The sequence below is a fragment of the Rheinheimera marina genome (assembly GCF_042654345.1).
In the GTDB taxonomy this organism is placed as follows: domain Bacteria; phylum Pseudomonadota; class Gammaproteobacteria; order Enterobacterales; family Alteromonadaceae; genus Pararheinheimera; species Pararheinheimera marina.
The window spans coordinates 1-56,495 of record NZ_JBHSGB010000013.1 but is presented as its reverse complement, the minus strand read 5'-3'; the positions used below and the strand labels follow the sequence as shown (position 1 = coordinate 56,495).

Below are 56,495 nucleotides of genomic sequence, written 5' to 3'. Positions count from 1 at the left end.
TTACTGGTACACAAAGCACTGAAACACAGCTACCCGCACTGCTGGCGCCATAAAACCCCCATTATTTTCCGTGCGACGCCACAGTGGTTTGTCAGCATGGAACAACAGGGCCTGCGCAGCACCTCATTGCAACAAATTGAACAAACCCGTTGGATCCCGGATTGGGGTCAACAACGGATTGAAAACATGGTGGCCGGTCGTCCGGACTGGTGTATCTCACGTCAGCGCACCTGGGGTGTGCCTATTGCGCTCTTTGTGCACAAAGACACTGGCGCCCTGCACCCGAACACTCAGGCGCTGATGGAACAAGTAGCGCTGAAAGTAGAGCAAGCTGGTATTCAGGCCTGGTTTGATTTGGACGCTGCTGAGCTGTTAGGTGCTGATGCCGCTGACTACGTCAAAGTCAGCGATACTCTGGATGTGTGGTTTGACTCTGGTGTGACCCACGCCTGTGTGGTCGATGCACGGCCAGAGTTTAACGGTGAAACCCAGGCCGATATGTACCTGGAAGGTTCAGACCAACACCGTGGCTGGTTTATGTCGTCCTTGATGACAGGCGTCGCCATCAAACACCAAGCGCCTTACAAACAAGTGCTGACCCATGGTTTCACTGTGGACGGTGAAGGCCGCAAGATGTCGAAGTCTCTCGGCAACGTGGTGTCGCCGCAGGACGTGATGAACAAACTGGGCGCCGATATTCTGCGTTTGTGGGTTGCCACCACTGACTACACCTCAGAAATGACAGTGTCGGATGAAATCCTCAACCGCGCAGCTGACAAATACCGCCGCATCCGTAACACGGCGCGTTTCCTGCTGGCCAACTTAAAAGGCTTTAACCCAGCGACTGACGCCTTGCCGTTAGAGCAATTGGTGCAGCTGGATTTATGGCTGGTGCAACGTGCGGCTAAGCTGCAGCAAGAAATTGTCGACGCCTATGACAACTACCAGTTCCACCAGGTCAGCCAAAAGTTGATGAACTTCTGTACCGTGGAACTGGGCAGTTTCTATCTGGACGTGATTAAAGACCGTCAGTACACCGCCAAAACGGATTCACAGGCACGGCGTTCTTGTCAGACCGCGCTGTACCATGTGATCCAGGCGATGGTTCGCTGGATGGCCCCTATTATGAGCTTTACTGCGCAGGAAATCTGGGAAGCCATTCCAGGCCAGGCGACTGAGTTTGTGTTCACTGACGTATGGTATCAGGGCCTGAATGCTGTGCCTGCTGGCCAGTTTAGCGATGCGTTCTGGCAACAGCTGTTGCAGGTGCGTGATGAAGTGAATAAGGTGCTTGAAGCGGCACGGCGCGACGGCAAGATTGGTGCATCGTTACAAGCTGAAGTGACCTTGTATGCGCAAGGCCAGCTGGCCGCCGATTTAACGGCTATTGGTGATGAGTTGCGGTTTGCCTTGATCACCTCCACTGCGGTAGTTTCTGCTGACGCTGCACCTGCAGAGGCGACTGCTACTGAGCTGGCCGGTTTGTCTGTGCTGCTGAACGCGTCAACAGCTGCCAAGTGTGACCGTTGCTGGCATCACCGCCATGATGTTGGCATGAACCCGGCGCATCTGCTGATTTGTCTGCGTTGTGTCGACAACGTCGAAGGCGCGGGCGAAAGCAGGAAGTTTGCCTGATGAAGTTATTTCAACAAACCGGCTGGCGCTGGTGGTGGCTGATGCTGCTGCTGCTGGTCGCCGACCAGCTGAGCAAAGTCTGGGTGATCCAAAACTTCAGTTTGGGTGAATCCATTTCGTTGTTGCCTGTGTTTAATTTTACCTATGCCCGTAACTATGGCGCGGCCTTTTCGTTCCTGGGCGATGCCTCAGGTTGGCAGCGCTGGTTGTTTACTGGCATTGCCGTGGTGGTCAGTTTGGTGCTGGCGGTCTGGTTGTCCCGTTTGCAAAAAAGCCAATGGAAATTGTCGTTGGCGCTGGCGCTGATTATCTGTGGTGCAGTTGGCAACTTGATCGATCGTAGTCTGTATGGCTATGTGGTCGATTTTCTGCATGTGTTTTACCAGGACTGGCATTACCCTATTTTTAATATCGCCGACTGCGCTATCAGCATAGGTGCGGCACTGCTGATTTGGGATAGTTTCGGCAGTGACAACAAGAGCTCTGAGGTGAAGTCATGATCATTGGTGCAGGCAGTACAGTGATTTTCCACTTTGACATTAAACTGGCTGATGGCAGCGCCGCTGAATCGACCCGGGTGCACAACAAGCCTGCGAAGTTACAAATGGGTGATGGCAGTTTGTCACCGGCTTTTGAAGCTCAGCTGATGGGCATGGCCAAAGGCGATAAGCGCAGTTTTACATTGGCCCCTGAAGATGCCTACGGTCAGCCGAATCCGGACAATATTTATTATGTCGACCGCAGTAAGTTCTCCAGCGATGCTCCGGCTCAGGTCGGTATGATTGTCGGTTTTGCGATGCCGGATGGCTCTGAGTTACCAGGCTTAATTCGTGAAGTGGTGGGCGATTCAGTCACTGTGGATTTTAACCACCCACTGGCCGGCCAAACCCTGACTTTTAACGTGGAAATTGTTGAGGTGCAAAGCTGATGGATATTTTGCTGGCCAACCCACGTGGCTTTTGTGCCGGTGTCGACCGCGCCATCAGCATCGTGTCACGGGCGCTGGAAATTTACGAGCCGCCTATTTATGTGCGGCATGAAGTGGTGCACAACAAATTTGTGGTGGACGGCCTGCGCCGCGCTGGAGCTGTGTTTGTGGACGAACTGGATGAAGTGCCGGACGGCGCTATCGTCATTTTCTCGGCGCACGGCGTGTCGCAGGCGGTGCGTGAAACGGCTAAACAACGTGGCCTGAAGGTGTTTGATGCGACCTGCCCGCTGGTGACTAAAGTGCATATGGAAGTCACCCGTGCCAGCCGTAAAGGTGTGGAGTGTATTCTGATTGGCCATGCTGGCCACCCGGAAGTAGAAGGCACTATGGGCCAATACGACAATCCGGAAGGGGGCATTTATCTGGTCGAGTCGGTGGAGGATGTTACCCGATTAGCGGTCAAAAATCCGGCGGAACTCTGTTATTCCAGCCAGACCACGTTATCTGTCGATGATACGGCTGATGTGATTGATGCGCTGCGCGCCCGTTTTCCTGATATTGAAGGCCCGCGCAAAGATGACATTTGTTACGCCACGCAAAATCGACAGGATGCGGTGCGCGAGTTGTCCGCCAAGGTGCAGCTGCTGCTGGTCGTCGGTGCCAAAAACAGCAGTAACTCGAATCGCTTGCGTGAGCTGGCCGAGAAGATGGGTTGTCAGGCTTACCTGATTGATACAGCGGCAGATATTCAGCAAAGCTGGCTGAACGGCGTGTCGTCTGTCGGTGTGACTGCAGGGGCTTCTGCGCCTGAAGTGCTGGTAAAACAGGTAGTGGAACAACTGACTGCCTGGGGTGGCAAGCAAGTGATTGAACATCCTGGCCGCGAAGAAAACGTGATTTTTGCGGTGCCCGCAGAACTGCGTTAACACTTATTGGGGTCAGGTCTTGAATTTTGAATTGAACCGCCAAATTCAATATTCAAGACCTGACCCCTTTTTAATCGACCTTAGAATTTAAAATCCATCAGTACCGGGTCATGGTCCGACGAACGGAAGGCATCCGGTGCATACAACTGTTCAAGCTGCGTCTTCGATTTAAATTCCATGTTGTAATCCAAAATGGCGGGTTCGTCGGCATTGATATTCCAGTGCTGGAACTGCTGCAACTTGTCGGCTAAAGACTTACTCGCCAGCGCATGGTCCAGTGAGCCGGTGCGGCCACGGTACACATAGGAGTAGTGCGCTTTACCGTCATGTTCTGGCGCCAGATGCAGCCAGCCGTCTTTAGCCAGTTGTAACAAGGGGTCTTCCTTGCGGTAGGCATTTAAATCACCAATCAGCAGCTGATTGGCGGTGTGAACGCCTGTCGGTTGGCTTTGCAGCCACTGGTTGGCTGCTTTGGCGGCTTCCACCCTGCTGTGAGTCCAGCAGCCCTGACCATGGTCTGCATCGACTGAGTTTTTATCTTCAGGGCAGCTGCCCTTGGACTTAAAGTGATTAATGCTGACGGTAAAGCTTTCGCCGCCGTTCAGTGGAGCAAAGCTTTGGGCCAGCGGCGCCCGCGAGCCATAAGCAAAAGGCCCAGTGCTGATCACGGCGGCCTGGCCGCTTTGTTTCAGTCGGGTCTGGTCATAAATCATCGCCACTTTAATCGCGTCTGTGCCTTGCGAACCGGCCGGCTGCACAAAAGCGTAGCGCTCAGCACCCAAGGTTTTATTTAGCTCACGCACTATGGTGGCGATAGCACTGTGTGCATCGGTGCCATTGTTTTCCACTTCCAGCAGGCCAATCACATCGGCGTCCATCACCGACAGCGCTGCCAGCATTTTGGCTTGTTGCCGGGCCAGCTCTTCTGCTGTGCTGGCGCCGCGGCGGGTCGGGAAAGCGGCAGCGGCGGTTTCGCCGGTAAAGAAGTTCAGCACGTTAAAGCTGGCGACCCGGATGCTGCCGGCGACTTTTGCTGAAGGCGCTGGCTGACGTGGGTTGGTTGAGGCGAACTGTGGTTCGCTGGCCGGAATTAAGCGGTAACCTTGTTTGGTTTCAATCAGGTAAGCCTGCAGGTTGTGGACTGTGTCGCCAACCCGCACTGTGTGTTTGGCGTTTAAGCCACCGGTTGGGTAACGGATCGGCTCCGGATTTTGTTGACTCAGGCCATCATCCAGCCAGATTTCACTTAAGCGTTGCTGCTGCTCGAAGGCGTTGGCTTCTTTGCCTGCAGGCATCAGTTCGGTCGCCACCCAGAGCCGTTTGTCGGCCAGTAAAATCTCGCCATAGCGGGCCAGCGGATAACTGTCGTTCACCACCAGGGATTGCGGAAAACTCAGCAACATGCCTTCGACGGCTTCCCAGTCTGCTTTGGATTTGACTGGCAATGTGAATTCGACAGCTGCAGGAATAGTCTGGTTGCCACAGGTTGTGGCCTGCACTTTTTCCAATGCCGTCATACCATGGCGCTCTGTGACGGTTCCGGTTAACTGCAGCAATTGGCCGACTTTATATTGCGCTGCCAGTTGGCTGTCTGCGATGAGCAGCGCTTCGCTACTGCGGTTGTCCTGATCCGGTGTCAGGCTATGCACTAACAAGGCTGCATCTTTGCTTTTTGGGTACAGTACAGCGCTGACAACACCGGCTGTTTGTACTTGTTGGCCAAGTAACAGGCTTTGTTTACCCAGCCCCTGAATTTGGCTGATCCTTTGGTTTAATTGGCATTCGGCCTGTGCTGCCAGGCTGCAGACTGAAGCGAGAATAACGCTGATCACTTTGAGTTTCATCGGAATTTCCAAGCAGGAAGAATTAAGCGATAGCCTAAAGTAGTGGCAAAGAATGACAAGAGGATGGCAGTGGTAATGGACAGAATTTTTCCTCCGCTGGCCGAAATGGTCTCAAAACCGACGAAAAAGCCGCCTGAAAGGCGGCTTTTATAAACAACAACTGCTGTGTTAGCTGCGTTCGCGGGCAATTGCGCGGTAGCCGATGTCGCGGCGGCTGAATACACCGTCCCACTGGATCTGGTCAACCAACTGATAAGCTGCCTGCTGCGCTGTGGTGACTGAAGTGCCTAAAGCTGTGGCACACAATACACGGCCACCCGCTGTCAGCACCTGGCTGTCTTTCAGTACAGTACCGGCATGAAAGACTTTGGCTTCACGGTTGTCTTCGGTCGGCAAGCCGGAAATCACATCACCTTTGCGGTAGTCGTCCGGGTAACCACCCGCTGCCAGCACCACACCAACAGCAGCACGGCTGTCAAACTCAATAGTGGTCTGGTCCAGCTTGCCTTCGGTGGCGGCTTTACACAGTGCAACCAGATCCGACTGCAGTCGCATCATGATCGGTTGGGTTTCCGGGTCGCCGAAGCGGCAGTTAAACTCCAGCACTTTGGAGGTGCCATCCGGAGCCACCATCAAACCTGCATACAGGAAACCTGTGTACACATTGCCTTCGGCGGCCATGCCATTCACTGTTGGGTAGATCACGTTTTGCATCACCCAGTCATGTACTGCAGGTGTCACCACTGGTGCCGGTGAATAAGCACCCATACCGCCGGTGTTTGGGCCTTTATCGCCATCATCACGCGCTTTATGGTCCTGAGAAGAGGCAAAAGCCAATACGTTTTTACCGTCGACCATCACGATAAAGGATGCTTCTTCACCAACCAGAAACTCTTCAATCACCACACGGCTGCCCGCCGAACCAAACTTGTTACCCGCCAGCATATCGTCGATAGCAGCGAATGCTTCTGCCTGGCTCTGGGCGATAATGACACCTTTGCCAGCCGCCAGGCCGTCGGCTTTGATCACTATTGGAGTGCCCTGTTGTTCGACATAAGCTTTGGCAGCAGCAATTTCAGTGAAGTTACCGTAAGCGGCTGTCGGAATGGCATGACGGGCCAAAAAGTCTTTCGCGAAGGCTTTGGAGCTTTCCAGCTGGGCGCTGGCCTGGGTTGGACCAAAAATGGCCAGGCCTTCAGCGCGGAACATGTCGACCACACCTTTGGCCAATGGCGCTTCCGGACCGACAATGGTCAGGTCAATCGCTTCGGTTTTAGCAAAGGCGGTCAGCGCGGCAACGTCGTCCGCAGCAATCGCCACATTGGTCAGGTTGGGCTCCAGCGCAGTACCTGCGTTGCCTGGTGCCACAAAGACGTGCGTGACCGCTGGTGACTGAGCTGCTTTCCAGGCCAGAGCATGTTCGCGACCACCGCCGCCTATCACTAATACTTTCATGTTTTCTTCCGGTGTTACTGCAATTAAATTAATGGGCCGCTGGTTTACGGAACTTCAGCGTCATCCGATCGCTTTCACCTATGGCCAGGTATTTGTCTTTGTCCTGCTCTTTTTGCGATAAAGTCGGCGGCAGGGTCCAGACGCCGCCAGGGTGATCGGCTGTGTCCTTTGGATTGGCGTTGATTTCACTGGTCGCTTCCAGTTTAAAACCAGCTTTTTGGGCCAGTGCAATGGCCAGACTTTGTGGGAAGTAACCCGACTTCAACCAGTCATCGCCTTTTTTCCCTTCAGGTAAACGGTGTTCCACTACACCCAATACGCCACCAGGTTTTAAGGCGTCATAAAATGATTTAAAGGCATCGACCATGCCTTGCTCACCTTTTTGCATATACCAGTTGTGCAGGTTGCGGAAGGTCAGCACGACATCAGCGCTGCCGGCTGGGGCCACTTGTTGGCCTGGTAATGGCGAAAACTCGGTCAGAATGACATTTTTATAAACATCATTGGCGGCCAGTTTTTCTTTAAAAGCGGCCAGTGATCGTTTGCTGTAGTCTGAGGTGCTGTTGGCCGGGCTATGTGCCGCATAATACTTGCCCTCAGCTCTTAATAACGGGGCCAGAATTTCTGTGTACCAGCCTGAGCCCGGAGAAATTTCCACCACAGCGCTTTTTGGCGTCACTTCAAAGAAACTCAGTGTTTCTGCAGGATGGCGGTAGATGTCACGTGCTTTACTGGCGTCGCTGCGGACTGGGTTATTCAAGACCTGCTGCAGGGCTGTGCTGTCGGCGGCCTGGATAAAAGGTGACAAAACGAAAGCGGAAACGACGATCAACTTGGGTAACAGAGTCATCAGGGTATCCTTCTTCATTGTTATAAACCGGCGCTAGTGTAGCAAAGCAGTGTTGCTTTTGCAGTCAGAAATCATCAGCGGGCGTAAATCAGGGATCATTCAATGATGGATGGCTGGACTGCTAAAATTCAGTCAACAATTGGTTCACTGCGTGCTAAAATGCCGCCCCTTAATTTTGCAGACGCCATTGTCGTTTATCCCGAAGCTGGCTGGAGAACAGATGCTGGATCAGATCCGAATCATCCTGGTGGAAACCTCGCATACCGGCAATATTGGCTCGGTGGCCCGCGCTATGAAAACCATGGGCCTGAGTCAGTTGGTGCTGGTCAGCCCAAAAGAGCTGCCGGATGGCCAGGCCTACGCCTTATCGGCCGGGGCCAGCGATCTGCTGGCAACAGCGAAGGTGGTGGATTCACTGCAGGACGCTATTGCCGATTGCCGGCTGGTGATTGGTACCAGCCATAAGCCAAAAAGTCAGGACCATCAGGTGTTGAACCCACGTCAGGCCGCTGAGCTGGCGGTGCCAGAGCTGCAGCAAGGCCCTGTCGCTATTGTGTTTGGCCGAGAAAGTAACGGTTTGTCCAATGATGAACTGCGGCTCTGCAATTACCACTTATGTATACCAACCAGCGCTGAATACACCTCGCTGAATCTGGCGATGGCGGTACAGGTGGTTAGTTATGAAATGCGGATGGCGTCACTGGATCAGCAACCTGAGGCTGAAGCTTCAGCCGAAGAAAAAACCAGCTACCCAACCTCAGAACAGCTGGAAGGTTTTTATCAGCATTTACAAACAACCTTGGATCAAACCGGCTTTATTATCCGGGCCCACCCAGGTCACATTATGATTAAGTTGCGGCGCCTGTTTACCCGGGCCCGGCCGGACGAAGTGGAACTGAATATATTGCGTGGCATTTTAACTTCAGTACAGCGTTTTGGCCGCGTCGGCAACAGCACGATCACCCCAGAGCAGCAGTAAGCACAAGGACTCCGTCATGTTTGCAGGCATCAAAGAAGACATCAAAAGTGTATTTGAGCGTGACCCGGCGGCACGCAGCTTTTTCGAAGTACTGACCAACTACCCGGGTCTGCATGCGATCTGGTGGCACCGCCTGAATCACAAGGTGTGGAACGCTGGTTTTAAATGGCTGGCCCGTTTTCTCAGTACCATAGCCCGTTGGCTGACTGGGGTGGAGATCCATCCGGGTGCCCGCATCGGTCGCCGTTTCTTTATCGACCATGGTATGGGAGTGGTGATTGGTGAAACCGCTGAAATTGGCGACGATGTGACGCTGTACCACGGCGTGACGTTGGGTGGCACCAGCTGGAACCCTGGCAAACGTCACCCGACCTTAGGCAATAACGTGGTGATAGGCGCAGGCGCGAAGATCCTCGGCCCGCTATTTGTCGGTGAAAATGCCCGCATCGGCTCTAATGCGGTGGTGGTGAAAGATGTGCCACCTGGTGCCACTGTGGTGGGCATTCCTGGTCGCGTTGTCGCGAAACAAGATTCGTCGATTACCGAACAGCGCCAGCAGCTGGCAAAGAAATTTGGTTTTGACGCTTATGCGGTGTCCAGTGACAACCCGGACCCAGTGGCGCAGGCCATGGGCCGCATGCTGGACCATATTCATTTCCTTGACGGCAAAGTATCGGAACTGTGCCAGAGCATCAACACCCTGGGTGGCAATGTCTGCAGCCAGATGCCGGAAATTAACATTGAAGATGAAGCCGTGCGTGAAGCCGAACGACTGGCCGCGCTGCAACGCAAAAAGGAAATAGACGAGTTCGACCCGACGATTTAATTGAAAAAACGGATGAACCTGAGCAGATAATACCTGACTAACTTAGTAGGATTTATACTTGACTAATTTAGTCGGGAATGTACAATTTGCGCCATTCGAACCGGGGAGTCAGTTATGCGTTTAACCTCTAAAGGCCGTTACGCCGTAACCGCTATGCTGGATGTCGCGTTGCATGCGAAAGCCGGCCCGGTTCCATTGGCAGATATCTCCCTGCGTCAGGGCATTTCATTGTCTTATCTGGAACAACTGTTCGCCCGTTTGCGCAAGCACGGCTTAGTGCAAAGTGTGCGCGGCCCTGGCGGTGGTTACCAGCTGGGTCGTGAGGCCGCTCAAATTTCGGTGTCGGCCGTGATCAGTGCGGTGGATGAATCCGTTGATGCCACCCGTTGTCAGGGAAAATCCGATTGCCAGAGCGGGGCCAAGTGCCTGACTCACAGCCTCTGGACCGACTTAAGTGACCGTATTGAAGATTTCCTGACCAATATCACCTTGGGTGAGCTGGTCAGGAAAAACGAAGTGCAAAACGTGGCTAAACGTCAGGACAGCCGCGTCGTAAAGAATCCTGCAACTGATATTGAGATCAGTTGCCAGTTGTAAGGCTAGAGCCGGAGCAGATCATGAAGCTACCTATTTATTTGGATTATGCCGCCACCACCCCAGTGGATCAGCGCGTTGCTGAGAAAATGATGCAATACATGACGATGGACGGGACCTTTGGTAACCCGGCGTCACGTTCGCATAAATTTGGCTGGCAGGCAGAAGAAGCGGTAGAAGTGGCCCGTGCTCAGGTGGCTGAGCTGGTAAACGCCGACCCACGTGAAATCGTGTTTACCTCAGGTGCGACCGAGTCGAACAACCTGGCAATTAAAGGTGCAGCGCATTTTTACCATAAAAAAGGTAAGCACCTGATTACAGTAAAAACTGAACACAAAGCCGTACTGGACACCATGCGTGATCTGGAACGTGAAGGCTATGAAGTGACTTACCTGGAGCCACAGGCCACTGGCTTAGTGACTTTAGAACAACTGACTGCCGCTATTCGTCCGGATACCACCTTAATCAGCGTGATGTTTGTGAATAACGAAATTGGCGTGGTGCAGGACATTGCCGCTATCGGCGAGATGTGCCGTGAAAAAGGCATTATTTTCCATGTCGATTCTGCTCAAGCCGCTGGCAAAGTCGATATCGATCTGCAAACGCTGAAAGTCGACCTGATGTCTTTCTCTGGTCACAAAGCTTACGGCCCTAAAGGTATTGGTGCTTTGTACGTACGCCGTAAACCACGTATCCGCCTGGAAGCGCAAATGCACGGTGGCGGCCATGAGCGTGGTATGCGTTCAGGTACGCTGCCCACTCACCAAATCGTCGGTATGGGCGAAGCCTTCCGCATTGCTAAAGAAGAAATGCATGCGGAGCGCGAGCGCATCGCGGTGCTGCGTGATCGTCTGTGGAATGGTATCAAAGGTATTGAGCAAACCTTCCTGAATGGTGATGCCGAACAACGTATTCCTGGTATTACCAACGTCAGCTTTAACTACGTCGAAGGTGAGTCGCTGATTATGGCGCTGAAAGACATCGCGGTGTCTTCAGGTTCTGCCTGTACCTCAGCAAGCTTAGAGCCGTCTTATGTACTGCGTGCTTTAGGCCTGACCGATGAACTGGCACACAGCTCTATTCGTTTCAGCATCGGCCGATACACCACCGAAGCGGATATCGATCACACCATTAAGATCGTCAACGAAGCGATCGGCAAGTTACGTGAAATGTCACCGCTGTGGGAAATGTTCAAAGACGGCGTGGACTTAAACTCTGTGGCCTGGGTGGCCCACTAATCAGTGCAGGATTAAGAGGTACGAAAAATGGCTTACAGCAATAAAGTAATAGATCACTACGAAAACCCACGCAACGTTGGTTCTTTCGCCAAAGACGACCCGACTGTGGCCACTGGCATGGTCGGTGCACCAGCCTGTGGTGACGTGATGAAACTGCAAATCAAGGTAAACGAGCAGGGCGTGATTGAAGATGCCAAGTTCAAAACCTACGGCTGCGGCAGTGCTATCGCTTCCAGTTCTTTAGTGACTGAGTGGGTAAAAGGCAAAACGCTGGACGAAGCAGCTCAGATCAAAAATACCGACATTGCCCAGGAACTGGCGTTACCACCGGTAAAAATTCACTGCTCTATTCTGGCCGAAGATGCCATTAAAGCAGCCATTGACGATTACAAATCTCGGCACGGGAACTAAGTTATGGCCATCAGCATGACGCCGGCTGCAGCAGACCGGGTCCGTAGTTTTCTGACCAATCGCGGTAAAGGCATTGGCCTGCGCGTTGGGGTGAAAACCACCGGCTGTTCTGGCCTGGCTTATGTACTGGAATTTGTCGACGAATTGAATGCTGACGATCAGGTGTTTGAAGAATTTGGCCTGAAGCTCATTGTGGACGGCAAAAGTCTGGTCTATATCGACGGCACTCAGCTGGATTTTGTCAAAGAAGGTTTAAACGAAGGCTTCCAGTTTAATAACCCAAACGTCAATGGCGAATGTGGTTGTGGCGAAAGCTTTACCGTCTAACGAAGGGCGCAGATGAACTATTTTCAGCTGTTTCATCTGCCAGCTCAGTTTGAGCTGGATTTGGCCGAGTTGGGTACCCGCTATCTGGAATTGCAACGTAACTTCCACCCGGACAAGTTTGCTGCAGCTTCAGAGCGCGACCGTCTGATGGCTGTGCAACAGGCGGCCAACATCAATGATGCTTACCATAGCCTGAAACATCCGCTGCTCAGGGCTGAACATTTACTGGCGCTGCGTGGCTTGAAAATCAGCCAGGAACAACGCAGTTTTACCGACCCGGCATTTTTAATGCAGCAGATGGAGCTGCGTGAACTGCTGGCTGATATTCCGCACAGCAAGAACCCGGATGAACTGATTGATGACGCAGAACAGCAAATCAGTCAGCAACGTAAAGCCTTATTAAAACAGCTGCGTGAGTCGCTGGATATGCAGCAAACCGAGCAGGATCAGCGGTCTGCTGATTTGGTCCGTAAGCTTAAATTCTTCTATAAGCTGGAGCAGGAGCTTGAGCTGATAGAGCAACAACTTCACGATTAAGAAGCAACATGGCGTTATTACAAATCGCGGAACCAGGCCAAAGCGCAGCTCCGCATCAGCACAAACTCTCTGCAGGTATTGATTTAGGCACCACCAATTCGTTGGTGGCGACTGTGCGTAGCGGCGAAGCAAAAACGCTGCACAATTCAGCTGGCCAGGATATGGTGCCCTCAGTAGTGCGCTACACCGAAACCAAGGTGGTGGTTGGCCATGACGCTATGGCGCAGGCGGTGCAAGACCCGCATAACACCATTATTTCCGTCAAACGTTTGATGGGCCGTGGTTTTGCAGAAATGCAGGCCGAAGCTTCGCACTTACCTTATCAGCTGGTTGATCAGGCTGGGCTTGCCGCTATTGAGACTGTGCAGGGGGTGAAAAACCCGGTTGAAGTCTCTGCAGAAATTCTTGCAACACTTGCAGATACTGCCAGTCAGACCTTAGGCGGTGAGTTAACCGGCGTGGTCATTACGGTACCGGCATACTTTGATGATGCGCAGCGCCAGGCTACCAAAGATGCGGCCAAACTGGCCGGTTTGAACGTGCTGCGTTTATTAAATGAACCCACAGCTGCAGCGCTGGCTTATGGCCTGGATTCAGGTCAGGAAGGCGTGATTGCGGTGTACGATTTAGGCGGAGGTACCTTCGATATCTCTATTTTACGCCTTCAAAAAGGTGTGTTTGAAGTGCTGGCCACCGGCGGTGATTCTCAGCTGGGTGGTGATGACTTTGACCATGCCCTGATGCAATGGCTACAACAACAGACAGGCGCTGCCGAACTGAACCACAGTGAACTTCGTCAGTATCTGGTGACAGCCCGCGCCTTGAAAGAGCAATTGTCAGCTAAGCACAGCGTTACTTTCAGTCTGCCGCTAAATGGCGGCGAATTTACGGGTGCAATCAGCCGTGAACAATTTGACGCTTTAATCCAGCCGTTAGTGCGTAAAACTATTCGTGCCTGCAAACAAGTGCTGCGTGACGCTGGCCTGGAAACTGACCAGGTGCAGCAGGTAGTGATGGTCGGCGGTTCGACCCGGGTGCCGTTAGTGCGCACTGCGGTCGCAGATTTCTTTGCCGCAGAACCTTTAACCTCGATTGACCCGGACAAAGTGGTGGCGATTGGCGCGGCTATTCAAGCCAATGTGCTGGTGGGCAATAAATCTGGTACCGACACCTTGTTATTGGACGTCACCCCCTTGTCGCTTGGTATTGAAACCATGGGCGGCCTGGTGGAGAAAATCATTCCGCGTAATACCGTAATTCCTGTGGCGCGTGCGCAGGAATTCACCACCTTTAAAGACGGTCAGACCGCCATGGCTATTCACGTGCTGCAAGGTGAACGTGAGCTGGTCAGCGATTGCCGTTCTCTGGCCCGGTTTACCTTAACAGGCATTCCAGCAATGGCTGCCGGTGGCGCCCATATCCGTGTCACCTTCCAGGTCGACGCTGATGGCTTGCTCAGCGTGACGGCGCAGGAAAAATCCAGTGGCGTTAGTGCCAGTATTCAGGTGAAACCGTCCTATGGCCTGACCGATGATCAGGTGGCGAACATGCTGCAAAGCTCAATGTTGTATGCCAAGCAGGATATGCAGCAACGCCTGCACAAAGAACAGCAGGTGGAAGCGCAGCGGGTGTTAGAAGCGGTGCGGGCAGCATTGCAGCAGGATGCTCATTTGTTGGACCCAAGCGAGCATGCGGTAATTGAACAGGCGCTGACGGCGCTGGATCTGGCGCGTGAGCAGGCCGATACCGCAGGCATTAAAGCGGCGATTGAACACGCCAACCATAGTACGGATGAATTTGCTGCACGGCGCATGGATCAGTCGATCCGTCAGGCGCTGCGCGGCCATAAAGTGGACGAGGTCTGATATGCCACAAATCGTTTTTTTACCTCACGCCGAGTTATGTCCTGAAGGTACGGCAGTAGAAGCCAAAACCGGTGAATCTGTGCTGGATGTGGCGCTGCGCTGCGGTATTGCCATTGAGCACGCCTGCGAGAAATCCTGTGCCTGTACCACTTGCCATGTGATTGTGCGTGAAGGCTTTTATTCGCTGGAACCTAGTGATGAGCTGGAAGATGACATGTTGGACAAGGCCTGGGGCCTGGAACCAGAATCACGGTTGGGCTGTCAGGCGCTGGTTGCAGACGAAGACCTGGTTGTGGAAATTCCGAAGTACACCATCAATCTGGCCAGTGAAGGTCATTAAACTGCAACCAAACTAAGAAAAACTGTACAAATGCCGCCTTGACGCGGCATTTGTTGTTTTTAGGGCGAAATGTAGGTTTTTTTAATTTGTTCGCGTATAATTCGCGGCCACAAATTTTTCACTTAGTTAATTTTTAGGAGTCTGTCATGGCTTTGGAACGTACCTTTTCAATCATCAAACCAGATGCAGTAGCCAAGAACGTTATCGGCGCTATCTACAACCGTTTTGAATCAGCTGGTTTACGTATCGTTGCAGCCAAAATGCTGCACTTAAGCCGTGAACAGGCCGAAGGTTTCTACGGTGAGCACAAAGAGCGTCCATTCTTCAACGCGCTGGTTTCTTTCATGACTTCTGGTCCAGTGATGATCCAGGTGCTGGAAGGTGAAGACGCTGTGCGTAAAAACCGTGAAATCATGGGTGCCACTAACCCGAAAGACGCTCTGGCTGGTACTTTACGTGCTGACTACGCTGCCAGCATCGACGAAAACGCTGTTCACGGTTCAGACGCTGCCGCTTCTGCTGCCCGTGAAATCGCGTTTTTCTTCACTGAAGCCGAACTGTGTGGCCGTACCCGTTAATTTCGGGCACAGGATTACTCTTTAACCCGGTTTAAAGAGACTCCGAAAGGACATCAGGATAAAAGGGGGCTTAGCCCCCTTTTTTTCCTGTTTGCTGTGGTCATCTGTTAGTGATGACCATACTGAAAGAATCGCCTATACCTATTGTTAGATCTTGTTGTGAGGAACGCTGTGATGAGCGCTGTCGAAACCAAAGTCAATCTGCTGGACCTGACCCGGACTCAGATGAAAGAGTTTTTTGTTTCCATTGGGGAGCAAGGCTTTCGCGCCGATCAGGTGATGAAGTGGATTTACCATTTCTGCATTGATGACTTCGACAAGATGACCAACATCAACAAGAAGTTACGCGACAAACTCAAAGCCAAGGCCGAAATTCGAGCGCCGGATGTGGTGACTCGTCAGGACAGTGCCGATGGCACCATTAAGTTTGTGATGGGTTTATCTGGTGGCCAGGAAGTGGAAACGGTGTGGATCCCGGAAAAAGACCGCCGTACTTTGTGTGTGTCGTCTCAGGTGGGTTGTGCACTGGATTGCTCTTTCTGCTCCACGGCACAACAAGGTTTTAACCGCAATCTGACGGTGTCTGAAATTATTGGCCAGGTCTGGCGTGTGGCGCAGATCATCGGCAGCTACGGCGACACCGGCGAAAAACCAGTGACCAACGTGGTGATGATGGGTATGGGCGAACCTTTGCTGAACCTGAACAACGTGGTCCCGGCGATGGAACTGATGATGGAAGACTATGGCTTTGGTCTGTCCAAGCGCCGCGTGACATTAAGTACTTCAGGTGTGGTACCTGCACTGGATTTACTAAAAGACAAAATTGATGTCGCTTTGGCCATTTCACTGCATGCACCGAACAATGAACTGCGTAACGAACTGGTACCGATCAATAAAAAATACCCGATGGAAGAATTCCTGGCGGCGTCCAAACGTTATGTCGCCGATTCCCGTGCCAACGACAAAGTCACTGTCGAATATGTGATGCTGGACGGCATCAACGACAGCATGGATCAGGCGCATGAACTGGCGAAGGCCTTGAAAGACACGCCGTCCAAAATCAATTTGATCCCGTTTAACCCTTACCCAGGGTCACCGTATAAGCGTTCCAGCAACTCGCGCATTGACCGCTTTAATAAAGTGCTGCAGGAATACGGTTTCACAGTGATTGTGCGTAAAACCCGCGGAGACGATATTGACGCGGCCTGTGGTCAACTGGTCGGGGACGTGATTGACCGCACCAAACGTCTGGTGAAAAAACAGATGAAAGGTGAATCAATTTCAGTAAAAATGGTGTAATAACCAGCAGCAAGGACAGACTATGCAACTATGGCCTTGGCTTACCTGCGTTGTACTCTGTATCCCTTTGACGGCCTGCGTCACAGAAACCACTGTGACGGCGGCCGACCGTCAGCACCAGCCCAACCGTAATATGACGGAAGCGGCCCGCACCCGGGTCGCTTTGGGCATTAACTACCTGCAAGTCGGCGATAAATCTCAAGCCAAATACAATTTGGATAAAGCGCTGCAAATGGCGCCACAGCTGGCCGAGGTGCATAACGCGCTGGCATACTATTACCAACAGGTGCAAGACCATGATGCTGTGGTCGAATCCTACCGGCAGGCGATGGCACTCGAACCTGACAATGCAGATTCCTACAACAACTTCGGCGCTTACCTTTGTCAGCAGGGGCAGTATCAGCAGGCTGAGCAGTTGTTGCTGGAAGCGATTGAAAGGCCTGGTTATTTTCGTGTTGCCGACAGCTATGAGAACCTTGCTCTTTGTGCGCTCGAACAAAACGACTTTAGCAAAACCAGGCATTACCTCAATCTGTCTCTGACTCATAATGCGACCCGGCCCAGCGCCCAGTTTAATTCGGCTGCTTTGTACTACGCCACCAAACAGCTGGAGTTGGCGGCACAAACGCTGGAGTTGATGCAACGCGCCTCTCAGTTGTCCGCCCCTGTGTTGCTGCTGAGTTATCAAGTGGCTCAGGAGCTACAGCACTGGCCCGCAATGCAAGAGGCGGAGCAACAATTACTCAGCCTTTACCCGCAAAGTCGGGAAGCCTTGTTACTGAGTCAACAGCAACTGACAAAATCTGAATTCAGTGCACTCAGACAGCGATATCTGGCAAGCACTGAAGCTGATGCTACTGACAGTGCAACCCAGCCCCGTATTAAAATTGTGCGGAAAAAAGCCGCAGTAGAGGCGAGCAAAAAAGCAGCTCGCCAGCATCAGGTCAAAGCCAATGAAAGCTTGGCTGGCATAGCGCAGCAATACGGTGTTACTATGAGCGACCTAATCAGCTGGAACGCGTTGCGCCCTGGTGAGAGTCTGCAGGAAGGCCAGTGGCTGAACCTGAACGAACCTGCCAGTACCAAGCAAAATACATTAGCTCAGCGCCATCTGGTGACACCCGGGGAAACCCTGTCGCAGATTTCGCTGCGTTACAATATAAAGCTCGCACACCTGCTGCAATGGAACAATTTAACGGAGCAAAGCCCGCTGCGGGCTGGCCAATTTATCTACTTAAAAGATCCGGCATATTTGGACTATGATAACTGAACTTGAGCAGACTGCGCTTACGGTAGGACAATGCCTGAAACAGGCTCGTGAGCAACAGCAACTGACTGCGCAACAAGTCGCTTTGCAACTGAATTTAAAAACCAGCCTGATTGAGGATCTGGAATCAGATCGCTTCGACGCCAAACTGTCACCTACCTTTTATCGGGGCTATTTGCGCTCTTACGCCAAATTACTTAAGTTGCCCGAAAAAGCCTTGCTGGAGCAGTACAGCAAAGAACACAAAGGGCAGCAGCCGGCTCCCAGTTTAACCCGCAGCTTTTCCAAACGAACCGCCAAGGAAGCCACCGACATCCGTTATATCTGGTTGACCTGGCTGGTGGTCGTCAGTTTTGTCGTGTTACTGGTGATGTACTTCTGGCAAAACCGGTTTGACGGCCAGGCCGTATCCGCGCCACTGCCGATGGTGGAAGCCGAGCAGACTGCACAGCAGCAGGAAGAGAATGCCAATGCTGCGGGCTGGACCAATGAAGCTGACAATGGGGTGACCGCATCAGACAGCGCAGTGGCTGAGGATACCGGCACTGAATCCGGTTTAAGCGACACGGCGCAGACGACAGGCGAGGTAGCAGAACAACTGGCTGCACCTTTACCTACCACAGCTCCTGCAACCACAGTTTCAACCACGACAGAAGCTGCGACCACAGTGCCGCAGATCACCGCAGAGCCTGAAGTGAATAACAGCCCTGCACAGCAGAGCGAAACATTGCCGCAAAACCAGACTGAACCGGCTGTGGTTACAACAGAAACCCCAACACCGACTGCGACTCAAACAGAGCAGAACACTGCAAATCTGAATAGCCCGGCAGCTGCTGAAGTGTCGGCCAACACGACCGCAACCCAGCATGACGACAGCAGCTTAAGCCTGACATTCAGTGGTGACTGTTGGGTCGAAATTACTGATGCGGCTGGCAAACGCCTGGCTTTTGGCGCACGTAGTGCCGGTGAGAGCCTGACCCTGAGCGGCGTAGCGCCAGTGAAAGTGTTGCTCGGCAACGCAGCGTCTGTGCAGTTGAGCTTTAATGGCCAGGCGGTAGATTTATCCGGTTATGCACAAGGCCGGGTGGCCCGTTTAACTTTGGGACAGTGAGAATGAGTTACGCTGAAAACCCGATTAAAAGACGTCAGTCGACACAAATTAAAGTCGGTACTGTGCTGGTAGGTGGCGATGCCCCTATTTCAGTACAGTCGATGACCAATACCAAAACCACCGATGTGGAAGCCACGCTGGCACAAATTGAAGCCATTGCCAAAGCCGGTGCCGATATGGTGCGGGTGTCTGTGCCTACCATGGACGCAGCGGAAGCCTTTAAGCTCATCAAACAGCGTGCGCCAATCCCTCTGGTGGCAGATATCCATTTTGACTACCGTATCGCACTGCAGGTCGCAGAATACGGTGCCGATTGTTTGCGGATTAACCCGGGCAATATAGGCCGGGAAGATCGGATCCGTTCAGTGGTGGAAGCGGCGCGAGACCGCAATATTCCAATTCGTATTGGCGTGAACGGTGGCTCGCTGGAGCAGGACCTGCAGGAAAAATACGGCGAACCGACGCCGGAAGCTCTGGTGGAATCCGCCATGCGTCATGTGGAGATCCTGGACCGGCTGAACTTCGACCAGTTTAAAGTTTCAGTCAAAGCGTCCGACGTGTTTCTTGCCGTTGGTGCTTACCGTTTGCTCGCCAAACAAATTAAACAGCCTTTGCATTTAGGCATAACGGAAGCTGGCGGCGCCCGCTCTGGTTCGGTGAAATCGGCTATTGGTCTTGGCATGCTGTTGTCCGAAGGTATTGGTGATACCTTGCGGATTTCATTGGCCGCCGACCCGGTTGAAGAAGTGAAAGTGGGCTTTGATATTCTGAAGTCGCTGCGTATTCGTTCCCGTGGTATTAACTTCATTGCCTGCCCAAGCTGTTCCCGGCAGGAATTTGACGTGATCAAAACCATGAACGAGCTGGAGCAGCGGCTGGAAGATGTGGTCGACCCGCTGACCGTGTCGGTGATTGGTTGTGTCGTCAACGGCCCGGGCGAAGCGCTGATTTCCGACCTTGGGGTGGCAGGTGCGAACCGGATGAGTGGTTTTTATGTCAATGGTCAGCGGCAAAAACTGCGGATTGACAACAGTCAGGTAGCAGAGCAACTGGAAGCTCAGGTACGTGCGTATCTGGACGAGAAAAAGCGCCAAATAGAAATCAAACAGCTGGATTAAGCCCGGCTTTTTGCAAAAAGAGAGTTTGTAGTGTCAAAAGATATCCAGGCCATTCGTGGCATGAATGACTGCTTACCGGCAGAAACAGGCCAGTGGCAGCACATTGAACAGGTGCTGCGCACCACAGTGCAAAACGCCGGCTATCAGGAAATCCGTTTTCCAATCGTTGAGATGACTGAGCTGTTTAAACGCTCGATTGGCGAAGTCACCGACATTGTTGAAAAAGAAATGTATACCTTCGCTGACCGCAACGGTGACAGCCTGACGTTACGCCCGGAAGGCACCGCCGTCTGTGTGCGTGCGGCCAACCAGCATGGCCTGCTGTACAACCAGGAACAGCGCCTGTGGTATATGGGCCCGATGTTCCGCCATGAGCGGCCACAAAAAGGCCGTTACCGCCAGTTCCATCAATTCGGTCTGGAAGCTTTTGGTATGGCCGGTCCGGATATTGATGCTGAAGTGATCTTACTGAGCGCCCGTATGCTGAAGCAGCTGGGGCTGTCGTCTTACGTCAAACTGGAGCTGAACTCCTTAGGCTCTAACCAGGCCCGGGCCGATTACCGTGCTGCACTGGTCACTTATTTAGAGCAGCACAAAGAGCTGCTGGATGAAGACAGCCTGCGCCGTTTGTACAGCAATCCGTTGCGGGTACTGGACAGCAAAAATCCAGCCATGCAAGAGATGTTGGGCAAAGCACCACAGTTGCTGGATCATCTGGATGACGAATCCAAAGCAGATTTTGAAGGTTTAAAACAGCGTCTGACAGCTGCTGGTGTGGCCTTTGACATTAACCCGCGTCTGGTGCGTGGTCTGGATTATTACAATAAAACAGTATTTGAGTGGGTGACCACTAACCTGGGATCTCAAGGCACCGTCTGTGCCGGTGGCCGTTATGATGGCCTGGTTGAGCAGCTGGGCGGCAAAGCGACGCCTGCCGTGGGTTTTGCCTTAGGTCTGGAACGGCTGGTATTATTGCTGCAAACGCTGGAGCTGATGCCTGTACTGCCTGCGCAAACCGATCTTTATCTGATGCCGTTAGGAGAAGCCGCGGAACTTGCCGCAGTTTCTATTGCCGAACAGCTGCGCGACGCTCTGCCCAGTCTGCGACTGATGCTGCACTGCGGTGGCGGTAACCTGAAAAAACAACTGAAAAAAGCCGATAAGTCTGGTGCTGCACTGGGTTTATTGCTGGGCGAGACTGAACTGGCCCAAGGTGAAGTGACATTAAAATGGCTGCGTGAAGACAAGCCGCAACACAATATCAAACTAAGTGAATTAAGCGGCGTGCTGAGCGAGCTGATTTAAGGGAATTTGAATGGAAATTTACAATACCGAAGAACAACAGGTAGAGGCGATTAAACGCTTCTGGAAAGAAAACGGTCTGGCTATTGCGGCAGGTGTCGTACTGGGATTAGGTGGTCTGTACGGTTGGCGTTATTACCAAAGCAGCCAGTTAGAAAAAACTATGACGCAGTCTCAGGCTTACAGCCAGTTACTGGAAAAAGCTCAGGCTGATGACAGCACCGAGCTGGCACAGCAATTCCAGAGCTTTGTCGATACCAACGCTGATTCTTCTTACGCTATGTTGGCCGCCTTTGTTGCCGCCAAAGAAGCTGTAGAGAAAAAAGATTATGCAGCAGCTGTGAAGTCACTGAATTTTGTAGTGAGCTCAGCCAAACAGCCAGAAATGAAAGCGCTGGCGCAATTACGTCTGGCCCGGGTTCAACTGGAGCAGAAAGATCATGCTGCTGCACTGAGCACTCTGGCTGCTGCGCTGCCTGAGGCATTTAAAGCCCAGCAAGAAGAATTAAAAGGCGATGCGTTGTTACAAGCCGGTGAGGCAGCCAAAGCCAAGACAGCTTACCTGGCAGCACAATCGGCCAGCAAAGATAGTCAAAGCCCAATTTTGAAAGTGAAGTTAGACGAACTGGCGCATGTAACTGCAGCATAAGGTGGTTTTGTGAAGTTATCCTTAAATCGCGCCGGTGTGGTTCTGGCGCTGCTGACTGTGCTCAGCGCCTGTTCATCCAAAGATGAACTGGTGTACCCGGACATCAGCAACAAAATAAAACCAGATGAAATCTGGAGTGCGTCGGTCGGCGATGGTGTTGAACATTACGATTCTGCGCTGAAGCCATTAATCCTTGGTGACAAAGTTTTTGCTGCCAGCCGCGCTGGTTATGTGATGGCGTTCGAACGAGAGACTGGCAAAAAGCTGTGGACCTTCGACGCCCGTACCGACGGCTCCGCTGGTTTGCTGGATTCGCTGAATTTCTGGTCTGACGAAACCGCGCGCCTGTCTGGTGGCGTCAGCGCTGGCTACGATAAAATTTATGTTGGCAGTGAAAATGGTGACGTGATTGCGTTAAATCCGGAAACCGGTGAGCTGGTTTGGCGGGTGAAAGTGGGCGGCGAAGTGATTGCCAGCCCGGCTGCAGGTGACGGTTTTGTGGTGGTGAACACTTCTGCAGGTTCTGTGTTTGCACTGCACCCGGATACAGGTGAGCAACGCTGGAAGCATGAGCAGGAAACGGCTTTATTAAGTTTACGCGGCACCAGTGAGCCTGTGATCGCCAGTGGTGGCGTGATCTTCGGTTCTGGTGCAGGTAAAGTGGCCGTGCTGATTGCCGATAAAGGTGTGCTGGCGTGGGAGCAGGCGATCGCCGTACCAAAAGGTGCCACCGATTTGTCGCGGATGAACGATGTGGATGCCACTCCAATCATTGTTGACGGTATGATTTACGCTATCGCTTACAATGGTGAATTGACGGCATTGGACCTGCGTACCGGCCGTCCGGTCTGGAAGCGTGAATACTCGACCTTCCGCGATATGGCAATTGAAGGCAGCACTATTTATATCGTTGACAGCACGGGTAAAATCTTTGCGATCGACCGCCGTAATGGTCTGGAGCAATGGTCGCAGATGGGCCTGAACAAACATATGTTAACCGGTCCTGCGGTGTATAAAGACTACCTGGCTATTGGCGATGTCGAAGGCAATCTGTTCTGGCTGGATAAAAACAGCGGTGAGTTTGTCGGTCAGTTCAGCTATGGTTCCGGCTTTTATACGCAAGGTGTAACGAACGGTGACGACCTGGTGATCCAGACCCGTGAAGGTGAGCTGAGTTTAATTCGTTTACCTTAATAGCACTGAGCAGTTAAAATACAGGGTCGGGCTGTGAGTTTCACATCCCGACCCTGTTGTTTCATGGCCTGTGAAGGCCCCTTGTTGTGTTTAAAGCACAACCTTTGATTGGATTTGAGGTAAAACATGTTACCTGTAGTGGCGTTAGTCGGCCGTGCCAATGTTGGCAAATCAACGTTATTTAACCGTTTAACCCGGACCCGCGATGCGCTGGTGGCCGACTTTCCGGGCCTGACGCGTGACCGTAAGTACGGCACGGTCAAATACGAAGGTTACGAATTTATTGTGGTGGATACCGGGGGTATCGACGGCAATGAGCAAGGCATTGAAGTCGAGATGGCAGAGCAGTCGCTTAAAGCAATCGACGAAGCCGATGTGGTGCTGTTTATGGTCGACGCGCGTGCCGGTGCCATGGTTGCCGACGAAGCCATCGCGTCTCACATTCGCCGCATCAACAAAAAAGTCTTTCTGGTTGCCAACAAAACCGACGGCCTGGACGCAGACACCGCAGTGGCCGACTTCTACAGCCTGGGTTTGGGTGAAGTGTATCCCATAGCGGCAGCGCATGGCCGCGGCGTGGTGTCCTTGCTGCAAACGGCGTTATTGCCTTTGTTGTCTGAACAGCAGCAGGAACGTATTCATGCCATCGAGCAGGGTGAAGACCCGGATCAGCTGGAAGACGATGAAACCTTCGCTGAGGGTGAAGACAGTAAAGCGGCCCGCGATCAACACATTAAGCTGGCTATTGTGGGCCGTCCTAACGTGGGTAAGTCGACGCTGACCAACCGTATTCTGGGTGAGGAACGGGTGGTGGTGTTTGATATGCCCGGGACCACACGGGATGCGATTTATATTCCGATGACCCGGGGTGAACGTGAGTACACGCTGATCGACACCGCAGGTGTGCGTCGTCGCGGTAAAATCGACGATATGGTCGAAAAGTTTTCCGTTATTAAAACCCTGCAGGCCATTGAAGATGCCAACGTGGTGATCCTGGTGCTGGACGCCCGTCAGGGCATTTCCGATCAGGACCTGAGCATTCTGGGTTATGTACTCAATGCGGGCCGTTCTCTGGTGATTGCGGTCAACAAATGGGATGGTCTGGACGATGGCGTGAAAGACGAAGTGAAACGCGAGTTAGACCGCCGTTTAGGTTTTATCGACTTTGCCCGTCTGCATTTTATCTCAGCTTTGCACGGCTCAGGGGTCGGTAACCTGTTTGAATCCGTTGAAGAAGCCTTTGATTCGGCCACCCGCCGTGTCAGCACTGCACTGTTGACCCGTATTATGAAAATGGCGCAGGAAGATCACCAGCCGCCGCTGGTGAACGGCCGCCGGGTTAAACTGAAATACGCCCACGCCGGTGGTTACAACCCGCCTATGATCGTCATTCACGGTAATCAGGTTCAGGACTTGCCTGATTCGTACAAGCGTTACCTGATGAACTATTACCGCAAGTCATTGCAGATGATGGGAACCCCTGTACGTGTAGAATTCCGTGAAGGCGATAACCCATTTGCCCAGCGTCGCGAAAACCTGACGCCTAACCAGCGTTACAAGCGGGACCGCATCTTAAAAGCCAGAGCGAATCTGGCGAACAAGAAGTAATAAAAAGGGCCGCATTGCGGCCCTTTGCTTTTGCTGTAACGCTTAGCCGTGTTCTGGCAGGGCTTTCAGGTAAATATCCGGGTAACCGGACAGCGCCGCATGCACCTGTTGGGTTCCCTCGTCGGCCAGCACCTGAGACAAACCTTGTTCCAGACCGTCGTAGGTGCGTGCAACGACAAATTCTGGCGTCACTTTAGGCACTTCAAGGCCTTTGGTCAGATCGGTGTCGATAAAGCCAACATGCAGGGCCAGTACCTGAGTATTCTGGCTCAGTAACTCCTGGCGTAAGGCGTTGGTCATGGACCAGGCCGCAGACTTGGTGACTGAATAAGTCGCCAGCAACGGGCCTGTGATCCAACTGGCAATCGACAGAACATTGACAATTGCACCGCCACCATTGGCTTTTAGTGTTGGAGCAAACGCCTGGCTTAAGCGCAGTGGGCCATAGAGGTTCACGTCCAGCTGACGCTGCATCATGGTAACAGCATCGTCGGCCAGAATAGGGCCCAGTTCAGCCACCCCTGCATTATTGACCAACAGCGTGACGTCCTTCAGCTCCTGTGCAACCCGCAGCACTTCTGCTGCATTGGTGACATCCAGTTGCACCGGCGTTACGCCTTCTAAGGTGATGCTGGCCGGGTTGCGTGCCGCAGCATAGACTTTTTTGGCTCCACGTTTTAATGCTTCTTTGGCAAAAGCCAGGCCCAGGCCTCGGTTTGCGCCGGTGATCAGTACCACTGCATTTTCAAAATTCATCGCTTGTTCCAATATATGATGTTTATCATATTTTAAGTTAAGATAAAGCAGAGTTACCCCTGCATGGTTTAAGGACTAAAGGTACTGCTGTTGTAACTGGTTCCGGCTGGCAGTCAGGTAGCTATGCGCTTGCTGCGGGTCCGGCATACTGCGTGTCAGTTGCACTACGCCCATCAGGCTTGCGAACAGTGCGAAGGCTTGCTCCTTGGCCAGACTGGGTTGCAACTGCTGAAGCAGACCGACAAACCCTTCTATGCAATCCTGAGCAATGACCCGGCCTTCACTGGTCAGACGGAATAACTCTGACCCCAGTGCTGACAGCGGGCACCCTTCACCCTGTTTGGCAGCACTCAGGTGTGCTTCTGACAAATAGAGCTCAATAAAGGCCTGCAATGGCGCTTGGCCCTGACGGACAAGAGCGGACAGCTCCGTTTGGAGCTGCTCAGCGCTCTGGCAGCGGGCATGCGCCAGTGCTTCAGCTAACAAGGCATCACGGTTGACAAAATGAGCGTAAAAACCACCATGAGTCAGGCCCGATTCTTTCATCAGCACGCCAACTGATAAGGCTTCAAAGCCTTGTTGCCGGATCAGTCTGGCCGCTGTGTCAAGAATGCGCAAATGGGTCTGCTCTTTTTTAGTCAAGGTGCTCATTGCTAATCCTGTCTAAATAATATGATGGTTATCATATTTATGATTGGTGAAAAGATCAACAGTTTTTTCCGGTGGTGTTTAAAAAGCTCAGTTGCTGCTGTTTTGTGTTAGATGCTGTTCAAGTAAGGCGACGCGTTGAGGCCTGTCGAATAGCTGATAAAGCTGGAGCCAGTCTGCCAGTTGCATCAAAGGCAAACCATGCCGGAATTGCAGGCTGAGTGGGTCGAATACAAACTGATGCAATTGCTGCTGCCGCCGCACCTGAATACCGGCCATTAACTCGATGACACCTGAAACGGTCTGAATGCGGCAGAAATGCTGGCTGCAGTATTCTGGGTGGGGGACCATCGCAAGCTCCCGGCCTAATGGAAGCAATAACGAGCGGGCTGTTGGGAAAAACTGCGGGCTGCAGACTAAATCCAGATCCTGAGCCTGCTGAACTAAGCCGTGGCAATACAGCAGGTAACTGCCGCCTATACCCCAATCTGCAGGCCCCAGAAGCCGGGCGACATGCTGAGCCAATTGATCCAACTGCGCTGGCACCAGGCTAATCCTGCTGAGTGTGGCTGACCACCGAGATCACCGTACCCTGAGCCAGCCGGCTTTCTAGCTGATCTCCTGGCTGCAGCTGCGCGGCACTGGTCACGACCTTGCCTTCTGCAGTCAAACTAATGCTGTAACCCCGTTGCAAGGTTGCCAAAGGGCTGACGGTATTGAGGCGGCTGCTAAACAGCAGCCAATGCTGCTGCTTTTGTTGCAGCTGAGTTTGTAGTGCTTGTTTCAGTCGTTGTTGCAGCTGATTTAGCTGCTGCGCCTGACGGGATAACTGCAAGGCCGGGTTCTGCTGGTAAACCCGCTGTTCAAGCTGAGCAACCCGTTGTGTGAACTGCTGCAGCTGTCGCTGCAAGGCGCGGGTTAGAGCCAGCTGCAACTCGTCGAGACGTTGCTGTTGTTGCTGCAGCCGACGAGCCGGGTCCAGTAACTGCAGTCGATGTTGCAGGTGTTGCAGCGCAGGGCTTTTACTGCGTAGGTAATTCTGCATGCTTTGCTGCAGCCGGGCCGCATTTTTTTGCAGCAATTGTAGCTGTTGCTGCTGATCAGGCGAGACCAGTTCGGCTGCGGCAGAGGGCGTTGCTGCCCGCATATCTGCGACAAAATCAGCAATAGTAAAATCGATTTCATGGCCGACTGCGCTGATAGTCGGAATGGGGCAACAGGCGATTTGTCTGGCCAGGGTTTCATCATTAAAACACCACAAATCTTCTAATGAGCCGCCGCCCCGGCCAATAATGAGTACGTCCACCTCGTTGCGGCGTATCGCACTTTGCAGCGCCTGCACCAATTGCTGAGCTGCAGTCGCGCCTTGCACCTGGCTTGGATAAATCACGACTTCAAGGGCTGGCGCCCTGCGTTGCAACACGGTCAGAATATCGCGGATAGCGGCACCTGTTGGAGACGTCACCACGCCCACCCGTTTGACCAGGCCTGGCAATGGTTTTTTGCGCTCAGGGGCCAACAGGCCTTCGGCAGCCAGCTGAGCCTTCAGTTGTTCATACTGTTGTTTCAGCAAGCCATCGCCAGCCGGTTCAATCATATCTGCCAGCAGCTGGTATTCACCGCGGGGTTCATACACGCTGATGCGGGCGCGAATAAGCACTTGCTGGCCACTACGGGGTTGCAGGCTGGCATAGCGGTTGGCCTGCTTAAACATCGCGACTTTGACCTGTGCCGCCTGATCTTTCAGGGTGAAATACCAATGGCCGGAAGAAGCAGCGACAAAGTTGGACACTTCACCCACCAGCCACAGTTGCTTAAACTGCAGTTCCAGCGTCAGGCGGACTTCTGAGTTGAGGCGGGACACGGTATAAATATCGGCCTGAGACATGGCTGCTTCTTATCGATAACTAGCGGATTTGGCGTCACTTTACCACAAAAGCGAAAAACTGATTGTTCGCGGGCTGAAAAGCGGATAAAATTGCGCCGCAACATTCCCCTTATCTTTAACAGCGAGATTGTTGCAATGCTCAGGATCGTGAAAGAAGCCATTACATTTGACGATGTGTTACTTGTACCGGCGCACTCCACCGTACTTCCTCATACCGCAGACCTGCGGACTCAATTAACCAGCAAAATTACTCTGAACATTCCTATGGTTTCAGCGTCAATGGACACTGTCACCGAGGCACGTTTGGCTATTGCTCTGGCACAGGAAGGTGGCCTGGGTTTTATCCACAAAAACATGACCATTGAAGAACAGGCTGCCAATGTTCGCAAAGTAAAGAAATACGAAAGTGGTGTAGTGTCTGACCCTGTCACTGTGCGCGCTGAACAAAGCATCCGCGACGTACAGCAACTGGCGGCTCAACATGGCTTCTCTGGTTTCCCTGTGGTCGATGCGCAACAGAATCTGGTGGGCATTGTCACTGGCCGCGACTTAAACGTGGAAAGCAATCTGCAGGCGCCTATTTCATCCGTAATGACGCCAAAAGATCGCCTGGTTACCGTGAACGAATCGGCGCCACGTGCCGATGCATTGCAACTGATGCACAAACACCGTATCGAGAAGGTACTGGTGGTAGACAACAGTTTTAAACTCAAAGGCTTGATCACGGTTCGTGATTACAACAAAGCCGCCAGCAAACCCAATGCCTGTAAAGACGAATTTGGCCGCTTACGTGTTGGCGCTGCTGTGGGTGTAGGCCCGGGCACAGACGAGCGTATTGCTGCGTTGGTGGAAGCTGGTGTCGATATTCTGCTGATTGATACGTCGCATGGCCATTCACAAGGTGTGATCGACCGCGTCAAGCAAACCCGCGCTATGTACCCGGACCTGCAAATTGTAGCGGGCAACGTGGCGACCACTGAAGGGGCCCGTGCTCTGGCTGAAGCCGGTGCGAACGCTGTTAAAGTAGGTATAGGCCCAGGTTCTATCTGTACCACCCGCATTGTGACTGGTTGTGGCGTGCCTCAGCTGACCGCGATTTCTGACGCGGTGGAAGGCGTAAAAGGCACTGACGTTTGCATCATTGCTGACGGCGGCATCCGCTTCTCTGGTGACGTAGCGAAAGCTTTGGCTGCCGGAGCGCACTGCGTGATGGTGGGTTCTATGTTTGCCGGTACAGAAGAAGCACCGGGTGAAGTGGAGCTGTACCAAGGCCGTTACTACAAATCGTACCGTGGTATGGGGTCGCTGGGTGCTATGGCGCAGCGCAACGGTTCTTCAGACCGTTACTTCCAAGGCAGTAACAACGCTGAGAAATTGGTACCAGAAGGCATAGAAGGCCGCGTGGCCTATAAAGGCCCAATCGAGAATATTATTCACCAGCAAATGGGCGGTCTGCGCTCATCCATGGGGCTGACTGGCTGTCCAACCATCACCGATGTGCGTACCAAGACGCAGTTTGTCAAAGTGACGTCAGCTGGTATGGGTGAATCGCACGTGCATGACGTGCAAATCACCAAAGAAGCCCCGAACTACCGTCTGGGTTAAGCCTTTCTCCGGGGCCGGCGTCTGTCGGCCCTGTTACTTTTTATACGGATGACAAAGCAAGTATGAGCAAAAACATTCACTTCCACCGCATTCTGATCCTCGACTTCGGTTCGCAGTACACCCAGCTGATCGCCCGCCGCGTGCGCGAAATAGGTGTGTATTGTGAACTGTGGGCCTGGGACGTGACCGCTGAGCAAATTAAAGAGTTTGCCCCTACAGGTATTATTCTGTCCGGTGGTCCGGAAAGCGTCACCGAAGCCGGTTCGCCACGTGCGCCAGCGTATGTGTTTGAAGCTGGTGTGCCGGTATTAGGTGTGTGTTACGGCATGCAGACCATGGCGGAACAGCTGGGTGGTAAAGTGGCCAGTTCTGAACACCGTGAGTTTGGTTATGCACAGGTGGAGCTGGTCGCGCCGGGTACCTTATTCAGTGGTATTGAAGATCACATCAACGCCCAAGGCATTGCTGAACTGGATGTCTGGATGAGCCATGGCGACAAAGTGGTGGCCATCCCTGAAGGTTTTGTCACCACAGCCCGCACAGCTACCTGCCCACACGCAGCTATGGCCAACGAAGACAAACAATTCTTCGGTGTGCAGTTCCACCCTGAAGTGACCCATACCAAACAGGGCCTGCGTATGCTGGAACAGTTTGTGGTGCAGATTTGTGGTTGTGAAAAACTGTGGACGCCGGCCACCATCATTGAAGATGCGGTTGCGTCTATCAAGCAGCAAGTGGGTGACGACGAGGTCATCCTGGGGCTGTCTGGTGGTGTCGATTCGTCAGTCACCGCTATGCTGTTACACCGTGCCATTGGCAAGAATCTGACTTGTGTGTTCGTTGATAACGGCCTGCTGCGTTTAAACGAAGCCGAGCAGGTGATGGAAATGTTTGGTGACCACTTCGGTCTGAACATTGTACATGTCAATGCCGAGCAGCGTTTTCTCGATGCCCTTAAAGGTGAAAACGATCCGGAAGCCAAGCGGAAGATTATCGGTCGGGTGTTCGTTGAAGTGTTCGACGAAGAATCGAAAAAGCTGAAAAACGCCCGTTGGTTGGCGCAAGGCACTATTTATCCGGACGTGATTGAATCGGCCGCTTCGAAAACCGGTAAAGCCCATGTGATTAAATCGCACCACAATGTCGGTGGTTTACCTGCCGATATGAAAATGGGTCTGGTCGAGCCGCTGCGTGAGCTGTTTAAAGACGAAGTACGCAAAGTGGGTCTGGCCTTAGGCCTGCCGTACGACATGCTGTACCGTCACCCGTTCCCAGGCCCTGGTTTAGGGGTTCGGGTCTTGGGTGAAGTGAAAAAAGAGTACTGTGACTTACTGCGTCGTGCCGACGCTATTTTTATCGAAGAGCTGCGCAAAGCCGGTTGGTACGATCAGGTCAGTCAGGCCTTTGTGGTGTTCCTGCCAGTGAAATCTGTCGGTGTAATGGGTGACGGCCGTAAGTACGATTGGGTGGTATCACTGCGCGCCGTACAAACCATCGACTTTATGACCGCACATTGGGCGCATCTGCCTTATGACCTGCTGGGCCATGTTTCGAACCGCATCATCAACGAAATCAACGGTATTTCCCGTGTGGTTTATGATGTGTCGGGCAAGCCTCCAGCCACTATTGAGTGGGAATGATTCCGCGTCTGGCACAGCCAGGCACCTGATGGCATGAAATGCCGCTAAGCCCGCGTAATTGCGGGCTTTTTTTTGTTTGTGTTTGGCACGATCTGGCAACGGGAGGAAGCGCCAAGCACCGTTTGAGCATGGCATTAAAGCTGGTATTATGGTTTGGCGATGCCATGATTGATGCCGATACCATGCTGCGTTCTTTTGTGTGTTCATGGTATTAATATTCTATAAGTTACTGTTTCGTAAGAAAAAATACGATAAATTCGAGATTTTTTCAGCATGGTATCGGAGACGAAGAAGGACAAGGTACATGCTGACCGATACCAAGCTGCGCAATCTCAAGCCCAGGGACAAACTCTACAAAGTGAATGACCGGGAAGGTCTCTATGTGGCAGTGACTCCAGCCGGCTCCATCTCGTTCCGTTACAACTACTCAATCAACGGTCGGCAGGAGACCATCACCTTTGGGCGTTATGGTGTCGGTGGCATCACCCTGGCCGAAGCCCGCGAGCTGTTGGGTGACGCCAAGAAGATGGTTGCGGCGGGCAAGTCGCCGGCCAAGGAGAAAGCCCGAGACAAGGCGCGGGTGAAAGATGCAGAGACGTTCGGTGCCTGGGCGGAGAAGTGGCTGCGTGGCTACCAGATGGCCGACTCCACCCGCGATATGCGCCGCTCGGTTTATGAGCGTGAGCTGAAGCCGAAATTCAGCAATCAGAAGCTGGTGGAGATCACCCACGAAGACTTGCGGGCGCTGGCTGATGCCATTGTTGAGCGAGGCGCACCGGCCACCGCCGTTCATGTGCGTGAAATCGTGTTGCAGGTATTTCGCTGGGCCATCGAGCGTGGGCAGAAGGTCGAAAACCCGGCAGAACTGGTGCGCCCAACAAGCATCGCTCGATTCGAGCCACGTGACCGAGCGTTGACGCCAGAAGAAATTGGGCTGATGTACCAGTACATGGAGCGAGTGGGCACAAGCCCAACAAACCGTGCGGCGGCCAAGCTGTTATTGCTGACGATGGTGCGCAAGAGCGAGCTGACCAATGCGACCTGGAGCGAGATCAATTTCAGCGAAGCGTTGTGGACGATTCCAAAGGAGCGGATGAAACGCCGTAACCCGCACCTGGTATTTCTGTCCCAGCAGGCTCTGGATATTTTCATTGCCATGAAAACCTTTGCCGGTGGTTCCGACTTCGTTTTGCCATCACGGTACGACTCGGATGCGCCGATGAGCGCTGCCACACTTAACCAGGTGCTGACGCTGACTTACAAGGCGGCGCAGAAAGATGGGAAGTCACTTACCAAGTTCGGACCGCATGATTTGCGGCGCACAGCCAGCACGCTGTTGCATGAGGCCGGCTACAACACCGACTGGATCGAGAAGTGCCTGGCGCACGAGCAGAAGGGCGTGAGGGCTGTCTACAACAAGGCTGAGTACCGCGAGCAGCGGGCGGCGATGTTGCAGGATTGGGCCGATATGATTGATGAGTGGACTTCGGGAGGCAGTAAGGGTTGATGTTTTTGCTATCTTTGATAGCATTGAAGTTGATGCCGTGAATTTATAAATAAGGCCGCCATTGGCATCGGGCAGGTCAATTACCGATTAGCTGCTTCGCGCAGCTACTCGATGAATAGCAACTATTCATTTGAGAGGTATTGACCCATGCAAAATATAAAGACCCTCATCAACAGGAAGAAGCTCCTGGAGATGATCCCGCTTTCGACACGAACAATTTATAACCTGGAGCAGCGAGGGGATTTTCCACGCCGTATCGCGTTAACCAGTAGAAATGTCGCCTGGGATTTGTCAGAGGTCGAAGAGTGGATTGAGGCACGTAAATCATCGGGTGATCAAGCTGCGCGACCTGGCCCTATAGAGGGCTAGTTATATGGCTCTTGATCTTATGGCGGCTTTCACGGAATTGCCGCCACCCATTGATTATGTTCTGCCTAATATGGTTGCTGGCACTGTTGGTGCTCTTGTGTCGCCTGGTGGGGCTGGTAAATCCATGTTGGCCCTTCAATTGGCTGCACAGATTGCAGGCGGGCCTGATTTACTTGAAATAGGCGAGTTTCCCACCGGGCAAGTGGTCTATCTGCCTGCTGAAGATCCACCGGCCGCTATTCACCATCGTCTGCACGCCCTTGGGGCACACCTCAGCGCAGCGGAACGGCAAGCCGTGGCTGATGGTTTGCTCATTGAACCCTTGATCGGTAAATGCCCAAACATCATGGCTGCTAGCTGGTTCGATGCTCTCAAACGAGCCGCTGAAGGTCGTCGCTTGATGATCTTGGACACTTTGCGGCGCTTCCACATTGAGGAGGAGAACGCTAGCGGGCCGATGGCGCAGGTTGTTGGGCACATGGAGGCCATAGCCGCTGATACAGGCTGCTCCATTGTGTTTCTGCACCACGCGAGTAAAAGCGCAGCCATGATGGGGTCGGGCGATCAACAGCAGGCCAGTCGTGGATCGTCCGTACTGGTTGATAACATCCGTTGGCAATCGTACCTATCCGGCATGACGCAAGGCGAGGCCGAGATACTGGGGGTCGATGATTGTCAGCGTGGGTATTTTGTCCGCTTTGGCGTCAGCAAGGCCAACTATGGCGCACCTTTTCAAGAACTCTGGTTTAGACGGCACGACGGCGGCGTGTTGAAGCCTGCTGTACTGGAGCGGCAGTGCAAGGTGAAAAGGAGACAGCGTGAAGAAGCCTAAGCATGACCTGACCCACGTCCGACATGATCCCGCGCACTGTTTGGCACCTGGCCTGTTCCGCAGCCTCAAGCGTGGCGATCGCAAACGCTGCAAGCTGGACGTGACCTACACCTTTGGCGAGGACGAATCCATGCGTTTCGTCGGATTCGAACCTCTCGGGGCCGATGATATGCGTCTTTTGCAAGGCATCGTGGCCCTTGGCGGCCCGAACGGCATCTTGCTAACCCCGGAACCGACCAGTGAGACGGGGCGACAGCTACGGCTATTCCTTGAACCCCGTTTCGAAGCCATTGAGCAAGACGGCTTGGTGGTTCGTGAGAGCCTGACCAAACTGCTCTCAGAAACGGGCATGACGGATAGCGGCGACAACATCAAGGCGCTCAAAGCCAGCCTGCTGCGCATGTCGAACGTCACCATCCTTGTGACGAAGGGACGGCGGCAAGCCGCGTTCCACCTGATGAGTCATGCTTTTGACGAGACGGACGGCAGGCTATGGGTTGCCCTGAATCCGCGTATTGCCGAAGCGATCCTGGGGCATCGTCCATATGCCCGTATCGACATGGCGGAAGTGCGGGTGCTACAGACTGATCCGGCACGGCTGATGCACCAACGGCTATGCGGCTGGATCGACCCCGGCAAATCCGGGCGCGTGGAACTGGACACGCTTTGCGGCTATGTCTGGCCAGATGAAGCCAATGCCGAAGCTATGAAAAAACGCCGTCAGACTGCCCGGAAGGCACTGGCCGAACTTGCCGCCGTGGGTTGGGTAGTGAACGAATACGCCAAGGGAAAATGGGAGATCAAGAGGCCTGGCCCCACGGCAACTGCACCCGTTTACCGTCGTAACGTTCCCTTGTTACCGTCGTAACGCTCCCCTTCTGCCGTCGTAACGTTCCCCGTCCCAATTTGGAAAACCCAGACGGTGCGCTGCTTTGCGGGCAGTTTGGGAAATCCATCCAAGATTATCTAAAGATAATCCATCATGCGCGGTGCAGCTCGCGCCTTGAGGGCGCGTTCTGACCTTGCCAATAAAGCCCTGGCGGGCTTTATCAATCGGCCATAGGCCGATGGTTTAACGCCAAGAAGAGAAGGCGGCTTCAGTGGCCGCTGAAACGCCTTGTGAGAGGGGAAAACAACCCGGAGTCCCTTATTCCATGAGCTGAAGCAGAATCTGCGTCTAACGGTGCTGGAGGGCCGCTGTGTGCACTTGTAGTTATCTGTACTGAAACCTTGGCTCGAAACGTGAAATGGCTAAGCAGTGCCCATTCGTTCGGTAAGAATAATAAGAAGATTATTATTCTTATTATTACCAAGCAGGAATGAGCCGTGTGTGTTGGACGCCCATAACCAGTAACCTGCGTGAAGGTGTCAACATCAGGAAAGGTTGCCCCTCAAGTATCAATACGTCGCCTTAGTGGTATGACGGGAGGGGAGGCAAATTTCTTGTGTTCATTGACACTTGAGGGGCGGGTTATGCCCTTCTTTTTTGGCGTCCAACTCGCCCCATCGGGGCGAATGGTTTGTGTCGATTGTTGGCATTTTAGGTTCCGATTTAAAGCCGATTGAGCAGCGATTTTGAAGCGACTATGTCGATTGCAGGCCGATTTGGTGACGATTACGGTTATGTTGCCAAGAATCGGTGTTTGTTTGACGATAAAACGCTTTACGTTCGATATGCGCTAGATTTTCAATAGTGGGTGAAATGCGGGCAGGATGGGTGAAGTTAGCTAACCGGCAAGCCGGTTATCTATCTTCACTGTCCCTTATTCGCGCCGGGGGCACTCAACGGGAATCCTGCCCTGCGGGGCTGATCGGCTACCGCCGGTTGCAAGAGTATAGGTCTTGCTATTTTTAATATCTTTGATAGCATGGTTGTCGGGTACACCAAAAGGGTATTGATATGGCAAATGTGCTTATCAGGAATTTACCCGCCGAGGTGCACCGTGCGTTGAAAGTTCGAGCAGCGCTCAACGATAGGAGCACCGACGCGGAAATACGCGAAATACTGACGGCGGCAGTACAGCCGCTAGAGCTTGAAGAGATTGGCCGGGAAGTTGGCTTGTCCGAAAGCGATAAAAAAACAGAGTAGTTTTACGTTTGTAAGTCCGGGCCTCAGCGCCAAGGGCAATACCGATCAGCTAGTGGCGTAGCTCTTCGATGAAACGTTGCCGAGAACAAGCACAACGCTTGGTCAAGGCAATGCCTTCTTTTCATCGACGGAGTACGACCATGAAGTCCAAAATTTTAGCGGCTAAAAAAACCGCTCTAGCCGTTGCACTCGCAACCGGCTTTATCACCACTACCACCGCCCCTGTGCAAGCTGGTATCCCCGTCATCGACGGCGGCAACCTGGCCCAGAACATCATGACGGCCATCGAGTCGGTGGCGCAGACGCTCAAGCAGATTGAGCAGTACCAGACCCAGTTGCAGCAGTACGAAAATCAGCTCCAGAACACGATGGCCCCAGCCGCGTATATCTGGGATCAGGCGCAGACTACGATCAACCGGCTGATTGCCGCGCAAAACACGCTGGCCTATTACGAGAACCAGCTAGGCAGCCTGGATCGTTACCTGGCCAAGTTTCAGGACGTGGCCTATTACCGCAGCTCGCCATGCTTCAACGGCAGCGGCGGATGCACGCCGGCCGAAAAGGCAGCGATGGAAGAGAACCGCCGCCTGGCGTCAGAGTCGCAAAAGAAGGCCAACGATGCCCTGTTCCAGACCGTTGCCGACCAGCAAAAGGCTTTGAAGGATGACGCCCGTACCCTGGAGCGGCTGCAAGGCGCGGCCCAGGGTGCAACTGGCCAGCTACAGGCCATCGGCTACGCCAACCAGCTCGCCAGCCAGCAGGCCAATCAGCTCTTGCAGATTCGCACCATGTTGACCGCCCAACACAACGCGGAGGCAGCCCGGATTGCAGCAGAACTCGATGCCGAGGCGCGAGGTGATGCCAGGGCCGAGCAAATGCGTACCTGGACGTTTCGCCCGAGTCCGGCAGACAACTACTAGGGAGGCGGTGAGATGAAAAAAATCTTTTTTACTACCGCGGCTACGTTGCTGTTGTTGGCTGGATGTGAACAGGAAAGGATGCCCGAACCAAATGCGGCGACGTGTGCCCCCGATGCGTTCCAGGCAGCACTGAATGAAATGCGCAGCGAAGCGAACCGAGAGGCCTTTACCGAGGAATGCAGAGCATTCCAGAAGGCCAAGCAGATGCGTCAGTGGGAGTTCAAGCCCAGCCCTAAAGATGATTATTGAGGTGGTCGCCATGAGAAAGAAAATTGCTCTAGGTGGCTTGATGATGGTCGCCACAATGGTGCTGGCTGAACCTGCAATGGCGCAGGAGCTAAGTAGCAGCGGTGTTATGAATGATGTGCTCAAGCGTTTTCATGATGCTGCCGCAACATGGGGGCCAGCTATTGAGTCCGCTGCATCGCGTTTGTTCTGGACGCTGGTTGTGATTTCGATGGTCTGGACATTCGGCATGATGGCTTTGCGCAAGGCCGACATTGGCGAGTTCTTCGCGGAGTTCGTTCGCTTCACGATCTTCACCGGCTTTTTCTGGTGGTTGCTGACGAATGCGAACCAGGGCATGAATATCGCCGGTACGATTGTTCAGTCATTGCAAACTCTGGGCGCGCAGGCGGGGGGACTTTCCAATAGCAATCTTGGGCCCTCCAGCATCCTTGATCTTGGTTTCGAGTTATACAACCGCACAGTACAGGCCACCTCGGAGCTGGGATGGCGGCAGATGGCAACTGCTCTGGTCATGGAGCTAATGGCCCTGGCTGTTTTGTTTGTCCTGGCGTTGATTGCGGTCAACCTGTTGCTGTTGCTCGCATCAGCCTGGATTCTGTTGTATGCCGGTGTGTTCTTCCTTGGCTTTGGTGGAAGTCGTTGGACTTCCGACATGGCGATCAATTACTACAAGACCGTGCTGGGCCTGGCCGCACAGCTTATGGCAATGGTGCTTCTGGTTGCGATTGGCAAAGAGTTCATCAATCACTACTACACGCAAATCAGCGAGAACATGGCATCCCAGGAACTGGCCGTGATGTTGGTTATATCGGTCATCTTGCTTTTCTTGGTCAACAAAGTTCCGCCGATGATTTCTGGTCTTGTGTCTGGTGGTGGTATTGGCGCAGCCGGTGGAATTGGAAACTTCGGTGCGGGTGCGGCAGTTGGGGCGGCGGTGACGGCGGCCAGTATGGCAACTGGCGGCGCTGCCCTGGCAGGTAAAGCGGTTATGGGTGCCGCAGCCGGTGCAGCCGGAGGTGCAAGTGCACTCCAAGCGGCTTTTCAGAAAGCATCAGCGAGTATGGAAACCGGCGGTGACATGTCCAGCATGGGGTCAGTTGTCAGCAGTGGCGGAAACGGTGGTGGTGAAGCGGGTACTGCTGGCAGTAGCCCATTCGCCCAAGCGGCTGGCTTTGGTGACAGCGGCAGTAGCTCAAGCGGTGGCGGCTTTGCCAAGGCCGCGAAGCTGGCCACAGGCACGGCCTCCGAGTTAGCCAAGGGTGTCGGCTCTCAAGTGAAGCAGGGATTCCAGGAGCGAGTGAGCGAAACCACAGGCGGAAAACTGGCTGCTTCGATACGCGAAAGCATGGAGCCGAAAGAAGCAAGCCAATCTGGCCAGTTCGAGGGCAATAGCTTGGGCGCCGATTCTGGCCCAGATAGTAACGAAGTCAGGAGTTAGCACGATGACGACATCAACATACATGGCCGCATTGGCGGCCCTGGATGAAGCGCCAAGGGAAGAAGTCAGCCAGGTATTTATTTCGCCGCTGGGTGATCAATCGACCGAGGTCGATGCAGAGACAGAAACAGCCGCTTTTGTATCACGGCCAGACCCTATGAGAGAGAGCGAAACTAAGCCGATAAGTATTGAGGTTAATGGCGGCAGGAATGAGCGGTCAGCATTCGCGGAGGCGGCGGGGCTGTACCTGTAGGCGCACCGGGCTGGCCACAACCAGCCCGGCACTTTCAATCAACACCTACTGGAGAGGTGAATTATGACAACACAACATATTATCGAACCAGGGCAAGCAGTGCATCAAGCAGCGGCTATTCTTTCTTCTTTGGAGTACATCAACCAAGCGGAAGCGCGGAGCCTTGGGCCATTGGCCGAAGCCGTCGCTAATGCTTTTATGGTGGTGTACTACCAAGCTGAAACGGGCCGGGCGACACAGGCTGATTTTCAAGAAGCAATGAACGCCTTGCGCCAAGCGTGCAGCTAATGACGAAAGGGCGGCCACTCGAACTGGCCGCCTTTTTCAATCTTCACTGTTTGGCCATTCCCGACCCACAGACGGCGCATCCATCCATTCGCGTTCCTCCGGCGGCAGCGGGTAAGCCCCGGATGCTTCCGCGTCGGCCAGTAGTTCGGCCAGTGTGTAGCGCACCCGACCAGTGGAAACGGCGCGGGCCGTGTCGGCCTTCTCATGCAGCCTGTTCTCTAGGTTCTTTGGGTCTGTCATCGGGCGACCTCAGCAAGCATGGATACTAGGTGTTCCAGGTCAGTGATCGAATGCGCCAGGAAGCGGCCGGCGCGGCAATCTGCAATCATTTCCTCAGTTTTTTCCTACTCATGTTCAACCTCGTTCGTACCAGCTCTTCGAGCGATTCACCACGCGCACGACCAGCAGCATCACCGGCACTTCGACCAGGACGCCGACCACGGTTGCCAATGCAGCGCCGGAGTGCAGACCGAACAAGCTGATGGCGGCCGCCACGGCCAGCTCGAAGAAGTTGCTGGCACCGATCAGGGCCGAAGGACAGGCGACAGAGTGCTTTTCCCCCGCCCGCTTGTTCAGCCAGTAGGCTAACCCGGAATTGAAGAACACTTGAATCAAGATCGGCACGGCTAGCATGGCGATCACTAACGGCTGCCGGATGATGGCCTCGCCCTGGAAGGCGAACAGTAGAACCAACGTCAGCAGCAGCGCGGCCATCGACCACGGCCCGATCTTCTGCATGGCCCGTTCAAAGGCGGCCTGTCCTTGCTTGAGCAGATGCCGCCGCAAGAGCTGCGCCAGGATCACCGGCACGATGATGTAGAGCACGACCGAAATCAGCAGCGTGTCCCAAGGCACCGAGATCGAGGACATGCCCAGCAGCAGGCCGACGATGGGCGCGAAGGCCACGATCATGATGGCGTCGTTCAGAGCCACTTGCGAGAGCGTGAAAAGCGGGTCGCCGTTGGTAAGGCGGCTCCACACGAACACCATTGCCGTGCAGGGCGCGGCGGCCAGCAAGATCAAGCCCGCGATGTAGCTGTCCAGTTGATCGGCCGGCAGGAACGGAGCGAACACTTGTCGGATGAACAGCCACCCCAGCAGGGCCATCGAGAATGGCTTGACGGCCCAATTCACGAACAGCGTGACGCCGATGCCGCGCCAATGCTCTTTGACCTGGTGCAGCGCCCCGAAGTCGATCTTGACCAGCATCGGGACGATCATTACCCAAATCAGCAGGCCCACCGGCAAATTGACCTGGGCCACTTCCATGCGGCCTATGGCCTGGAACACGTCAGGAAGGCCCTGGCCGAGCGCAACACCGGCGACGATGCACAGGGCCACCCACAGCGTCAGGTAACGCTCGAAGCCGCTCATCGGGGCCTGGCGCGGCTTCGCGGCGATGGCCTGTGCGCCGGCGCTCATGCTTCCTGCTCGGTCTTGCCGATGTTCGCCAGCTCGCGCTTGATGGCCGTCTGGTCAAGCATTTTGAGAGGCAGATTCACGAACAGGCGGACGCGGTTCATCATGTGCCGGAAGGTTTGTTCGAAGGCCCGGCGCTTCTCGGCGTCAGTGCCTTCGACGGCGGCCGGGTCTTCAAATCCCCAATGCGCCGAGATCGGCTGACCAGGCCACACCGGACACATTTCGCCGGCGGCGTTGTCGCAGACGGTGATGATGAAGTCCATCTTCGGTGCGTCGGGCGTGGCGTACTCGTCCCAGCTCTTGCTGCGCAGATTCTCGGTCGGGTAATTCACCGACTCCACCTTTTCGACGGCGAAGGGATTGACCTTGCCGGTTGGGTGACTGCCGGCGCTGTAGGCGCGGAAGCGCCCTTGCCCCATCGTGTTGATGAGAGCTTCGGCCATGATGCTGCGCGCCGAATTGCCGGTGCAGAGGATGAGGACGTTATAGATTCTTTCGGTCATGATGTTTCGCTTTCTGGTAGTGGCTGGGGAGCAATGGCGATGGATGAAAGATCGGTGGCCTCGTCGATGACGTGGCCGGCCGCTTTCCGTTCGGAATAGCGGTCTGTCAGTGCTTCACGGTGCGGCCGTACCAGCGCCGTGAAGCGCACCAGTTCTTCCATCACATCGGCTATTCGGTCGTAGTACGGCGAGGGCTTCATGCGGCCCGCCGCGTCGAACTCTTGGAACGCTTTGGCGATACTCGACTGGTTCGGAATGGTGAACATTCGCATCCAGCGGCCGAGCAGACGCAAGGTGTTCACGGCGTTGAAGCTCTGCGAGCCGCCGGATACCTGCATCACGGCCAGGGTGCGGCCTTGGGTCGGCCGGATGCCGGCCATTTCAAGCGGCAGATGGTCAATCTGCGCCTTCATGACACTGGTAATCTGACCGTGGCGTTCCGGGCTGCACCAGACTTGTCCCTCTGACCACTCGGACAGGGCGCGCAGCTCCTTGACGGCCGGGTGATCGTCGCTTTGCACTTGATCGGGCAACGGCAAATCGGACGGGTCGAAGATGCGTGTTTCTGCGCCAAAGAATTGCAGCAGCCGGGCCGCTTCCTCGACGGCCAGCCGTGAGAACGAGCGGGCGCGCAGCGAGCCATACAGCAGCAGGATACGCACCGGCGGGGCGTCGGGTGCCAGCCCGAGCGCCGGGCGCTCGATGGCAAAGGATTTGTCCAAAGCGGGCAAAGAATCGGGGTCGGAAAGATGGCGAAGTCTCATGCCAACACCTTCCCGGCTTCCGTGGTGCAAGACAGGTTGCACACCTGGCCGCCGCAGCAGTTTTCCGTGAGAAAGGCCACCAGGTTAGTGGCCGTCGAAAAGTTCGCCTCGTAGATCACAAATCGGCCTTCTTGCCGCGACGTGACCATGCCGGCGTGTGCCAGCTCTTTCAGGTGGAAGGATAGCGAAGACGGCGGGATGCCGGCCGCTTCGCTGATTTTTCCGGCGGCCATGCCGGCGGGGCCGGCCTGGACGAGAAGCCGGAACACCGCGAGGCGCGATTCTTGAGCGATGGCCGCCAGGGCGGCTACAGCATTTATCGTTTCCATGTTTCAATAATAGTCGAAATATGGAGTGTGCTCAATAGCTCATTTAAGCTGTAAAAATGAGCTAGGCGCATTTAGATCGATATGTGATAAATTGGCCTGCCAGTTTAAGATGGGTGCATTTGAGTATGCCCAAAGGAGCCCGCAAGTATGCGCAGGACGAAGCCAGTAGCCGCGCCGATGGTGGCGCGGGTCTATCTGCGCGTCAGCACCGACGCGCAGGACTTGGAACGCCAAGAGGCGATCACTACGGCCGCGAAGGCCGCCGGCTACTACGTCGCCGGCATCTACCGTGAGAAGGCATCCGGCGCACGCGCCGACCGGCCTGAGCTGCTGCGCATGATCGGCGACCTACAGCCCGGCGAGGTGGTCATTGCCGAGAAGATCGACCGCATCAGCCGCCTACCTTTGCCCGAGGCCGAGCGCCTGGTGGCCTCGATACAGGCCAAAGGCGCACGCCTGGCCGTCCCTGGCGTGGTCGATCTATCCGACCTGGCGGCCGAGGCCCAGGGCGTCGCCAAGATCGTGCTGGAAGCCGTGCAGATCATGCTTTTTCGCCTGGCCTTGCAGATGGCCCGCGACGACTACGAGGACAGGCGCGAACGCCAGCGCCAAGGCATTGAGTTGGCCCGCCAGGCCGGGCGGTACAAGGGCCGCCGTGCTGATCCGAAGCGCCGCGCCCAAGTTGTCGCGCTGCGCAAGTCCGGCTACAGCATCAACAAGACCGCCGAGCTGGCCGGGTACAGTGCGGCCCAGGTGAAACGGATATGGGCCGAGGTCAGCCAGGCCGAAGCGAAGCAGCACGGCGCGTTCGTGGAGGACGCATTGACGGAAGCCGATGCCCTGGCCGCTGTCGGCCAGGATGAGCGCCAGGAGGAAAGGGCATGAAGAAGCCGAACCAAGACGACGAGCCGTTTTTCATCACCGAGGAGATTGCGGCCGAAATGATCGCCGGCGGCTATGAGTTCGAGCTGCCGCCCATTCCTTGCACCATCCGCCTACGCGACGTGCTGGAGCGCATGACCGATGCTGAGCTAGCATTGCAGCCGGGCGAGATCGCCGACCAGGAGCGTGAACGCTGCCGGCGCAAGCCGTGTTCAACCTCATGATCTGGTCATGGTATTTTTCATGGCACTGAGCCTGATAGTTCTTGCAAATTGTTGTCACTAAAGGGTTTTGTGTGCTTGTTTACAATCGAGTGGGAATAAGTTCGCCGTCATCCTCAGCACTCTGATGGCATTGTCTGCGCCGCTCAGGCCGGTCACCTACGGATGTAGGTGACCGGCATTGAGCCGTTGGACAGCTTTGCCAGCCTGACGATGCTTTAGGTGGACAGGCGGTCATCCTTACAACACAGATATCAAGAAAAAGACGCTCAATGAGCGCTTTTTTATAACTTGTTGATCTGGTCTTTTAACTGATAGGACTTATCAGTGACAATGCTTTCCAGAGTGGCGACACGCTGTTTCAGTTTTTCCAGCTCAGCTTTGACTTCGTCAGAACTGCTGCTTCCCTGACTTTGTGCCAGCTTAATTTTGGTTTTATTACGGTTTTCATAAAAGGCATAAGCGAAAGCGCCAATCACTGCGACAAAACCTACGTCGAAAACTCCCATGATGATCCCTCTGATGATGTTGTGTGACGCAGTTACTATAGCAAGCGGAATACCAAGTTTAACAACTTATTTAAATCAATAAGTTAACAAAATATTTCAAATAGGCCTTTAGTGAAAATCGCTAAAGGCTGGTTAATTTCACCAGTGAAACTGGTAAAATTAACCAGGTTACAGCGGGGAGGAACCACAGGTGAGCGCGGATCAGGATCAGTACTGGATGCAGTATGCACTGCAACTGGCAGAAAAAGCGGAACAAAGTGGTGAAATTCCGGTGGGCGCTGTGCTGGTGAAAGACGGTGAGATTGTCGGAGAGGGTTGGAACCAGTCCATTCAATTACATGACCCGTCAGCCCATGCTGAAATGCAGGCGATACGGCAGGCCGCCGGTCAAATCGAAAATTATCGCTTGTTGGACTGTACGTTGTATGTGACGTTGGAACCTTGCGCCATGTGCGCCGGATTGTTAGTGCACAGTCGGATTAAGCGGCTGGTCTATGGCGCCCGTGATGCAAAAACAGGGGCTGCGGGCTCAGTGATCGATATAGTCCGCCATCCGGTGCTGAATCATCAACTTGAGGTCACTGCGGACCTGATGGCGGAGCAATGCGCAGCAAAGCTTTCCGATTTTTTTAAACGCAGAAGGGCAGAGAAAAAGGCAGCGCGTCAAAGCAAAGAAGAATGAAGGATCAGGCGATGGCTTCGCTGGTTTGAGGTTCAACCAGCAGTGCCAGATAATTCCGGCGTCTTCTGTGCAGCTTCAGAATGGTCATATTGCGGGCAATGCGACGGCGGCCAGACGCCACGTCAATCAGACGGCGTTTGCGCATCATCTTAGGTTTCTTACGTTTCAGCATTTATCCTCCCCATCGTTGTCATCCGTGGTTCTATTCGTCTAGTTGGACTTGGTTTTGCCTTTGCTGTTCCCTTCCTGAGCAGGGGCAGCAGGTGAAATGTCACCAAACTGCTGATTCAGCATTTGTTTTTGTTGATCCAGTCGTTGCTCGGTTTTTTTCTTTTCGTCGACCCACAGCAAGGTGTCGTAGAAACGGCGCACATTTTCGACATAATACACGGCTTGTGCGCCCCGGGCGTACCCCAGCTTGGTGTTTTGATAATACCGTTTTTGTTGCAACCAGGGCAGGCGTTGTTTCACTTCATGCCATTGATCCGGGTTGCCACCATCCCGCTCCGTCAAGACCCGGGCACTTTCGACATGGCCCCAGCCAATATTGTAGGCAGCAATGGCAAACCAAAGCCGGTCTGGCATCGGGATGCGTTCAGGGATGCGCTCCAGCATCCGTTCCAGATATTTAGCTCCGCCTTTAATGCTTTGCGCAGGGTCCAGTCGGCTGCTGACACCCATAGCCTGAGCCGTTGAGACGGTCAGCATCATCAGCCCGACCACACCGGTTGAACTGCGCGCGGAGGGTTTCCAGTTGGACTCCTGGTAACCGATTGCAGCCAACAAGCGCCAGTCGAACGAGCCGGCGTACTTCTCAAACAGCGGCTGGTAACGTGGCAGGTCTTTTTCAATGGCTTTAATGTAATCCACGGTGGCGATGTAATCGAAACGGCGGATATGACCAAAGTATTTGTCTTCCAGACTGAGCAAATCACCGGACTGGTAGTTTTGCCCAAAGAATTCAATCAGCACAGCCCAGAACGAATCATCGGCCTTTTTATTCAGTAACCAGGCTACAGGTTGTTGCTGCTTTACCTGGAAGGCGACCGTCAGGTTTGGGTAAAAGCGCTGATTAACTGCCAGCAGGTTGGAGTCCACCAGGGTGTACGGAATTTTGCCGTCTTCAACCTGTTGCAATAATTCTTCGGTATCCAGCAGTTCACTTTCCTGCCAGTTCAGTTGCGGATACTGCAGCGAGGCTTCCTGCAGGGTTTCCGCCAGTGAGCTGTCTTTGGGCACCAGCAACGGCTGAGTCAGGTCGGTAAAATCCTTCGGCTGTATACCACCTTTTCGGTACACCACCACTTCACTACGGTACAGGTAAGCTGGGGCAATACGGTATTTTTGTTTACGACTTTCCGTCACCGCCAAGCCGCCGGCAATCAGATCCACCTGGCCAGAGTCGAGTTTTTGCAACAAATCTTCGCGCTGATAGCTGGGAAACAGCTCCAGTTCCACCCCAAGTTTGTCGGCCAGGCTTTGCGCCAGTTCATAGTCATAACCGGCCGGGCCATCGGCGGCAATATAGTAGCTTGTGGGGCTGTTTAAGATACCAACTCGGAGTGTATCTCGTTGATATATTTGGTGTAGTTGCAAATGTTGAGGCTCCGGGGCACAGCCACAGAGTAAAAAAATCACTAGAAAATATGCCCCAACTTGCCGCATGCAAATCCTGTTTCTGTTCGAAATCAGCGCCATTTATATCAAAATTCAGGCGTGTCGTCATACCATGAGACGGCTTTTTTCTTTATAATACAGCGCCTGATTTTGGCTCCCATCGACGTTCAACTAACGGAAACAAATTTATGTTGATCCTGCGTGGTGCACCTGCACTGTCCGAATTTAGAGTTCAGAAACTTTTAGATCACTGTGCCAAAGTGGCCCTGCCTGTGACAGGCATTTATGCGGAATACATGCATTTCGCTGACCTGACCGCAGAGCTCGACTCCACCCAACTGACCACGCTGGAAAAACTCCTCACTTACGGCCCAACCATTAGCAGTCATGCCGCCAGCGGTCTGTTTTTATTGGTGACACCACGTCCAGGCACTATTTCTCCCTGGTCGTCAAAAGCGACCGACATTGCCAGAAACTGTGGATTGACCCAGGTCAAACGGCTGGAACGTGGTATGGCCTATTACGTGGACACGTCAGCCGCATTAAGCGCTGAGCAGCTGCATGCATTAAAGGCGTTGTTACACGACCGCATGATGGAAACCGTGTTTGCTGAACTGCAGCAAGCCGAAGCCTTATTTCAAAAAGCTGAACCTGCGCCGCTGTCGAGCGTTGACGTATTGGGTGGTGGCCGTGAAGCCCTGGCCAAAGCGAATATCGAAATGGGTCTGGCACTGGCTGATGACGAAATCGATTACCTGCTGACCAACTTTATCCAGCTGGGCCGCAACCCGAACGATATCGAATTGTATATGTTTGCGCAGGCCAACTCTGAGCACTGCCGTCATAAGATTTTTAACGCCGATTGGACTATAGACGGCGAACAACAGCCGAAGTCGCTGTTTAAAATGATCAAAAACACCTTCGAAAAGACGCCTGAACACGTGTTGTCAGCCTACAAAGACAACGCAGCGGTGATGACAGGTTCGAAGGCTGGCCGTTTCTTCCCGGACAGCGCCACTGGTGAATACAACTATCACCACGAAGATATTCATGTGCTGATGAAAGTTGAGACGCACAACCACCCAACTGCTATTTCGCCGTACCCAGGTGCGGCAACAGGTTCAGGCGGTGAGATTCGTGACGAAGGCGCAACTGGTGTTGGTGCCAAGCCAAAAGCGGGTCTGGTCGGCTTCTCGGTATCCAACTTACGTATTCCTGGCTTTGAACAACCGTGGGAAACCGATTTCGGCAAACCAGACCGCATTGTGACGGCACTGGACATTATGACTGAAGGCCCATTAGGTGGCGCTGCCTTTAACAACGAATTCGGCCGGCCAAATATTCTGGGTTACTTCCGTACTTTTGAAGAGAAAGTGCCAAGCCACAATGGCGAAGAAGTTCGTGGTTACCACAAACCGATTATGATTGCCGGTGGTTTAGGCAATATCCGTGCTGAGCATGTGCAAAAAGGCCAGATGCCGGTCGGCGCTAAACTGGTGGTGCTGGGTGGCCCGGCGATGAACATCGGTCTGGGTGGTGGTGCAGCCTCTTCGATGGCCTCAGGCCAGTCAGCGGAAGATCTGGATTTTGCTTCTGTACAGCGGGAAAACCCTGAAATTGAACGCCGTTGTCAGGAAGTGATTGACCGCTGCTGGCAGCTGGGCGATGACAACCCCATCTGTTTTATCCATGACGTGGGTGCAGGTGGCTTGTCGAACGCTTTTCCTGAGCTGGTGAACGATGGCGGCGTGGGCGGTAAATTTGAACTGCGTAACGTGCCAAACGATGAACCGGGCATGTCACCACTGGAAATCTGGTGTAACGAGTCGCAGGAACGTTACGTGATGGCGATTCCAGCCGACAAACTGGCGGTGTTTGAGAACATCTGTAAACGTGAACGTGCGCCTTATGCAGTGATTGGTGAGGCCACTGAAGAGCTGCACCTGAGCCTCTCGGATCAGCATTTCGGTAATACACCAATTGATTTACCCTTAAGTGTCTTGCTGGGCAAAGCGCCTAAGATGCACCGTGATGTGAAAACGGCTGTCACTGAAGGCAAAGCGCTGGAGCTGACGGGTGTGACAGTGGCAGACGCTGCTGAACGTTTACTGCGTTTGCCAACTATTGCTGAGAAGACGTTCTTAATCACTATTGGTGACCGCACCGTGACGGGGTTAGTGGCACGTGACCAGATGGTGGGCCCATGGCAGGTTCCTGTCGCCAACTGTGCTGTTACTGCAGCCTCTTACGACACCTACCATGGTGAAGCCATGTCGATGGGGGAACGTACGCCTGTGGCGCTGCTGGATTTCGCAGCTTCAGCCCGTCTGGCGGTGGCTGAAGCCATTACCAACATTGCGGCGACGCAAATTGGCGATATTAAACATGTGAAATTGTCTGCTAACTGGATGTCAGCTGCAGGTCACCCAGGTGAAGACGCCGGTCTATATCAAGCGGTCAAGGCCGTGGGTGAAGAGCTTTGCCCTGCGCTGGGCCTAACCATTCCGGTCGGTAAAGACTCGATGTCGATGAAAACCAGCTGGGACAAAGCCGGCGAGAAACACACAGTGACCTCGCCGATGTCATTGATTATCTCTGCATTCGCCCGGGTGGAAGACGTACGTCGTACTGTGACACCTCAGCTGCGCACCGACAAAGGCACCAGCAGCCTGCTGCTGATTGACTTGGGCCAGGGCGCCAACCGTTTAGGCGCTTCTTGTCTGGCTCAGGTGTACAAGCAGTTAGGTCAGACCACACCGGATCTGGAAAGCCCGGAACTGCTGATGAACTTCTACCAGGCGATGCAAGCCCTGGTCGCCGATGACAAACTGCTGGCGTACCACGACCGTTCAGACGGTGGTTTGTTTGTCACGCTGGCTGAAATGGCCTTTGCCGGTAAAGCCGGTGTCAGCGCAGATATTGCCGCTTTAGGTGCTGACGATTTGGCTGCCTTATTTAGCGAAGAGCTGGGCGCCGTGCTGCAAGTACGTAACAGTGACTTGCCAGCCGTACAGGCATTGCTGGCGAAACACCAGCTGACTGCTGTATCGCACCTGATTGGTCATGTCACGGCGGACGATCAGATTGAAATTAAACGTGATGGTCAGCTGGTGTACAGCAACAGCCGCACCGTACTGCGTTCAATCTGGGCTGAAACCACCTATCAGATGCAGCTGCGCCGCGATAACCCGGAAGGGGCAAAACAAGAGTTTGTGGCGAAATCGGATGCGGAAGATCCGGGTCTGAATGTGAAGCTGAGTTTTGACCTGAACCAGGACATTGCCGCACCATACATCATCAAAGGCGTGCAGCCGAAGATTGCCGTACTGCGTGAACAAGGCGTGAACTCACATGTCGAAATGGCGGCTGCCTTTAATCGCGCTGGCTTTAGCGCCATTGACGTGCATATGAGTGACATTCTGTCTGGTCGCCGTACGTTGGAAGAATTCAATGGTTTAGTGGCTTGTGGCGGCTTCTCTTACGGTGACGTGTTGGGGGCCGGTGAAGGTTGGGCTAAGTCTATTTTGTTCAATGAGCAGGCTCGCGCTCAGTTTGCTCAGTTCTTTGAACGCGACAGCACCTTCAGCTTAGGCGTCTGTAACGGTTGCCAGATGATGTCGAACCTGAAGAGCCTGATCCCTGGCGCTGACTTATGGCCACGTTTTGTCCGCAACAAGTCAGAGCGTTTCGAAGCCCGTTTCAGCCTGGTGCAGGTGCAGGACAGCCCGTCGCTGTTCTTCAAAGGCATGGCCGGTTCTCAGATGCCAATCGCGGTATCACACGGTGAAGGGCATACCGAGTTTGCCTCTGTTGAAGCCATGCAAGCGGCGGATCAAAGTGGTACAGTCGCCCTGCGCTTTATCAACAACTATGGCGATGTGACCACCCAATACCCGTCGAACCCAAATGGTTCACCGCGGGGTATTACCTCACTGACCAGCCGTGATGGCCGTGTGACTATTATGATGCCTCACCCGGAGCGGGTATTCCGCACTGTGGCAAACTCCTGGCACCCGGATGAGTGGCAGGAAGACAGCCCGTGGATGCGGATGTTCCGCAATGCACGGGTTTGGTTAGGCTAAGCCTGAATCAGTGATAAAAAAGCCCCGCTTACAAACGGGGCTTTTTTATTGGCGAAAATTTTTCCAAATTGTTAATGCATGTGATGTATTTATCAAAGTTTCATTTTTTATCAATTTGTGCTTGAAATCCCGTCCGTTCTTTCTCAGAATAGAGCACTGGTAAACGTCGCACTTCCATGGAATAGGTATGCAGTCACCTGACATTTCTGTTGAATTTGACACAGAACAACAGTGGTTGAGTCATGTCAAAGTCGGACAACGTTTTGACATTCAATTGCTGGATCATCTGAAGACCCGCTGCACGGCTGAGCTTATTGGCTATAAGACTGGCCGCTATCTGTTTTTTAAACCGGATGACTCAGTTCCTGAACGTTTTTTTCAGAATGGTTTAATTCTGGTTTGCCGCTTTTTGCTTGAAGAAACCATAGGCGAGTGCCTGGCGTTTAAATCGGAGCTGTTGCAGCTGATCCGCTTGCCCGACCGTCTGATCGCCATCAGTTTTCCTGACGCTGTGCAACGACGTGGTCTAAGGCTGGAAAAGCGCAGCAGTCTGTTCCTGCCGGCGACGGTGCGGCTGAATATGGAAGTGCTGCAAAATGCCCGCAGTTTTAACGGCCATCTGGTCGACGTATCCAATAGTGGCTGCCGTTTTTTGTTTGAAGCCGAATACAAAGCCAATAAGGTGCAATTGGCCCCCGTACTGCTCAGAGTGGAAAACCCGAAACTGGGTGACCCTATTGCGATTTCAGGTGAAGTGCGCAACTCTCGCGTGGATGAACGCGGTTTGTCTATTGGTATCCAGTTTAATGAAGCGCAATACCGCTTAGAGCAACTGATCCAGCAAGCCTTTTAAAAGGCTTGCTGGACCAGCATAGTGCTATTACAGGCTGTAACGTACGCCCAGCATCCAGACATAAGGGTCAATGTCGACATCAACACTTTGAATGGTGGCACCGTTAACCTGCACCCGGCCTGTGGTACTAATATCCATCCGGCTTAACATCAGGTGTACACCCCAGTTGCTGTCCAGCTGAATGTTCAGACCCGCCTGAATCGCCAGACCTACCGAATCTTTCAATTTCAGGTCGACATCGTCTGACGCTGTGGTGACATTTAATGCCTGTAAGGTACTGGTCAGTTCTGGTGATACTTTCTCATTAAAGAATTTGGTGTAATTCAGACCCAGACCTACAAAAGGGTCAAAGCGGCTGTCTTCCAGCACAAAATGGTATTGTGCCAGTAAGGTGGGCGGTAAATGTTTAGTTTTACCAATAGGCAGGCCATCAATGGCGGAGCCTTTTACGGCGATATCGTGACTGAACGGGGTGGCGGCGATCAGCTCGAAGGTCCAGTTCGGGCTGAGCTTGTAATCAACGGTCAGGCCCAGCTGGGTATTGCTGTTGACACCAACAGCGGTGGAGTTGGCTGGCAAACCGGCTACGGTTTCGACAACATTCAGGTGACTGCTGCTGTCATCCGGACTGACGCCTATAGCACCCACATTCACTGACCAGTTGGCGAAGGCCGGAGCGGCGAGCAGAGCTGAAACCAAAACCGCGTATTTAAACCCTTTCATCATGTTTTCCTCATTGCGTTTAGCTGGCGCCAGTCTGCGCTTTGTAGCGGGAAAAACATTGGGCCAGATCAACAAATCAGGGCTGAAGTTGTTTCTGCTGGCGCAGAGTTTGATTTAAAACAAAAAAGCCACGCATCAGGTGGCTATTTGATTGGTAAACCCTTTGCAGCCAGTGGCTTATGTGGGCATGTAGCGTGCTTTTTTAGTGGCTTTTAGCTGCTGCATATCGACGAGTACCAAGCCGTCGACACAGTCGGCGAAGTCCGGGTCCACCCCAAACGCCAGGAATTTTACGCCACCAGGTTCAGTCAGTTCACTGTACTGTTTGTACAAGGTAGGAATACTGGCGCCCATATTGGCCAGCAGGTGTTTCAACTGGACAAAATCCTGGGTGTAGTTATCGCCGGTAAAATGTTGCTGCAACTGAGTCAGGGTTTCAGCAGGCAGCTCATAAGGCAGATTAGGTGCTGCACTTTGTTCAGTGCAGCGGAAGTACAGGCTGTAGAAATACACCATTAAATCCCGTGCCGCTTTCGGATAACTGTTGGATAAGCTGACACCACCAAACAGGTAACGAATATCCGGGTTTTGCTTCAGGTAAGCACCAATGCCGTACCAGAGGTATTCCAGGCTGCGTTTGCCCCAATAACGCGGCTGCACAAAGCTGCGGCCCAGTTCCAGCCCTTGGTCCAGATAAGGCGTCATGCGTTCGCTGAAGCGAAACAGCGACGCCGTATACAGGCCAGGTAAGCCTTTTTCTGTCATCACTTTGGCGGTGTTGGCAAAGCGGTAGGCGCCAACAATTTCCAAATCGTCCTTATCCCACAGGATCAGCTGTTCATAGTAACTGTCGTACAGGTCGATATCGCGACGTTGCCCTGTGCCTTCGCCGACCGCCCGGAACGCCAGTTCGCGTAAGCGGCCAATCTCGCGTAATACGGGCGAGCTTTGCTGGTACTGATACAGATAAATCTGTTTACCGTCGCTGGTTTCGCCTAATAAAGGGCAGGCTTCGACGGCTTTTTTCAGCAGGATCCGATCTTCCGGGTGGGCTATGGCTTTTTGCGTTTTAAATAACGGCTCTTTGTCTTTGGCCAGCCGATACAGGTGCTTTTTAAAGAGTTTGACCTTAGCGGTGGTCTCCAGTGGCAGCTGAGCAAAGCTGTCATAAGGGATCAGTTCACCAATGCGCATACCAATGTTTTTGCGTTTTTGCTTAAACATTTCCTGCACCAACAGCATGGTTGCCAAAGGTTTGTACAGCATGGAGGCGCCATAAAACAGCGCTGAATTCCGGCCGTCGATGTAAATAGGCAGAATAGGGGCCTTGGCTGACATGGCAAAACGTAAGAAACCGCCATGCCATTTGTTATCACGAATGCCATTTGGCTTCAGGCGTGAGACTTCACCTGCCGGAAACAGGATCAGTGCGCCTTCCTGCTGCAAGTGGTCGCTGATGCGATCAATGCGGCTACGCTCGGTGCCGCCGGACATATTGTTCACCGGCAGCAACAACGAATGCAGCGGGTCTATGGCCATCAGTAATTGGTTGGCAATCACTTTCACATCAGGACGGATATCGCTGACCAGTTTAATCAGCGCCAGTCCATCCAGTGAACCTATAGGGTGGTTGGCGATGATCACCACTTTGCCCGTGCTTGGAATGCGTTCTACTTCATTGTCACGCACCTGGTAAGCAAACTGAAAGTAATCCAGTACCTGCTCGACAAATTCAATGCCTTGCAGATGAGGGTAGCGCCTGGCAAATTCGACAAACTCCTGCTCGTGCAGTAAATGCCGCAGTGCGCCTCTGACCGGGGTTTGCAGCCAGGGTTTTTGTTGCAACCCCGGCATATGTTGTTGGATCATTTGCTCGACGCTAATCATAGGTTTTCCTCAGCCAGACACTCTGTTCTTTCCAGACAAGCTAGAGGGTTTGTATGACAGAAAAGCGTCAGTCGTATGGCAGTTTGAGGAAATTTTGACCAGCTCAGGCCGCTTGCTGAGCGGCCGTTTCCGCTTTGATCTCCGCCAGAGGCAGTGCTGCTATGGTGTGGCTTTGCTCTGTCCAGTGGTAAATGGCCAGGCTGCCGTCCATTTCTTCCACCAACGCCGTGCAGCTGTCAATCCAGTCGCCGTCATTGCAATAGATCACCCCATCCTGCAGCGAGATTTCCGGGTGATGGATATGACCACAGACCACCCCATCGAAACCACTGCGTTTGGCTTTGTCGATAGCGGCCTGACGGTAACGGGCAATGGCTTCTCGTGCCCCTGGTACTTTGCTTTTAATAAAGGCCGCCAGACTGAAATAACGACCACCTAAAGCACGGCGTATTCTGTTAGTCCAACGGTTTAAAAACAGCAGGAAATCGTACAGGTGATCCCCCAGCCAGGTGTGGAAGCGGCCAAAGTTCACCTCTTTATCAAATTCGTCACCGTGCAGCAGCAGTAGCTTTTTGCCAAGGGCCGTGGTGTGACAGCCGCGCAACTGAATTTTGACTTCGCCAAACTCGCGGCCAGCCCAATGACGGAATTCTTCGTCGTGGTTGCCAGGGATATAAATCAGCTCACAGCCTTGTTCGGCTTTGGCCAGCAGGGTTTTGATCACCAGGTTCTGTTCCGGGGTCCAGCACACCTGGCGACGCATCGCCCATAAGTCGATGATGTCTCCGAGCAGATAAATGGTCTGAGCCTTACTGTTTTCCAGAAAATGCAGCAGGTAACGCGCCTGACAGTCTTTGTTTCCTAAATGAATGTCGGATAAAAAGATGGTTCTGCAGTGCAACATCTGAAGGTCCTCTTTGGGCTGGTCTGGCATCAGTTGCCTGAGCTAGAATGAGGCGCTCTGATGTCAGCCCTGTGACAGGCTGTTGAACTTTTGGTGATGACATGTCGTTAGCTTTGGTGATCCCAGACCGTAAACTGGGAGCTCTGGTGGAGAAGCTGCAGGCCTTATTGCCTGGGGTGTTGGTCCAACAATGGCCGGATTACAGCGCGCCAGAACAAGTACAAATGGCGGTGGTATGGAAGCAACCTGCGGGCTCATTGGTGGCGCTCTCTGAGCTGAAAAGCCTGCAGTCTTTTGGCGCCGGGGTGGACAACATCCTGTCGGATCCTGATCTGCCAGACCTGCCGCTGGCCCGTATTGTCGACCCGCACCTGACCCAATCGATGCTGGGGTATTTAGATTCTGTGTTGGGTTACTACCAACAGCGGCTGGACTTGTTCATCCAGCAACAACAACAGCAGCAATGGAAACCGAAAAGCCCCAGAAACATTCGCCACCTTTGTGTACTTGGCCTGGGTGAACTGGGCGCTGCCGCCGCCAGCCATTTTGCCGCTTTGGGGTATCAGGTGTCTGGCTGGTCCCGCTCTGAAAAGCACTTGGCCGGCGTACAGTGTTATGCCGGGGAGCAAGGTTTTGCCAGCGCCGTCGCTCTGGCTGACCTGGTGGTTTGTCTGCTGCCACTGACCGCTGAGACCACCGACTTTTTGAACAGTGACCGTCTGGCCTTATTGAAACCAGGCGCCATTCTGGTCAATGTGGCGCGTGGTGCTGTGCTGGACGACAGCGCCTTACTCGCTGCACTGGGCAGCGGGCATCTGCAGGCGGCTTGTCTGGATGTGTTCCGTCAAGAGCCATTACCCGCGACCGATCCCTATTGGTCGCATCCGGCAGTACTGGTGACTCCGCACTGCTCTGCGGTCACCAATGTCGATACGGCGGTGGCGCAAATTGCGGAAAACTATCGGCGTACCTTAAATGGGCTACCTTTACTACATTTAGTGGACAAAGCCCGAGGCTATTGATGGCTGCTTTTGAACTGTCCCGCCACCAGCATGTGGCGCTGCTAAGCCTGACGTCTGGTCAGAAACGCAACCTGTTAACCCCAGAAACCGCGCTGGAGATTGCCGCTGCGGTAAAGCAACTGGCGCTGGACCCTGAACTGAAAGTGCTTTGTGTGCAAGGCACTGAGCAGGCGTTTTGTGCTGGTGCTGATTTGTCTGTGTTGCAGCACGCCACAGAAGGGGATGGCTCTGAGTTAAAGCAGCTCTATCAGGCCTTTACTGCGGTGGCGGATTCGCCCTTGCTGACTATTGCGTTGGTTAATGGGCCGGCGGTTGGCGCCGGCATGAATCTGGCGATGGTTTGCGATATCCGGCTGGCCAGCAAAGACGCCTGGTTTGAAAGCCGGTTTTTCCAACTGGCTCTTCATCCGGGCGGTGGCCATGGCTGGTTGTTGCCGCAATTGATTGGCTGGCAACAGGCGATGGCGATGTTGTTTTGCAATGAACGACTGACCGCGGAGCAAGCCTGGCAGTATGGCTTGGTAAAAGAGGTGATGGCTGTTGAACAGCTCTGGCCACGCGCGCTGGAGATGACGGCTGAGCTGGTTTCGGTGCCAGCCGGGCTGGTACGGCAGACCAAACAATCGATGCTGCATGCTTCGGCTGATTCCGATCACTCATTTCGGTCCAATCCGATCACCCATTTCGGTTTAATCCGATCGCCTATTTCGGTTTTATCCGATCACTTTT

General features: G+C 53.5%; 59 protein-coding genes (1 of these 59 running past the window's edge). 41 read left to right on the top strand and 18 right to left on the bottom strand.

Annotation, left to right across the window (positions count from 1 at the left end; genetic code table 11):
- The 4 genes in view from ileS to ispH are tightly spaced (each overlapping or abutting the next) and all read left to right on the top strand, a layout consistent with a single transcriptional unit that may run on beyond the window.
- Positions 1-1,635: the 3' portion of an isoleucine--tRNA ligase gene (gene ileS / locus ACFO3I_RS14785; RefSeq protein ID WP_377335189.1), read on the top strand. It extends 1,194 nt beyond the left edge of the window; only the last 1,635 of its 2,829 coding nucleotides appear in the window; the start codon falls outside the window, past its left edge; the stop codon is at positions 1,633-1,635.
- Positions 1,635-2,135, top strand: a complete 501-nt coding sequence (gene lspA, locus ACFO3I_RS14780; protein ID WP_377335187.1) for a signal peptidase II — start codon at positions 1,635-1,637, stop codon at positions 2,133-2,135. The genes ileS and lspA overlap by 1 nt, the downstream gene beginning before the upstream one ends.
- Entirely contained in the window at positions 2,132-2,563 is a 432-nt protein-coding gene (fkpB, locus tag ACFO3I_RS14775; protein WP_377335184.1) for an FKBP-type peptidyl-prolyl cis-trans isomerase, read from the top strand. Before lspA ends, fkpB begins: the two co-directional genes overlap by 4 nt.
- Positions 2,563-3,492 (top strand): 4-hydroxy-3-methylbut-2-enyl diphosphate reductase, encoded by a 930-nt coding sequence (ispH, locus tag ACFO3I_RS14770; RefSeq protein WP_377335182.1) that lies wholly within the window; start codon positions 2,563-2,565, stop codon positions 3,490-3,492. The genes fkpB and ispH overlap by 1 nt, the downstream gene beginning before the upstream one ends.
- Positions 3,493-3,572: 80 nt before the next feature.
- Here the strand turns inward: ispH and ACFO3I_RS14765 are convergent, their stop codons facing one another.
- From ACFO3I_RS14765 to ACFO3I_RS14755, 3 genes are all read right to left on the bottom strand, one after another.
- A complete protein-coding gene (locus tag ACFO3I_RS14765; RefSeq protein WP_377335180.1) occupies positions 3,573-5,336 on the bottom strand; it encodes an ExeM/NucH family extracellular endonuclease in 1,764 nt (587 codons plus the stop codon).
- Positions 5,337-5,504: 168 nt separating this feature from the next.
- On the bottom strand, positions 5,505-6,791 hold the full coding sequence (gene purD / locus ACFO3I_RS14760; protein ID WP_377335178.1) for a phosphoribosylamine--glycine ligase: 1,287 nt from the start codon (positions 6,789-6,791) through the stop codon (positions 5,505-5,507).
- A gap of 28 nt (positions 6,792-6,819) precedes the next feature.
- Positions 6,820-7,641: a class I SAM-dependent methyltransferase gene (locus ACFO3I_RS14755; RefSeq protein ID WP_377335176.1), complete on the bottom strand. Its 822-nt coding sequence runs from the start codon at positions 7,639-7,641 to the stop codon at positions 6,820-6,822.
- Positions 7,642-7,861: 220 nt separating this feature from the next.
- On the opposite strand from ACFO3I_RS14755, the gene trmJ reads away from it, so the two are divergent.
- The 18 genes from trmJ (at position 7,862) to der (ending at position 24,884) form a co-directional block, all read left to right on the top strand.
- On the top strand, positions 7,862-8,620 hold the full coding sequence (gene trmJ, locus ACFO3I_RS14750) for a tRNA (cytosine(32)/uridine(32)-2'-O)-methyltransferase TrmJ (RefSeq protein WP_377335174.1): 759 nt from the start codon (positions 7,862-7,864) through the stop codon (positions 8,618-8,620).
- Positions 8,577-9,446 (top strand): serine O-acetyltransferase, encoded by an 870-nt coding sequence (gene cysE / locus ACFO3I_RS14745; protein ID WP_465269146.1) that lies wholly within the window; start codon positions 8,577-8,579, stop codon positions 9,444-9,446. Before trmJ ends, cysE begins: the two co-directional genes overlap by 44 nt.
- A gap of 114 nt (positions 9,447-9,560) precedes the next feature.
- Positions 9,561-10,043 (top strand): Fe-S cluster assembly transcriptional regulator IscR, encoded by a 483-nt coding sequence (gene iscR / locus ACFO3I_RS14740; RefSeq protein ID WP_377335170.1) that lies wholly within the window; start codon positions 9,561-9,563, stop codon positions 10,041-10,043.
- A 20-nt stretch (positions 10,044-10,063) separates the two neighbouring features.
- Complete coding sequence (locus tag ACFO3I_RS14735; RefSeq protein WP_377335168.1) at positions 10,064-11,278, top strand: IscS subfamily cysteine desulfurase; 1,215 nt, start codon at positions 10,064-10,066, stop codon at positions 11,276-11,278.
- A gap of 27 nt (positions 11,279-11,305) precedes the next feature.
- Positions 11,306-11,689: a Fe-S cluster assembly scaffold IscU gene (gene iscU / locus ACFO3I_RS14730; RefSeq protein ID WP_337842968.1), complete on the top strand. Its 384-nt coding sequence runs from the start codon at positions 11,306-11,308 to the stop codon at positions 11,687-11,689.
- A 3-nt stretch (positions 11,690-11,692) separates the two neighbouring features.
- The gene (iscA, locus tag ACFO3I_RS14725; RefSeq protein ID WP_337842969.1) at positions 11,693-12,016 is read left to right on the top strand and encodes an iron-sulfur cluster assembly protein IscA; all 324 of its coding nucleotides are present in this window, start codon (positions 11,693-11,695) and stop codon (positions 12,014-12,016) included.
- A 12-nt stretch (positions 12,017-12,028) separates the two neighbouring features.
- Positions 12,029-12,553, top strand: coding sequence for a co-chaperone HscB (hscB, locus tag ACFO3I_RS14720; RefSeq protein ID WP_377335165.1), 525 nt, complete (start codon positions 12,029-12,031; stop codon positions 12,551-12,553).
- A gap of 8 nt (positions 12,554-12,561) precedes the next feature.
- A complete protein-coding gene (hscA, locus tag ACFO3I_RS14715; RefSeq protein ID WP_377335163.1) occupies positions 12,562-14,418 on the top strand; it encodes a Fe-S protein assembly chaperone HscA in 1,857 nt (618 codons plus the stop codon).
- 1 nt (position 14,419) lies between these two features.
- Entirely contained in the window at positions 14,420-14,758 is a 339-nt protein-coding gene (gene fdx, locus ACFO3I_RS14710) for an ISC system 2Fe-2S type ferredoxin (protein WP_377335161.1), read from the top strand.
- A 146-nt stretch (positions 14,759-14,904) separates the two neighbouring features.
- Positions 14,905-15,336 (top strand): nucleoside-diphosphate kinase, encoded by a 432-nt coding sequence (gene ndk, locus ACFO3I_RS14705; RefSeq protein WP_377335159.1) that lies wholly within the window; start codon positions 14,905-14,907, stop codon positions 15,334-15,336.
- A 174-nt stretch (positions 15,337-15,510) separates the two neighbouring features.
- Positions 15,511-16,635 (top strand): dual-specificity RNA methyltransferase RlmN, encoded by a 1,125-nt coding sequence (gene rlmN / locus ACFO3I_RS14700; RefSeq protein WP_377335157.1) that lies wholly within the window; start codon positions 15,511-15,513, stop codon positions 16,633-16,635.
- A gap of 22 nt (positions 16,636-16,657) precedes the next feature.
- On the top strand, positions 16,658-17,905 hold the full coding sequence (pilW, locus tag ACFO3I_RS14695; RefSeq protein WP_377335155.1) for a type IV pilus biogenesis/stability protein PilW: 1,248 nt from the start codon (positions 16,658-16,660) through the stop codon (positions 17,903-17,905).
- The gene (locus tag ACFO3I_RS14690; protein WP_377335153.1) at positions 17,895-19,013 is read left to right on the top strand and encodes a RodZ domain-containing protein; all 1,119 of its coding nucleotides are present in this window, start codon (positions 17,895-17,897) and stop codon (positions 19,011-19,013) included. Before pilW ends, ACFO3I_RS14690 begins: the two co-directional genes overlap by 11 nt.
- Positions 19,014-19,015: 2 nt before the next feature.
- Positions 19,016-20,131 (top strand): flavodoxin-dependent (E)-4-hydroxy-3-methylbut-2-enyl-diphosphate synthase, encoded by a 1,116-nt coding sequence (gene ispG, locus ACFO3I_RS14685; protein WP_377335151.1) that lies wholly within the window; start codon positions 19,016-19,018, stop codon positions 20,129-20,131.
- A 30-nt stretch (positions 20,132-20,161) separates the two neighbouring features.
- Positions 20,162-21,436: a histidine--tRNA ligase gene (hisS, locus tag ACFO3I_RS14680; protein ID WP_377335149.1), complete on the top strand. Its 1,275-nt coding sequence runs from the start codon at positions 20,162-20,164 to the stop codon at positions 21,434-21,436.
- Positions 21,437-21,446: 10 nt separating this feature from the next.
- The gene (locus ACFO3I_RS14675; protein WP_377335147.1) at positions 21,447-22,082 is read left to right on the top strand and encodes a YfgM family protein; all 636 of its coding nucleotides are present in this window, start codon (positions 21,447-21,449) and stop codon (positions 22,080-22,082) included.
- A gap of 9 nt (positions 22,083-22,091) precedes the next feature.
- Positions 22,092-23,276: an outer membrane protein assembly factor BamB gene (gene bamB, locus ACFO3I_RS14670; protein ID WP_377335145.1), complete on the top strand. Its 1,185-nt coding sequence runs from the start codon at positions 22,092-22,094 to the stop codon at positions 23,274-23,276.
- Between the two features lie 126 nt (positions 23,277-23,402).
- Positions 23,403-24,884: a ribosome biogenesis GTPase Der gene (gene der, locus ACFO3I_RS14665; RefSeq protein WP_377335143.1), complete on the top strand. Its 1,482-nt coding sequence runs from the start codon at positions 23,403-23,405 to the stop codon at positions 24,882-24,884.
- 42 nt (positions 24,885-24,926) lie between these two features.
- Here the strand turns inward: der and ACFO3I_RS14660 are convergent, their stop codons facing one another.
- From ACFO3I_RS14660 to xseA, 4 genes are all read right to left on the bottom strand, one after another.
- The gene (locus ACFO3I_RS14660) at positions 24,927-25,640 is read right to left on the bottom strand and encodes an SDR family oxidoreductase (protein WP_377335141.1); all 714 of its coding nucleotides are present in this window, start codon (positions 25,638-25,640) and stop codon (positions 24,927-24,929) included.
- Between the two features lie 75 nt (positions 25,641-25,715).
- Positions 25,716-26,291, bottom strand: a complete 576-nt coding sequence (locus tag ACFO3I_RS14655; RefSeq protein ID WP_377335139.1) for a TetR/AcrR family transcriptional regulator — start codon at positions 26,289-26,291, stop codon at positions 25,716-25,718.
- An 87-nt stretch (positions 26,292-26,378) separates the two neighbouring features.
- Entirely contained in the window at positions 26,379-26,834 is a 456-nt protein-coding gene (locus tag ACFO3I_RS14650; protein ID WP_377335137.1) for a hypothetical protein, read from the bottom strand.
- A 4-nt stretch (positions 26,835-26,838) separates the two neighbouring features.
- Positions 26,839-28,176, bottom strand: coding sequence for an exodeoxyribonuclease VII large subunit (gene xseA / locus ACFO3I_RS14645; protein WP_377335135.1), 1,338 nt, complete (start codon positions 28,174-28,176; stop codon positions 26,839-26,841).
- Between the two features lie 135 nt (positions 28,177-28,311).
- Here xseA and guaB point away from each other — a divergent pair, with 135 nt between their 5' ends.
- The 12 genes from guaB (at position 28,312) to ACFO3I_RS14585 (ending at position 39,366) form a co-directional block, all read left to right on the top strand.
- On the top strand, positions 28,312-29,781 hold the full coding sequence (gene guaB / locus ACFO3I_RS14640) for an IMP dehydrogenase (protein ID WP_377335133.1): 1,470 nt from the start codon (positions 28,312-28,314) through the stop codon (positions 29,779-29,781).
- A 62-nt stretch (positions 29,782-29,843) separates the two neighbouring features.
- The gene (gene guaA / locus ACFO3I_RS14635; protein ID WP_377335131.1) at positions 29,844-31,421 is read left to right on the top strand and encodes a glutamine-hydrolyzing GMP synthase; all 1,578 of its coding nucleotides are present in this window, start codon (positions 29,844-29,846) and stop codon (positions 31,419-31,421) included.
- A gap of 304 nt (positions 31,422-31,725) precedes the next feature.
- Entirely contained in the window at positions 31,726-32,928 is a 1,203-nt protein-coding gene (locus ACFO3I_RS14630) for a tyrosine-type recombinase/integrase (RefSeq protein WP_000954590.1), read from the top strand.
- Between the two features lie 147 nt (positions 32,929-33,075).
- Positions 33,076-33,297, top strand: a complete 222-nt coding sequence (locus tag ACFO3I_RS14625) for a helix-turn-helix transcriptional regulator (protein ID WP_001179606.1) — start codon at positions 33,076-33,078, stop codon at positions 33,295-33,297.
- Between the two features lie 4 nt (positions 33,298-33,301).
- Complete coding sequence (locus ACFO3I_RS14620; RefSeq protein WP_001162384.1) at positions 33,302-34,129, top strand: helicase RepA family protein; 828 nt, start codon at positions 33,302-33,304, stop codon at positions 34,127-34,129.
- Complete coding sequence (repC, locus tag ACFO3I_RS14615) at positions 34,116-34,997, top strand: replication protein C, IncQ-type (RefSeq protein WP_000743064.1); 882 nt, start codon at positions 34,116-34,118, stop codon at positions 34,995-34,997. The genes ACFO3I_RS14620 and repC overlap by 14 nt, the downstream gene beginning before the upstream one ends.
- Before the next feature lie 1,032 nt (positions 34,998-36,029).
- Positions 36,030-36,218, top strand: coding sequence for a FitA-like ribbon-helix-helix domain-containing protein (locus ACFO3I_RS14610; protein ID WP_000024442.1), 189 nt, complete (start codon positions 36,030-36,032; stop codon positions 36,216-36,218).
- Between the two features lie 140 nt (positions 36,219-36,358).
- Complete coding sequence (gene trbJ / locus ACFO3I_RS14605; RefSeq protein WP_000836966.1) at positions 36,359-37,138, top strand: P-type conjugative transfer protein TrbJ; 780 nt, start codon at positions 36,359-36,361, stop codon at positions 37,136-37,138.
- A gap of 12 nt (positions 37,139-37,150) precedes the next feature.
- On the top strand, positions 37,151-37,387 hold the full coding sequence (gene trbK, locus ACFO3I_RS14600; protein WP_000718002.1) for an entry exclusion lipoprotein TrbK: 237 nt from the start codon (positions 37,151-37,153) through the stop codon (positions 37,385-37,387).
- 10 nt (positions 37,388-37,397) lie between these two features.
- Positions 37,398-38,825, top strand: coding sequence for a P-type conjugative transfer protein TrbL (gene trbL, locus ACFO3I_RS14595; protein WP_001405816.1), 1,428 nt, complete (start codon positions 37,398-37,400; stop codon positions 38,823-38,825).
- 4 nt (positions 38,826-38,829) lie between these two features.
- On the top strand, positions 38,830-39,078 hold the full coding sequence (locus ACFO3I_RS14590) for a hypothetical protein (RefSeq protein WP_000213809.1): 249 nt from the start codon (positions 38,830-38,832) through the stop codon (positions 39,076-39,078).
- Positions 39,079-39,141: 63 nt separating this feature from the next.
- Positions 39,142-39,366 (top strand): type I toxin-antitoxin system ptaRNA1 family toxin, encoded by a 225-nt coding sequence (locus ACFO3I_RS14585; protein ID WP_000211355.1) that lies wholly within the window; start codon positions 39,142-39,144, stop codon positions 39,364-39,366.
- 36 nt (positions 39,367-39,402) lie between these two features.
- Here the strand turns inward: ACFO3I_RS14585 and ACFO3I_RS19135 are convergent, their stop codons facing one another.
- The 5 genes from ACFO3I_RS19135 to ACFO3I_RS14560 form a co-directional block, all read right to left on the bottom strand.
- Positions 39,403-39,531, bottom strand: a complete 129-nt coding sequence (locus ACFO3I_RS19135; protein ID WP_001346185.1) for a hypothetical protein — start codon at positions 39,529-39,531, stop codon at positions 39,403-39,405.
- A 189-nt stretch (positions 39,532-39,720) separates the two neighbouring features.
- A complete protein-coding gene (gene arsB, locus ACFO3I_RS14575) occupies positions 39,721-40,788 on the bottom strand; it encodes an ACR3 family arsenite efflux transporter (RefSeq protein ID WP_001272375.1) in 1,068 nt (355 codons plus the stop codon).
- A complete protein-coding gene (locus ACFO3I_RS14570; RefSeq protein WP_000140066.1) occupies positions 40,785-41,291 on the bottom strand; it encodes an arsenate reductase ArsC in 507 nt (168 codons plus the stop codon). Before ACFO3I_RS14570 ends, arsB begins: the two co-directional genes overlap by 4 nt.
- Positions 41,288-42,055, bottom strand: a complete 768-nt coding sequence (gene arsH, locus ACFO3I_RS14565) for an arsenical resistance protein ArsH (RefSeq protein ID WP_001239389.1) — start codon at positions 42,053-42,055, stop codon at positions 41,288-41,290. The genes ACFO3I_RS14570 and arsH overlap by 4 nt, the downstream gene beginning before the upstream one ends.
- The gene (locus tag ACFO3I_RS14560; RefSeq protein ID WP_000447876.1) at positions 42,052-42,384 is read right to left on the bottom strand and encodes an ArsR/SmtB family transcription factor; all 333 of its coding nucleotides are present in this window, start codon (positions 42,382-42,384) and stop codon (positions 42,052-42,054) included. The genes arsH and ACFO3I_RS14560 overlap by 4 nt, the downstream gene beginning before the upstream one ends.
- A gap of 147 nt (positions 42,385-42,531) precedes the next feature.
- Here ACFO3I_RS14560 and ACFO3I_RS14555 point away from each other — a divergent pair, with 147 nt between their 5' ends.
- Positions 42,532-43,269, top strand: coding sequence for a recombinase family protein (locus ACFO3I_RS14555; protein WP_001366550.1), 738 nt, complete (start codon positions 42,532-42,534; stop codon positions 43,267-43,269).
- A complete protein-coding gene (locus ACFO3I_RS14550; RefSeq protein ID WP_000743213.1) occupies positions 43,266-43,490 on the top strand; it encodes a hypothetical protein in 225 nt (74 codons plus the stop codon). The genes ACFO3I_RS14555 and ACFO3I_RS14550 overlap by 4 nt, the downstream gene beginning before the upstream one ends.
- A gap of 281 nt (positions 43,491-43,771) precedes the next feature.
- Here the strand turns inward: ACFO3I_RS14550 and ACFO3I_RS14545 are convergent, their stop codons facing one another.
- Positions 43,772-43,996, bottom strand: coding sequence for a hypothetical protein (locus ACFO3I_RS14545; protein WP_377335120.1), 225 nt, complete (start codon positions 43,994-43,996; stop codon positions 43,772-43,774).
- Between the two features lie 190 nt (positions 43,997-44,186).
- Here ACFO3I_RS14545 and tadA point away from each other — a divergent pair, with 190 nt between their 5' ends.
- Positions 44,187-44,678 (top strand): tRNA adenosine(34) deaminase TadA, encoded by a 492-nt coding sequence (gene tadA, locus ACFO3I_RS14540; protein ID WP_377335118.1) that lies wholly within the window; start codon positions 44,187-44,189, stop codon positions 44,676-44,678.
- A 4-nt stretch (positions 44,679-44,682) separates the two neighbouring features.
- Here tadA and ACFO3I_RS14535 read toward each other — a convergent pair whose 3' ends face one another.
- Together ACFO3I_RS14535 and mltF are read right to left on the bottom strand one after the other, a co-directional pair.
- Positions 44,683-44,850, bottom strand: coding sequence for a hypothetical protein (locus ACFO3I_RS14535; protein ID WP_377335116.1), 168 nt, complete (start codon positions 44,848-44,850; stop codon positions 44,683-44,685).
- Positions 44,851-44,888: 38 nt separating this feature from the next.
- Positions 44,889-46,343, bottom strand: a complete 1,455-nt coding sequence (gene mltF, locus ACFO3I_RS14530) for a membrane-bound lytic murein transglycosylase MltF (RefSeq protein WP_377335114.1) — start codon at positions 46,341-46,343, stop codon at positions 44,889-44,891.
- A 140-nt stretch (positions 46,344-46,483) separates the two neighbouring features.
- Between mltF and purL the strand changes: the two genes are divergently transcribed.
- Entirely contained in the window at positions 46,484-50,377 is a 3,894-nt protein-coding gene (purL, locus tag ACFO3I_RS14525) for a phosphoribosylformylglycinamidine synthase (RefSeq protein WP_377335112.1), read from the top strand.
- A gap of 187 nt (positions 50,378-50,564) precedes the next feature.
- Positions 50,565-51,230, top strand: coding sequence for a PilZ domain-containing protein (locus ACFO3I_RS14520; protein WP_377335110.1), 666 nt, complete (start codon positions 50,565-50,567; stop codon positions 51,228-51,230).
- A gap of 27 nt (positions 51,231-51,257) precedes the next feature.
- On the opposite strand, the gene ACFO3I_RS14515 is transcribed toward ACFO3I_RS14520, so the two are convergent.
- From ACFO3I_RS14515 to ACFO3I_RS14505, 3 genes are all read right to left on the bottom strand, one after another.
- Positions 51,258-51,956, bottom strand: a complete 699-nt coding sequence (locus ACFO3I_RS14515; RefSeq protein WP_377335108.1) for an OmpW/AlkL family protein — start codon at positions 51,954-51,956, stop codon at positions 51,258-51,260.
- A 174-nt stretch (positions 51,957-52,130) separates the two neighbouring features.
- Positions 52,131-53,840: a bifunctional ornithine lipid synthase OlsF gene (gene olsF, locus ACFO3I_RS14510; protein WP_377335106.1), complete on the bottom strand. Its 1,710-nt coding sequence runs from the start codon at positions 53,838-53,840 to the stop codon at positions 52,131-52,133.
- A 103-nt stretch (positions 53,841-53,943) separates the two neighbouring features.
- The gene (locus ACFO3I_RS14505; protein WP_377335104.1) at positions 53,944-54,744 is read right to left on the bottom strand and encodes a UDP-2,3-diacylglucosamine diphosphatase; all 801 of its coding nucleotides are present in this window, start codon (positions 54,742-54,744) and stop codon (positions 53,944-53,946) included.
- Between the two features lie 101 nt (positions 54,745-54,845).
- On the opposite strand from ACFO3I_RS14505, the gene ACFO3I_RS14500 reads away from it, so the two are divergent.
- Both ACFO3I_RS14500 and ACFO3I_RS14495 read left to right on the top strand, forming a co-directional pair.
- The gene (locus ACFO3I_RS14500) at positions 54,846-55,766 is read left to right on the top strand and encodes a 2-hydroxyacid dehydrogenase (RefSeq protein ID WP_377335102.1); all 921 of its coding nucleotides are present in this window, start codon (positions 54,846-54,848) and stop codon (positions 55,764-55,766) included.
- The coding region (locus ACFO3I_RS14495; RefSeq protein WP_377335100.1) for an enoyl-CoA hydratase-related protein at positions 55,766-56,495 on the top strand (730 nt) is incomplete at its 3' end. The genes ACFO3I_RS14500 and ACFO3I_RS14495, both read left to right, overlap by 1 nt.

Bases quoted from the DNA above. Each gene is read 5' to 3' on its own strand.
- lspA (WP_377335187.1), top strand. From the start codon at position 1,635: ATGAAGTTATTTCAACAAACCGGCTGGCGCTGGTGGTGGCTGATGCTG.
- fkpB (WP_377335184.1), top strand. From the start codon at position 2,132: ATGATCATTGGTGCAGGCAGTACAGTGATTTTCCACTTTGACATTAAA.
- ispH (WP_377335182.1), top strand. From the start codon at position 2,563: ATGGATATTTTGCTGGCCAACCCACGTGGCTTTTGTGCCGGTGTCGAC.
- ACFO3I_RS14765 (WP_377335180.1), bottom strand. From the start codon at position 5,336: ATGAAACTCAAAGTGATCAGCGTTATTCTCGCTTCAGTCTGCAGCCTG.
- purD (WP_377335178.1), bottom strand. From the start codon at position 6,791: ATGAAAGTATTAGTGATAGGCGGCGGTGGTCGCGAACATGCTCTGGCC.
- ACFO3I_RS14755 (WP_377335176.1), bottom strand. From the start codon at position 7,641: ATGACTCTGTTACCCAAGTTGATCGTCGTTTCCGCTTTCGTTTTGTCA.
- trmJ (WP_377335174.1), top strand. From the start codon at position 7,862: ATGCTGGATCAGATCCGAATCATCCTGGTGGAAACCTCGCATACCGGC.
- iscR (WP_377335170.1), top strand. From the start codon at position 9,561: ATGCGTTTAACCTCTAAAGGCCGTTACGCCGTAACCGCTATGCTGGAT.
- ACFO3I_RS14735 (WP_377335168.1), top strand. From the start codon at position 10,064: ATGAAGCTACCTATTTATTTGGATTATGCCGCCACCACCCCAGTGGAT.
- iscU (WP_337842968.1), top strand. From the start codon at position 11,306: ATGGCTTACAGCAATAAAGTAATAGATCACTACGAAAACCCACGCAAC.
- iscA (WP_337842969.1), top strand. From the start codon at position 11,693: ATGGCCATCAGCATGACGCCGGCTGCAGCAGACCGGGTCCGTAGTTTT.
- hscB (WP_377335165.1), top strand. From the start codon at position 12,029: ATGAACTATTTTCAGCTGTTTCATCTGCCAGCTCAGTTTGAGCTGGAT.
- hscA (WP_377335163.1), top strand. From the start codon at position 12,562: ATGGCGTTATTACAAATCGCGGAACCAGGCCAAAGCGCAGCTCCGCAT.
- fdx (WP_377335161.1), top strand. From the start codon at position 14,420: ATGCCACAAATCGTTTTTTTACCTCACGCCGAGTTATGTCCTGAAGGT.
- ndk (WP_377335159.1), top strand. From the start codon at position 14,905: ATGGCTTTGGAACGTACCTTTTCAATCATCAAACCAGATGCAGTAGCC.
- rlmN (WP_377335157.1), top strand. From the start codon at position 15,511: ATGAGCGCTGTCGAAACCAAAGTCAATCTGCTGGACCTGACCCGGACT.
- pilW (WP_377335155.1), top strand. From the start codon at position 16,658: ATGCAACTATGGCCTTGGCTTACCTGCGTTGTACTCTGTATCCCTTTG.
- ACFO3I_RS14690 (WP_377335153.1), top strand. From the start codon at position 17,895: ATGATAACTGAACTTGAGCAGACTGCGCTTACGGTAGGACAATGCCTG.
- ispG (WP_377335151.1), top strand. From the start codon at position 19,016: ATGAGTTACGCTGAAAACCCGATTAAAAGACGTCAGTCGACACAAATT.
- ACFO3I_RS14675 (WP_377335147.1), top strand. From the start codon at position 21,447: ATGGAAATTTACAATACCGAAGAACAACAGGTAGAGGCGATTAAACGC.
- der (WP_377335143.1), top strand. From the start codon at position 23,403: ATGTTACCTGTAGTGGCGTTAGTCGGCCGTGCCAATGTTGGCAAATCA.
- ACFO3I_RS14660 (WP_377335141.1), bottom strand. From the start codon at position 25,640: ATGAATTTTGAAAATGCAGTGGTACTGATCACCGGCGCAAACCGAGGC.
- ACFO3I_RS14655 (WP_377335139.1), bottom strand. From the start codon at position 26,291: ATGAGCACCTTGACTAAAAAAGAGCAGACCCATTTGCGCATTCTTGAC.
- xseA (WP_377335135.1), bottom strand. From the start codon at position 28,176: ATGTCTCAGGCCGATATTTATACCGTGTCCCGCCTCAACTCAGAAGTC.
- guaB (WP_377335133.1), top strand. From the start codon at position 28,312: ATGCTCAGGATCGTGAAAGAAGCCATTACATTTGACGATGTGTTACTT.
- guaA (WP_377335131.1), top strand. From the start codon at position 29,844: ATGAGCAAAAACATTCACTTCCACCGCATTCTGATCCTCGACTTCGGT.
- ACFO3I_RS14630 (WP_000954590.1), top strand. From the start codon at position 31,726: ATGCTGACCGATACCAAGCTGCGCAATCTCAAGCCCAGGGACAAACTC.
- ACFO3I_RS14625 (WP_001179606.1), top strand. From the start codon at position 33,076: ATGCAAAATATAAAGACCCTCATCAACAGGAAGAAGCTCCTGGAGATG.
- ACFO3I_RS14620 (WP_001162384.1), top strand. From the start codon at position 33,302: ATGGCTCTTGATCTTATGGCGGCTTTCACGGAATTGCCGCCACCCATT.
- ACFO3I_RS14610 (WP_000024442.1), top strand. From the start codon at position 36,030: ATGGCAAATGTGCTTATCAGGAATTTACCCGCCGAGGTGCACCGTGCG.
- trbJ (WP_000836966.1), top strand. From the start codon at position 36,359: ATGAAGTCCAAAATTTTAGCGGCTAAAAAAACCGCTCTAGCCGTTGCA.
- trbK (WP_000718002.1), top strand. From the start codon at position 37,151: ATGAAAAAAATCTTTTTTACTACCGCGGCTACGTTGCTGTTGTTGGCT.
- trbL (WP_001405816.1), top strand. From the start codon at position 37,398: ATGAGAAAGAAAATTGCTCTAGGTGGCTTGATGATGGTCGCCACAATG.
- ACFO3I_RS14590 (WP_000213809.1), top strand. From the start codon at position 38,830: ATGACGACATCAACATACATGGCCGCATTGGCGGCCCTGGATGAAGCG.
- ACFO3I_RS14585 (WP_000211355.1), top strand. From the start codon at position 39,142: ATGACAACACAACATATTATCGAACCAGGGCAAGCAGTGCATCAAGCA.
- arsB (WP_001272375.1), bottom strand. From the start codon at position 40,788: ATGAGCGCCGGCGCACAGGCCATCGCCGCGAAGCCGCGCCAGGCCCCG.
- ACFO3I_RS14570 (WP_000140066.1), bottom strand. From the start codon at position 41,291: ATGACCGAAAGAATCTATAACGTCCTCATCCTCTGCACCGGCAATTCG.
- arsH (WP_001239389.1), bottom strand. From the start codon at position 42,055: ATGAGACTTCGCCATCTTTCCGACCCCGATTCTTTGCCCGCTTTGGAC.
- ACFO3I_RS14560 (WP_000447876.1), bottom strand. From the start codon at position 42,384: ATGGAAACGATAAATGCTGTAGCCGCCCTGGCGGCCATCGCTCAAGAA.
- ACFO3I_RS14555 (WP_001366550.1), top strand. From the start codon at position 42,532: ATGCGCAGGACGAAGCCAGTAGCCGCGCCGATGGTGGCGCGGGTCTAT.
- ACFO3I_RS14550 (WP_000743213.1), top strand. From the start codon at position 43,266: ATGAAGAAGCCGAACCAAGACGACGAGCCGTTTTTCATCACCGAGGAG.
- ACFO3I_RS14545 (WP_377335120.1), bottom strand. From the start codon at position 43,996: ATGGGAGTTTTCGACGTAGGTTTTGTCGCAGTGATTGGCGCTTTCGCT.
- ACFO3I_RS14535 (WP_377335116.1), bottom strand. From the start codon at position 44,850: ATGCTGAAACGTAAGAAACCTAAGATGATGCGCAAACGCCGTCTGATT.
- mltF (WP_377335114.1), bottom strand. From the start codon at position 46,343: ATGCGGCAAGTTGGGGCATATTTTCTAGTGATTTTTTTACTCTGTGGC.
- purL (WP_377335112.1), top strand. From the start codon at position 46,484: ATGTTGATCCTGCGTGGTGCACCTGCACTGTCCGAATTTAGAGTTCAG.
- ACFO3I_RS14520 (WP_377335110.1), top strand. From the start codon at position 50,565: ATGCAGTCACCTGACATTTCTGTTGAATTTGACACAGAACAACAGTGG.
- ACFO3I_RS14515 (WP_377335108.1), bottom strand. From the start codon at position 51,956: ATGATGAAAGGGTTTAAATACGCGGTTTTGGTTTCAGCTCTGCTCGCC.
- olsF (WP_377335106.1), bottom strand. From the start codon at position 53,840: ATGATTAGCGTCGAGCAAATGATCCAACAACATATGCCGGGGTTGCAA.
- ACFO3I_RS14505 (WP_377335104.1), bottom strand. From the start codon at position 54,744: ATGTTGCACTGCAGAACCATCTTTTTATCCGACATTCATTTAGGAAAC.
- ACFO3I_RS14500 (WP_377335102.1), top strand. From the start codon at position 54,846: ATGTCGTTAGCTTTGGTGATCCCAGACCGTAAACTGGGAGCTCTGGTG.